This window comes from Pseudomonas sp. UW4, assembly GCF_000316175.1.
GTDB classification, from domain to species: domain Bacteria; phylum Pseudomonadota; class Gammaproteobacteria; order Pseudomonadales; family Pseudomonadaceae; genus Aquipseudomonas; species Aquipseudomonas laurylsulfatiphila.
In genome coordinates this window covers 3934185-3990005 of sequence record NC_019670.1, presented here as the reverse complement: position 1 = coordinate 3990005, position 55821 = coordinate 3934185, and the positions used below count along the sequence as shown (strand labels likewise).

The window sequence follows — 55821 nt, the reverse complement described above, 5'->3', positions numbered from 1 at the left end:
TGTCCGGACAGCCAACGCCGGGGTACGCAACTGGTTCCATACCGGTCCGGTGAGTCATGAAATCAACCTGGCTGCCAGCTACTTCTACATGGACTTCGAAAACGGTGGCGCCCGTTATGCCGCCGCCCCGAGCAACCTCTACAACCCTGTGGAAACACCTACACCCATCACGCCCACGCGACTCGACTCGGAGGTTTATACCGAGAACCGTTCCAGCAGCGTGGCGTTGTCCGACACATTGGGCTTCTTCGATGACCAGGTGCTGTTGACCCTCGGCGCACGCTGGCAGCGAGTGCAGGTTGACGACTGGACGGATAATGTCAAAGGCGACACGGGCTACGATGAAGAAAAGGTTTCGCCCTCGGGCGGCATCCTGTTCAAGGCCACCGACAAGCTCTCGTTGTATGCCAACTACATGGAAGGCCTGAGCCAGGGCAAGATCGCCCCGTCGACCTCGGTGAACGAGGACGAGATCTTCCCGCCGTTCATCAGTCGGCAGGTCGAAGTCGGAGCCAAATATGATGCGGGTGCGTTCGCCATTACCACTGCGGTGTTCCGGATCAAGCAGCCGGCCTATGAAACCAACGCCACCACGCGGGTTTTCGGCCCGAACGGCAAACGCGAAAACAAGGGTGTGGAAGTCAACGTGTTCGGTGAGCCGCTCAAAGGTTTCCGCCTGGTCGGTGGCGTCATGTACATCGATAGCGAACTCACCGACACCACCAACGGCACCTTTGACGGCAACCGCGCGCCCGCCACGCCGGAATACAACGTCAGCCTGGGGGGCGAGTGGGACGTGCCGAATGTTCAAGGCCTGACCCTCACCAGCCGCGGCATCTATTCCAGCTCACAGTATCTGGACCAGTCCAATAACAAGGAAATCGATGCCTGGACGCGTATCGACGTGGGCGCGCGCTACGCCTTCAAGGTTGAAGAAAAGAACATCACCCTGCGTGCCAATATCGAGAACGTGGCCGACAAGCGCTACTGGAGTTCGGCCGGGGCTTCGGATGACAGCGAGCCTGGATTGACGCTCGCGACGCCACGAACCTACCTGCTGTCGGCGACCGTCGACTTCTGAATCGATTCAACCGTGGATTGCGCCACAGGGAAGGGCGCGACCGAGTTGTGTCATGAATCGATTGCAGAGGACGAAAGCATGCCCGGCCTGACTGACCTGCCCAAGAAAGAACAGCCCGACACGCCCTCCAGGCGCACGCTGCTGCGCCTGTCCCTGGGCCTGCTTGCGCTCAGGTTTGCCCCGTCGGCGTGGGCCCGGGCCCACACCGCGCCGCTGCGGGTGATCACCCTGTTCCAGGGGGCCACGGACAGTGCCGTGGCGTTGGGTATCACACCCTGCGGCATTGTCGATTCCTGGAGTGAAAAGCCCACCTATCGCTACCTGCGCTCGGCGCTGGAGCCGGTGCCCCATGTCGGGCTGGAAACCCAGCCCAGCCTTGAGGACATCGCGCTGCTCAAGCCGGACGTGATCATCGCTTCGCGCTTTCGCCATGAACGTATCGCGCCGTTGCTCAAGCAGATCGCCCCGGTGGTGATGCTCGAGGAAGTGTTCGAATTCAAAAAGACCCTGGCGTTGATGGGCCTGGCCTTGCACCGCCAGCAGCGCGCCGACGAGGTGTTGGCCCGCTGGCAGTTGCGCACGGCACAACTGCGCGAGCAACTGCAGCAGGAATTTGCCGGGCGCTGGCCGCCGACGGTGTCGATTCTGGATGTTCGTGAGGACCATATCCGCAGTTATCTGCCGGCCAGTTTTCCGGGTTCGGTGATCACCGAGCTGGGGTTTGGCTGGAGTGAGGCCAGTCGGGCGGCGAACGGGGTATCGATCAAACTCACCAGCAAGGAGAGTCTGGCGGTGGTCAATGCCGACATTTTCTTTGTCTTCTTGCGCGCGGAGAAACCGGCAGTGCAGCGAAACTATGAAAGCCTGGTGCAGCATCCGCTGTGGCAGCAAATGCGTGCACCGCAACAGGGGCAGGTGTGGCGGGTCGACGGGGTGGCCTGGAGCCTGTCGGGCGGGATGCTCGGGGCGAACCTGATGCTCGATGACGTTGCGCGGCTGGTCACGGCGGACCTGTCCTGATGAGCAATGGTTTGAAGTTGTGCTGTGCCGCCGTCGTGTTGCTGCTCAGCGGCGTGCTGAGCCTGGCGGTCGGAGCCACCTGGATTCCGTTGTCGCACATTGCCGCCGCGTTCGTGCATCCCGATCCGCTGAGCGTCAGTCACGTGCTGGTGACCACCACGCGCCTGTCGCGCACCTTGATGGCAATGGCCGTGGGCGCGAGCCTGGCCGTGGCGGGGGCCTTGATGCAGGCGCTGACGCGCAATCCGCTGGCGTCCCCCGGGTTGTTCGGGATCAACGCCGGCGCGACGTTTTTTATCATCCTGTGCTCCTCGCTGTTTTCCCTGTCATCCCCGGATGCCTGGCTGTGGAGCGCGTTCATCGGCGCGGCCGTAGCCGGCAGCCTGGTGTGGCTGATCGGCAACATGGGGCAGGGCAGTCTCAGCCCGCTGCGCATTGTGCTGGCGGGTGCGGCGATGGCCGCCTTGTTCTCTGCGTTCAGCCAGGCGTTGCTGGTGGTCAATCAGGATGGACTGGACACGGTGCTGTTCTGGCTGGCGGGCTCGTTGACCGAGCGCAGCCTGTCGGTCGCCGCGCCACTGCTGATTTGTGGCGTACTCGGGTTGTTCGGCGCGATGTTGCTGGCGGGGCAGGTCAACGTGCTTGACGCAGGCGAGGAGATCGCCACCGGCCTGGGCCAGCGCACCGGTTTGATCCGGCTGCTGATGAGCGTGCTGGTGGTCTGTCTGGCGGGCAGTGCCGTGGCATTGGCCGGCAGCATCGGGTTTATCGGCCTGCTGGTGCCGCACATGGTGCGCAAGGGCCTGTCCATCGATCATCGCTGGTTGCTGCCGGGGTGTGCGCTACTTGGCGCCATTGTCCTGCTGCTGGCCGATACCTTGTCGCGGGTGTTGATCCTGCCGCAGGAGGTCCCGGTGGGCGTGATGACGGCGCTGTTCGGCGCCCCCTTCTTCATTCTGCTGGCCCGGCGTGGAGGTCGTTATGGATAAGGTCCTGACCTGGCGCCGTAGCGGCTTTTCCCGGCGGATCAATGTCGCCACGTTGTGGCGGTTGGCGGCGGCGTTGATGGTGACGGCGCTGATCATGCTCGGCTCACTGTCGCTGGGCAAAGTCATGCTGTCGCCGTTGGAGGTGCTGCGGATTCTGCTGTCGAGCCAGGACGCCAGCCTGACGTTCATCGTCGAGCAATTGCGCTTGCCGCGCATGCTCCTGGCGGCGTTGGTCGGGGCGGCGTTGTCGGTGTCGGGGCTGATTCTGCAAAGCATCATCCGCAACCCGCTGGCTTCACCTGACCTGCTGGGTATCACCAGCGGCGCCAGTGCGGCGGCCGTGCTGTATCTGGCGTTTTTCTCCGTGGCGCTCGGCCAACAGTTTCTGCCGTTGGCGGCGATGTGCGGTGCGGGGCTGGCGGCATTGGCGATCTATCTGCTGGCCTGGAAGCAGGGGGCCTCACCGCTGCGCCTGGTGTTGATCGGGGTCGGCATCAGCGCGATGTTGACTGCCGCGACCACCTTCATCCTGGTCTTCAGTCCGCTGACCACGACCCTGTCGGCTTATGTCTGGCTGACCGGCAGCGTGTACGGCGCCAGTTGGCCGGAACCGCTGGCGCTGGGGCGCTGGTTGTTGGGTATCTGCCCGCTGCTGGTGCTGCTGGCCCGGCAGGTGAGGGTGCAACAACTGGATGACGCTCTGGCCCAGGGCATTGGCGTTCGCGTGCAGTGGCTGCGCGCCGGTTTGTTGCTGGTGAGCGTGGCATTGGCTGGAGCTGCGATTGCCTGGGGCGGGGCGATCGCGTTTGTCGGGCTGATTGCGCCGCACATTGCCAAGCGCCTGGTAGCCCCGGGTTTTGGTGGCCAGGCGGCGATGGCCGCGTTGGTCGGGGCGAACCTCGTGGTGCTGGCCGACCTCGCCGGGCGTGTCCTGTTTTTGCCGCTGGACCTGCCGGCCGGGATTTTTGTCGCCGTGCTGGGCACACCCTTTTTTCTCTATTTGTTGATTAAACAGCGTCATTAAGGAATTCAACGCATGACGTCGATTGCAAGTCGCGGCCTGACCCTGAGTTACCAGCGCCAGGTCATTATTGACGCGCTGGACATGCAACTGCCCCAAGGCAAGATTTCGGTGCTGATCGGCAGCAACGGCTGCGGCAAAAGCACCTTGCTCAAATCCTTCGCCCGACTGCTCAAACCGCAGCAGGGCTCGGTGATTCTCAACGGTGTGGATATCCAGCAAAAGTCCACGGCCGCCGTGGCCAGGGAATTGGCCATTTTGCCTCAGACCCCCAGCGCGCCGGAGGGCATCACCGTGCGGCAGTTGGTGGCGTTGGGACGTTATCCGTATCAGAGCTGGATGCAGCAGTGGTCGGCTGAAGATGAGGCCATGGTCAACCGCGCGCTGACGCAAACCAGCCTCCAGGCCCTGGCGGACCGACCGGTGGATGCGTTGTCCGGCGGGCAGCGCCAGCGCGCGTGGATCGCCATGACCCTGGCCCAGGACACCGGCATCGTGCTGCTCGACGAACCCACCACGTTTCTCGACCTGGCGCACCAGATCGAAGTGCTGGACCTGCTGCGCGACCTCAACCGGCTCGAAAACAAGACCATCATCATGGTGCTGCACGACCTCAACCTGGCCTGTCGTTACGCCGACCACATGGTTGCGGTGCACAACCGGACGGCCTTTGCCCAGGGGCGGCCCGACGAGGTGTTGACCGAACCCCTGGTCAAAACCGTATTCGACCTCAATTGCCGGATCATTGCCGATCCGTTCTTCGGCACGCCGTTGTGCATTCCGTTTGGCCGGGAATTGCCGCAATGAGTCTGGCACGTCATTTCACCGCGTCGCAGTGGACGGTGTTGTCCGGCGGCTTGCGGCTCAAGGACGGCGACGAGCGCGACCCGTTGCGTTCGCTGATGGCCCGGGACTTGTTGCAGGAGGACGTGTGCGAGCAACTGCTGGACACCCTGGGCCCGGTGATCGGCTCGCCGACCCGGGCGATCACCGCCTCGTTGCTGGGCAAACGCTTGTCGTTTCTGGCGACTGGCGCCTGTCTGTATGCGCTGTCGGTGTATGACAAGGGGCTGTTGTTGACGCTCGACAACACGCTGATTGAATACGGCCACGATGAGGGGCAGTGGACGTCGTCGATGCCGCTGCATCACGGTCTGCCGCTGACCTATGGGGCCAATGAGCGCGAGGCCTGGCGGGAGGCCCTGGTGCGGGGATTGTTCGCGGGACTGCTGCAACCTTTGTGGCACACCTTCAACCGTGTCACCGGTGTCTCCCGGCGCATCCTCTGGGAAAACACGGCCGTGCGCGTTTACTCGCTGTATGAAAAACGCATGGCAAAGATCGAAGACCCGTCAGTGCGCGAGCGCTGTGAAGCGGATTTCAATTGGCTGCTGACACAAGCCGAGCCTGCGTTGTTCGGTCTCGATTACAACCCGCTGAGCCATTTCCGCCGACCGCCGACGCTGGTGGACGATGGGCAGCGCAGCATTCGCTTTCGCCGAACCTGTTGCTTCTATTACCTGGCCACCGACCCCGCTGAATACTGTTCAACCTGCCCGTTGCTACGTCCGGGTAAATGCCGATGAGATGTGCATTCAGGGTGATGGGGCAGGCGCCTGAACGATGGCTCAGGCGCGTGCCCTTCACAGAAAGTGCCTGGCTCAGCCTTGCAGATAGACCGCGTGGGTATGGGTGTATTCGTACAGCCCATGCTTGCCATCGGCGCCGCCGATGCCGGACTTGCGCACACCGGCATGGAAACCTTGCATGGCTTCGAAGTTCTCGCGATTGACGTAGGTTTCGCCAAAATCCAGCTCGCGCATCGCCTGCAGGGTTTTGTTCAGGTTACGGGTGTAGATCGACGAAGTCAGGCCATAGTCGCAGTCGTTGGCCAGGGCGATGGCTTCGTCCAGGTCGTCGATTATCTGGATCGGCAGCACTGGCCCGAAAATCTCTTCGCGCATGATCTCCATGTCCGCGCGACAACCGGCTAAAACAGTGGGCTGGAAGTGGAAGCCATTGGGCAGGTCGGCCACTTGCCCGCCACTGATCAGGCTGGCGCCCTGGCTCAACGCGGTGCGGACTTTGCGGTTGACGCTGTCCAGCCCCTGGCGGTTGATCAGCGGGCCCATCTCTACATCGGGCTGCGCAATCGGGTCGCCATAACGGGTTGCACTCATGGCCGCCGCGATGCGTTCGATGAACTGATCCGCCACCTTGCGCTCGACATAGACCCGCTCGGCGCAATTGCACACCTGGCCGCTGTTGATGATCCGCGAATCGCGGATCGCCCTGACCGCCAGGTCGAGGTCTGCATCGGCCAGCACAATGGCCGGCGCCTTGCCGCCCAGTTCCAGGTTGAGCTTGGTGATGTTTGGCGCGGCGGCGGCCATGATCCGCGAGCCGGTGTCGACGCTGCCGGTGAAGCTGATCATGTCCACGCCCTTGTGCGCGCTCAGTGCCGCGCCGACTCGGCCGTCACCGCAGACCACGTTGAACACGCCGGGCGGCAGGTCGGTTTCGGCGACCAGCCGGGCAAATTCGAAGCAGTTGTTCGGGGTTTCTTCGCTGGGCTTGATGACGATGGTGTTGCCGGTCAGCAGGGCCGGGGCCATCTTGCGGGCGATCAGGAAGAAGGGGAAATTCCATGGCAGGATCCCGGCCACCACGCCCAAGGGTTTGCGCAGCAGGAGAATGTTTTCGTTCTGGCGGTCGCTGGTGATGATTTCACCTTCGATGCGCCGTGCCCATTCGGCCATGTAGTCGAGGTAGTCGGCGGTGAAATTGACTTCGACTTCTGCCAGCCCGCTGATCTTGCCTTGCTCCAGGGTGATGGTGCGCGCCAGGTGCGAAACGTTTTCCCGCAGCCTGGCGGCGATCCGGCGCAAGTAGCCGGCGCGGTCATTCGCCGGTTTGCGCGCCCAGTCTTTCTGCGCGGCGCGGGCGGCGGCGAGGGCGCGGTCGACGTCCTCGGCGGTCGAGGCCGGGACTTTCGACAGCACGGCGCCGGTGGCCGGGTTGATCACATCGAGGTGGGCAGCGCTGGCCACGAACTGGCCGTCGATGAAGTTTTCGTAAACAGGCACGGATGACATGGTGCGACTCCTTGGCAGATCAGTAAGTGCGTGACGGCGCTTGAGTGGCGGCAGGTTCGCGGTAGCGGGCGAGGGTGGCCATGGCGCCTTGGCGCAGCAGGCTGATGTCGATGGCCACTGCAATGAACTGGCAGCCCCAGCGCTGGTAGCGGCGGGCGTCTTCTTCGTTGGGCGCGAGAATCCCGCAGGCCTTGCCGGCCGCCAGTGTGGCGTTCACGGCGTGTTGAATCCGCTCCTGGACTTGCGGGTGGCCGGGGTTGCCGGCGTGACCCAGGCCGATCGACAAATCCGCCGGCCCGATAAACACCGCATCCACGCCCTCGACGGCGGCAATCGCAGCGACGTTTTCCACGCCGGTGCGCGATTCCACCTGGACGATCAGGCACAGTTGTTCGTGGGCGGTATTCAGGTAATCCGGCACAGCGTCCCAGCGCGTGGCCCGGGTCAGGCCGCCGCCGACCCCGCGAATGCCGTGGGGCGGGTAGCGCATGGCACGCACCAGCGCCTGTGCCTGTTCGGCGGTTTCGACCATCGGGATCATCAGCGTCTGCGCGCCGATATCCAGCAGTTGCTTGATCAGGTTGGCATCGCCGTTCACCGCGCGCACCACTGGCGCAGTCGAGTAAGGCGCCACGGCCTGCAACTGGGCGAGTACGCCGGGCACGGTGTTGGGCGCGTGCTCGCCATCGATCAGCATCCAGTCGTAACCGGTGGTGGCGACGATCTCGGCGGCGTAGCCGGTGGCGAACCCGGCCCAGATGCCGTACCGGGTTTCGCTGTTGTTCAGTACGGCCTTGAACGCGTTGTGCGGCATGTTCATCACGAACTCCTTTCTCAGCGGTTATACGGCCGATGCAGTTGGCATTCCGGGTTGAGGGTCACGCCGAAACCTGGCTGGTCGAGCGCGGACAGGCGCATGCGGCCATTGACCGGCACCGGTTCGCCGAGCAATTGCGGGTGGAACATCGGCACCACTTCGTCAGCCTTCGGCGCCATCATCAGGAACTCGGCGAACGGGCTGTTATGCCGGGTGGCGACGAAGTGGTAGCTGTACACCGAAGAGCCGTGGGGGATGACCAGCGCGTTGTGGGCGTCGGCCAGGGCCGAGATCTTCACCAGTTCAGTGATCCCGCCGCACCAGCCGACATCCGGCTGGATGATGTCGCAGCAGCCCATCTCCAGCAGCATGCGGAAGCCCCAGCGCGTGGCTTCATGTTCGCCGGTGGTCACCAGCATGCCCTTGGGCACGTTGTTGCGCAGGGCGGCGTAGCCCCAGTAATCGTCCGGCGGCAGGGCCTCTTCGATCCATTTCAAGCCATGTTCGTGGGCGCCGACCGCCAGTCTGGTGGCGTAGTTGAGGTCCAGGCTCATCCAGCAATCGAGCATCAGCCAGAAGTCCGGGCCGACACGCTCGCGCATGGTCGCCAGTTCTTCGAGGTTCTTGCGCAGGCCTTCTTCGCCTTCGGCCGGGCCGTGGTGCAGCGGCATCTTGCCGCCGATGAAGCCCATTTTCTGCGCCAGGTCCGGGCGGGCGCCGGTGGCGTAGAACTGCAATTCGTCGCGCACCGCACCGCCGAGCAACTGGTGCACGGGCTCCTGGCGGATCTTGCCGAGCAAGTCCCACAGCGCCAGGTCGACGCCGGAGATCGTGTTGATGACGATGCCCTTGCGCCCGTAATACAGGGTCGACTGGTACATCTGGTCCCAGATCTTTTCGATGTCGGTGACCCGGGCGCCTTCGAGGAAGCGCGCCAGGTGCTTCTCGACAATGTAGGCGGCCGGCTCGCCGCCAGTGGTCACGGCAAAACCGACGGTGCCGTCGCTGGCCTCGATCTCCACCACCAGGGTGCCGAGTACGTTGATGCCGAAGGTGCGGCGGCTCTGGCGATACTCGGGGTATTTGCTCATCGGCGTGGCAATGTGATCGTCGATCCAGTGGCCGTCGGCCTGGTCGTGATAATCCGCGCCGCCGCCACGCAGGGTGAAAGCGCGGACGTGTTTGATGGTTGGAATGCCCATGGTGTGACTCCTTTTTTTAAACGGCGGTCAGGTTTAAACGGTGGCCGGTTTGTTCGAGGCTTCATGGCCGGGCGCGCGTACGCCCAGCACCAGCAACGCGGCGATGACGGTGGTAGCGGCCAGCACGTACAAGCCTGCTGCCGGTGAATGGAAAGCGCCCTCGGCCCAGTTCTTCAGGATGGGGGCGATGAAGCCGCCGAGGGCGCCGAACGAGTTGATCAGGGCGATCCCGGCCGCGGCGGCGCTGCCGGCGAGGTAGCTGGAGGGGAAGGTCCAGAACACCGGTTGCACGGCGATGAAGCCGGAGGCGGCAAAACATAGGGCGATGATCCCCAGCAGCGGGTTGCTGAAGGTCACCGAGCAGGCGATCCCGGCGGCGGCAATCAGCAAGGTCAGGCACGCGGTGCGGCGGCGTTCGCCGGTGCGGTCGCTGTAGCCGGGGATCAGGTAGGCGGCGATCAAGGCGCAGATCCATGGAATCGCCGTGACCAGGCCGACCATCAGCCCGACCTTGGTGCCCAGCAGTCCGCCGACCTGGCTTGGCAGGTAAAACACCACGCCGTAGACACTGGCCTGGATCAACAGGTAGATCAGGCACAGGTACAGCACCGAGGGTTGGCAAATGACGTTGAGCAGGCTGCGGCCGTGGTTCTGTTTATGGCTGTCTTCCTGATCGAGCAGGCTTTGTACTTGCTGGCGTTCCTCGACGGTCAGCCACTTGGCGTCGGCCGGCCGGTTGTCCAGGTACCAGTAGGCCCAGATGCCCACCGCCGTCGCCATCAGGCCTTCAACGGCAAACAGCCACTGCCAGCCGTGGAAGCCGGCGAAGCCATCCAGTTCCAGTAGCAAGCCGGACAACGGGCTGCCGAAGATGAATGCCAGCGGCGCACCGAAATAGAAGAAACCCATGGCCTTGCCGCGCACGGCGCTGGGGAACCAGTAGGTGAGGTAGAGGATCACCCCGGGGAAGAAGCCGGCTTCGGCCACGCCCAGCAGGAAGCGCAGGATGTAGAAGCTGGTTTCTGTGTGGGCGAAGACCATGGCGGCGGAGACCAGGCCCCATGTGACCATGATCCGGCACATCCACAGGCGGGCGCCGACGCGGTGCAGGATCAGGTTGCTCGGCACTTCAAGCAACGCGTAGCCCACGAAGAACACCCCGGCGCCGAAGGCGAAGGCGGCATCGCTGATGTTGGTGTCGGCTTGGAAGGCTTGCTTGGCGAACCCGACGTTGGCGCGGTCGAGGAAGGCCATGATGTACATCAGTAGGAGAAACGGGAGCAGCCGCCAGGAAATTTTGGCGAGCAGAGGCGCGGGTAGAGTCTTCATCGCAGTTTTCCTTTGGTAGGGCATTTGTTCTTATGGGGAAGACTGTACGGCCGCTGATCGATGCGTTACAAATCGAATCTAGCTCACAACTGATACCTTGAAGGTATCGATAAAAAGGCCCGCCATGACCACGCCGATCATCTCACGCAGCCTGCTCAATCGCCTGCGCTACAAGCATCTGCACATGCTGGTGACGCTCAGCTCCAGCCAGAACCTGCACCGCGCTTCGCAAAGCCTGAACATGTCGCAACCGGCGGCAACCCGCATGCTCCATGAGATTGAAGACATGTTCGGCTGCGATCTGTTCGAGCGCCTGCCGCGGGGGATGCGCCCGACAGCGCTGGGCCAGGAACTGATTCGCTTTGCCGAGTCGGCCATCAGTGGTCTGGACCGTTGTGCCGAGGACCTGATGGCGCGGCAGCAGGGCGGCTACGGCTATCTGTCGATCGGTACCATCATGGGCGCGGCGCCAGGCCTGGTCATGGATTCGATTGCCGAGATCAAGGCGCTCAATCCGCAGCTGCGGATCCGCATCATGGGCGACACCAGCGACCAGGTGATCCAGTTGCTGGAACAGGGTCGTATCGACCTCGCCATCGCCCGGCGCAATGCCGCCACCGACAGTGAGCATTACGTCTTCGAGCAATTGGGTAACGAACGCTTGCTGGTGGTGGTGCACGCCGGCCACCCGCTGGCCCGGCGCAAAAAACTGGACATGGCCGAGCTTGTCAGCGGTTGGCCGTGGATCCTGCAACCGGAAACCAGTCCGGCGCGCATCGGTCTGGATCAGGCGTTGCAGCGCCTGGCGCTGCCGTTGCCGGCGGACATCATCGAATGCAGCTCGGTGTATTCGATGCAGCAGCTGATTCAGTTGACCGACGCGATCATGGTTCTGTCGGAAACCGCATTGCGCGACTATCTTAAAATGGGCTTGGTGGTGGCATTGCCGGTGGAACTGGATGTGCAGATGGCGCCATTCGGGTTGTTGTTGCGCAAGGGCGAGCACATCAGCCGGGAGTTGGGGTTGTTCATTGAACTGCTGCGTCGAAAAGTCGCGGTTTTTTGATTCCTTGGTCAGTTTTTAGTTTTCCGCGAAGGAATAAGCCTATAAACTTAACCTTTCGGTCAGCTTTGCACTGTCAACAACAGCCCTTTGCATCGTCGAAAAGGGCTTCTGCAAGACTCGAGATTTCCAGTACATAACCAGAAGGGCGGACCCCATAACCGCCCAGAGGATGATCCATGTCCAACCGTGAAATATCCCGGCGCTCGTTCCTCCAGGGCGGGCTGGTAGCGGGTGTGAGCGTGACGCTCACGCCATTGAGCAGCCAGGCGCTGGCCGCCTTGATGGAAAACAGCGTGACCGTGCCGTCCGAGCAGTGGCTCGGCAACAATGGCCAGGCGCGCGCCCGTAACGATGCCTTGTCCAAGGTCTGCGGCAGCAAGGTCTTTGCCCGCGACATCCGCGCCAAGGACATGCCGGGCTGGCCGCAGCAGCAAGGCCACGCCATGCTGCTCAAAACCATCAAGGCCGACCACATCTTCGCCGGCATCGACCTGTCGTGGCTGGGCGCCGGGTTGCAGCCGGACCGCATCGTCACCGCCGAGGACCTGGTCAAGGACGGTATCGTGTTCCCAGAGGAGCACGCCCCGGATCCATTGTTGCCGGCCGGCAAGGTGCCAATGTTCATCGGGCACCCGGTGGCGATCCTGATCTGGAACGACTTCGAGCGTTTCCGTCAGGCCAAGAACCAGCTCAAATTCAATGACAAAGCCATCCGCTACGGCGATAAAGTGCCGTTCTACGAAGGCGATCCTTACGGCAGCTTCCGCTATGTGCGCGTCGGCGGTGCGACCTCGGCCGACGAAGACGAATTCGCCAGCCTCAAGGATTCGATCCTGTTCCCGATGCTGAAAAACCGTCGTCCGGTGTGGAACTCCCAGCCGAACCTGCACGGTAACCTGACCGAGCGCGGGTTGTTCTACGCCGAGCGCATGAAGCAGCAGATCGACACGCCGCCGGACAACTGGCTGGTGTTCGACGAGCGCTACAAGACCCCGTCGATCGAACCGGCCGCCCTGGAGCCGGACAACGGTAACGGCTGGTACGACCCGGCCACCAAGACCTTGCATTTCGTTGTTGCCACCCAGTGCCCGCTGGAAACCGCGACCGAGACCGCGAAGATGATTGCGCCGTCGCGTTTCGGCCTGGCCAACCTGAACATGCATCCGGGGTACACCGTCGGTTACGGCTCCAAAGACCACAACATTTTCGTCTACTACGCAGCGCTGGCCGCGTTGTACGGTGCCGGTGTGCCGGTGCGCCTGGCCAACGACCGCTACGAGCAGTTCCAGAGCGGCATCAAGCGTCACCCGTTCGACATTCGTTACCAGTTGGCGGTGGACAAGAACGACCACAGTTTCAAGATCTTCCGCGCTGAAATGAGCGTTGACGGTGGCGGGCGAATCAACTACAGCCCGTCGGTGGCGGCGGTGGGCGCCACGGCCGCGCAATCGATCTATTACATGCCGCAGAACGACCTGCAGGTCACGGCTTACCATTCCCGCGCGGTAGAAGCCGGGTCGATGCGTGGCTACGGCACCCTGCAGAGCATGGCGTCGACCGAAATGATGGTCGACGAAATCGCCGATCGCCTCGGTGTCGATGCCATTGAGCTGCGCCGCAAGAACGCACTGCGTTCGGGCATGAAAAACACCCAGGGCGCGATCCCGGCCGGTGCCCTGCGCCTGCACGAGATTCTCGACAAGGCGGCCGTCCACGAGGTCTGGAAAAACCGCGACGCGATCAAGAAGCAACGCGAAGCCGCCGATCCGGACAACTGGTACGGGGTGGGTTTCGCCATCTGCCAGAAAGACTTCGGCACCGGTTCCGAAGCGCCGATGGCCAGCATTGAATTCACCGCCGAAGGTCGCATCAGCCTGCGCCACATCGGTATCGAGATCGGCACCGGCATGTCGACCTCACAGGCCATGGTCGTGGCCGATTTCCTTGGAGTCCCGGCGCACGAAGTGAAGACCGGTGAAACCGAATGGAAAGAGTTGCAACTGATCAGCAGCGGCAACCCGTACATCATGAGCCAGGCCGAACAGGATAATGTCCTGCGCAACCCGCGTTGGGTCGGCAAGGTGGCTTCGGCGTCATCGGCCACCAACTCGGCGTACTACTTCAGCCACGCCACCCGTGAAGCGGCGCGCGTGCTGTTCAACCACGGCCTGTGGCCGGCGGCGCTGGAGATCTGGCGCCAAGGCCCTTTCGGTGGTCAGGCCAACCCTTACGTGGTGCGCCGCGAAGACGCCCATTGGGTCGATGGCAAGCTCACCGCCAACGGCATGGAACCATTGCCGTTCGCCATGCTGGCCAAGCGTGTTCACGAGCGCGGCCTGGTGAGCGGCGCCACGGTGCACGGTTTCAACCGCTGGAGCTGGGCCGAGGCCGAGTTCAGCATCGACGGCGTGCGTGAGCGCTTGCCGCTCGATGGCCTGGCCGTGAAGTACGGCGACGGTGCACCGAAAGCGAAGAAGGCGCAGATGAACAGCGCCGGTTTCCATTTGCTGGACCGGCAGAACATCGCCTACCCGGCAACCCAGTTGAACAACGCGGCGGTGACGTACTACAGCCCGGTGGCCACGCTGGTGGAAGTGAAGGTCAACAAGGGTTCGAACGAAGTGTCGGTACTCAACCACCACTCGTGGGTCGAGTGCGGTCGTGTGCTGGTGCCGGAACTGGTCAAGGGCCAGCTCGAAGGCGGCATCGCCATGGGCATCGGCCATGCGCTGATGGAAGAAATGCCGCTGTACGAAGGCGGGCCGGGGGAGGGTGACTGGAACTTCAACCGTTACCGCCTGCCCATGGCGCGCCACGTCGCGGTGTGGAAGCAGACGGCGGAGATCCTGCCGCCACTCTCGCCAAGCGACCCGTCCAAGGGCATCGCCGAAGTGGTGATGATTCCGGTGGTCGGTGCCATCGGCAATGCCGTGGCCCATGCCATCGGTAAACGTGTCCGCGACCTGCCTATCACTTCTGCACGCATCAAGGAGGCCCTCAATGGCTAACCGTCCGCTTCAACTGACCCTCAACGGTCAATCCGTCGGCCCGGTGGACATCCCTGATGACCTGCCGATGATCGACTACCTGCACGAATACAAGAACCTCACCGGTTCGCGCCTGGGCTGCGGCCAGGGCATCTGCCACGCCTGCGTGGTGATCGTCGACAACCCTGACGGCACCAGCGAAGAAGTGCGCACCTGCATCACCGGCGCGCACTATTTCGAAGGCAAGAAAGTACGGACCATCGAAGGCCATGCGACCTGCGACGAGCAGGGCAAGGTCACCGAGCTGAACCCGATCCAGCAGCGCTTCGTCGATGAGTTCGCCTTCCAGTGCAGCTACTGCGCGCCGGGCTTCGTGAATGCCGCGACCGTGCTGGTGGAAAAGCTGCAGCGTCAGCCGATCGTCAAAAGCCAGCTGGAAAAAGTCATCGAGGACAGCCTCGGTCATCACATCTGCCGTTGCACCGGGTACGTGCGCTACTACAGCGCCACCCGCAACGTGCTGACCGATCTCGGCCTGGTCAAGGAGGGTTAAGCATGAAGTCACTATTGTCCCGCCTGACGCTGGCGGTCGGCCTGGCTGCGCCTGTGTTGCTGGCCCACGCCGATGAGGCGCAGGTCAAGCAAGGCGCGTACCTTGCCCGCGCCGCCGATTGCATGGCCTGCCACACCGCGCCGGGTGGTGCACCCTATGCGGGCGGCCTGCCGATCGTGTCGCCGTTCGGCACGATCTACGGCACCAACATCACCCCGAGCAAAGAACACGGCATCGGCCTGTACAGCGATGACGAGTTCTTCGCCGCGCTGACCGAAGGCAAGCGCCGCGATGGCGCGAACCTGTATCCGGCGATGCCGTACACCTCGTATCACCTGATGCCGCGCGCCGATTCCGATGCGATTCATGCCTACCTGAAAACCGTCGAGCCGATCGAGCGCGCCGCCCCGGTCACCCGCCTGAGCTTCCCGTTCAACGTGCGCCTGGGCCTGATGGGCTGGAACATGATGTACGGCAAGGATGTGAAGCTGGAGTCTGCCGAAGGCAAAAGCGAAGCCTGGAAGCGCGGCCAGTACATGGTCGACGTGCTTGGTCACTGTGGCGAGTGTCACACCCCGCGTGGCTTGCCTGGTGCGATGCAGCAGGACAAGCGCATGACCGGCGGCATTCTCAATGGTTATCTGGCGCCAAGCCTGCTGGCCACTGACCTGGCAGCCCGAGGCTGGAATCATCAGGACCTGAGCTCGTTCCTCAAGCACGGCATGAGCGCACAGGGCACGATGTTCAACGAGATGTTCCCGGTGTTCCACAACAGCACCCAGGGCCTCAGCGATCCGGATCTGGCGGCGATGGCGACCTTCCTGCTCGGCGATCAGCCACCGGCGGCGAAAGTGCTCACCGAAGTGCCGTTGGACAAACTGAGCCCGAGTGCCCAGCGTGGCCGTCAGGAATATTTGAACGTCTGCGCCGGTTGCCATGCGCCGGGTGGCGAGGGCAAACCACACATCGCCGTAGCCATGCGCGGCAACACCACGTTGCGCCTGGAAGACCCGCGTAACCTGCTGCGGGTGATCGACGACGGTATCGGTGAGCAGAAGTTCTCCGGGTTCGAGCACATGCAGCCGATGCCGGGCTTCGCCGAGAAGTTGAGCGACGGGCAACTCACAGATCTGCTGAACTACCTGCGTCAGGGCTGGGGTGGTCAGCCCAATGACCTGGCGGTGAACGACGTGCAGAAGTTGCGGGCCGATGCGCCGCCGCTCGAGCACAAGGCGCACTGATATGCAGCATCTCGATCTGCAAGTGGTGCGCCGGGCGCTGGAGTGGTCGACGGCCGGTCAGCGCATCTGGCTGTGCACGGTGCTGGCCACGTACGGCTCGGCACCGCGCGCACCGGGTTCGCTGCTGGCGGTGAACACTGACGGGCACTGGATTGGCTCGCTGTCCGGTGGTTGTGTCGAGGAAGACTTTCTCGAGCGAGTCGCCGAGGGCGCGTTTCTGCAGCCGGTCAGCGTCGTTCGTTACGGCGAAGGCGACGACCCACGCTCGCGCGTCAGCCTGCCCTGTGGCGGGGTGCTGGATGTGCTGGTCGAGAAGCTTGATGCCGAATGTGACGTGCAGGCGCATTTGCGCGAGCTGGAGTCGGCGCTGTTGGGCCGACGGCGGTTGATTCGCGAAGTCGATCTGCAAAGCGGTGCGCGCAGCCTGTTCGATGATCGTGAGCAGGGAGTGCGCATCGAGCGTGAGATCGACCGCGTGCGTGTGCGTGTCGGCGCGGCCCAGCGCTTGTTGCTGGCCGGCTATTCCAGTGTGGCTCAGGCCTGCGCGGAATTTGCCGTGGGCCTGGGTTTCGAGGTGATTCTGTGCGATCCGCGGGACGAAGTGCTGGAAGGCGTCGTGCTGGAAAACGTGGAGATTCGCCGCCAACTGCCGTCGGTGTTCATCGCCGACGGCGGCTGCCACAGCGACACGGCGGTGGTGGCGTTGACCCACGACCCGCGTATCGATGACCTGGCGATGATGGAGGCGGTGCGCACCGAGGCGTTCTATATCGGTGTGATGGGCTCCATGCAGACCTCACGGAAGCGCTTCGAACGCTTGCGGCGCATCGGCGGTCTGGGGGAGGTCGAGTTGGGGCGGATTCATGCGCCAATCGGGCTGAACCTGGGCAGCAAGACGCCGGCGGAGATTGCCCTGGCGGTGCTGGCGGATATCCTGCGGATTCGCAGCGGTATCGCGCGGGACCGGCTTTAAGATCAAAAGATCGCAGCCTGCGGCAGCTCCTACAGGGATCATGTTTTTTGTAGGAGCTGCCGCAGGCTGCGATCTTTTGTTTTAACGGTCAATAACCAAATTTATCCCGCAATCCGTAATACCAGGCGCCCAACGCCGCAAACGGCGTACGCAGCAATTGTCCGCCGGGGAACGGGTAGTGGGGCAGGTCGGCAAACGCGTCAAAACGCTCGGCCTGGCCGCGCAACGCCTCGGCCAGCACCTTGCCCGCCAGGTGCGTGTAGGTCACGCCATGGCCGCTGCAGCCCTGGGAGTAGTAGATGTTGTCGCCCAGGCGTCCGACCTGAGGCAGGCGCGACAGGGTCAGCAGGAAGTTACCGGTCCACGCGTAATCGATCTTCACGTCCTTGAGCTGCGGGAAGGCCTTGAGCATCTTCGGTCGAATGATCGCTTCGATGTTCGCCGGATCCCGGGCGCCGTACACCACGCCGCCGCCGAAAATCAGGCGCTTGTCACCGCTGAGGCGGTAGTAGTCGAGCAGGTAATTGCAGTCTTCGACACAGTAGTCCTGAGGCAGCAGGGTCCTGGCCAGTTCTTCGCCCAGGGGCTCGGTGGTAATCACCTGCGTGCCGCAAGGCATCGACTTGGCGGCCAGTTCCGGCACCAGATTACCCAGATAGGCGTTGCCGGCGACTATGATGAATTTGGCCCGGACCTTACCCTGCGGCGTGTGCACGATCGGGTTGGCGCCGCGCTCGATGCGCACGGCCGGCGACTGCTCATGGATCGTCCCGCCCAGGGATTCGACTGCCGCCGCTTCACCCAGCGCCAGGTTGAGCGGATGAATGTGCCCGCCACTCATGTCCAGCATCCCGCCGACATACTGATCACAGGCCACCACTTCGCGGATGCGGCGCTGATCCATCAACTCGAGTTGGGTGTGGCCGAATCGCTCCCACAGGCGCTTCTGCGACTCCAGATGACCCATCTGCTTGGCGGTCATCGCGGCGAACACACCACCGTCCTTCAGATCGCACTGGATGTTGTACCTCGCGACCCGCTCACGAATGATCCGGCCACCTTCAAACGCCATCTGCCCCAGCAACTGAGCCTGCTTGGGACCGACCGTGCGCTCGATGACATCGATGTCGCGGCTATAGCTGTTAACGATCTGCCCACCATTACGCCCGGACGCCCCGAAACCCACCTTGGCGGCCTCAAGCACCGTGACCTTGAAACCGTTCTCCAGCAGAAACAGGGCAGAGGACAGCCCCGTGTAACCGGCGCCAATCACACAGACATCGGTCTCGACGTCATCCTGCAACGCCGGGCGCGGCGGAACCGCATTGGCCGATGCGGCGTAATAGGACTCTGGGTAGGGAGTGTTAGCCATTCGGCAGCCTCTGTTTAATATATTTTACGAGTGCGTTGATCCTACCCGAGTTGAAAATCGCCCGCCAGCCACCCGGAAAATCTTCTTTGTACCGGCAAAATTAAATATTTTGCATATTCATAGGGTTAGCGCGAAAAAAGGTGTTGACACCCCTCCGGAATTCCGTAGAATGCCGCCTCACAGCAGGCACGTAGCTCAGTTGGTTAGAGCACCACCTTGACATGGTGGGGGTCGTTGGTTCGAGTCCAATCGCGCCTACCAAACAAAATCCGCTCTGCTGGGCGGTCTGGAAGGGCTCACCGAAAGGTGGGCCCTTTTTTGTTGTCCTGGATTTCATCAAGACGGTCACAAAGTATAGGGCCGTTCACACGCGGCAATGTGAACGTCGCCAGGCGCAACGCAGAACCTGTAGCTCAGTCGTGGTAATTGAGGCCGGCTCGATTATTTCGTCTTCCGGCTCACCAGGCTCCTGTTCCAGCGCCCTCAGGCTTTTGGCTCTGACCAATTGCGACATCTTTTCGGTAATCTCGTAAGGTGTCGTGACACGCGAAAGCATGCGAGCGGCGGTTTCAAAGTCGGCGCTTTTCAGGTTCATCAGTAGGCGCTGGTGAATGTCCTGCTGGTTGTTGATGCCGTGCTCCTTCATGACCCTCTTGAGGTCCGGCTTGAACACGCCTGGCACCTCAACCCTAAACTTCTCGATGTGGTTCGCGAAATTGCCATGTGGTGGGTCGCAGCGTTTCTGGTGATCCTGTGATGCAGCATAGTGGCTATGTGTCTGCACTTTTCGGTTACCATTGCGTACCTAGGATTAGTTTGCGATTACTCGCACGGGTTGCACATGGAAGGGAATCAATAACATGGATAGTGTGCGTTCTGTACAAGTTATCGCCGTGACCGGCGGAAAGGGTGGCGTCGGCAAGACGACTGTGGCCGTGAATCTTTCATTGGCGCTGGCGAAACTCGGAAGGCGAGTCGTATTGCTTGATGGCGATCTTGGCTTGGCGAATATCGATGTCCTGTTGGGACTTTCCCAGCAGTACACGCTTGCCGATTTAATCGAAGGTCGCTGTGAGCTTTCCGATGTCCTTTTGCGCGGTCCGGGCGGGATACGAATCGTCCCCGCGGCTTCTGGTGTCCAGAGCATGGTGCATTTGTCTGCGGCTCAGCACGCAGGCCTGATCCAGGCCTTCAGTGAAATCGGTGACAGTCTCGATGTGCTGGTGATCGACACAGCTGCGGGCATCGGCTCGTCGGTGGTCAGTCTCGTCCGGGCAGCCCACGAAGTCATGCTGGTGGTCTGCGACGAACCGACCTCGATCACCGATGCCTACGCACTGATCAAACTGCTTAATCGTGATTACGGAATGGACCGTTTTCGGGTGCTGGTCAATATGGTGCAGGGCCCGACGGAAGGTCGCGCGCTGTTCGCTAAATTGGCCAAAGTCACCGATCGCTTCCTCGACGTAACCCTGCGGTATGTGGGAGCGATTCCGTACGATGAATGTGCGCGCAGGGCAGTGCAGAAGCAGCGAGCAGTCTACGAACACTTTCCGCGCTCCAAGTGCGCCCAGGCATTTCAGGAGATCGCTTTATTGGTCGACGCTTGGCCTTTGCTGGCTACCCCCAGAGGGCATTTGGAGTTCTTCGTTGACCGACTCGTCGATAATTCAAGGAAGTGACATCTTTCTTCTGTTCGTATGGGATTTCATGCAGAGCGCTCACAAGGTATCGGCTTCGTTCACGCGGGGCAATGTGAGCGCCGATTCAGGCTCAAAGTCTGGAAGGGGTTGGGGCGCAGTAGTGCGATAAATGACTCGCCCTGGAGCAGTCCGCGACTCTGATGCCTACGGCCAGACAATGGTTACCAGCGACTATTAAGGAATAAGAGAAGTTTCCTGGTTGGGATCAATCAGGGCTTTTGCATTTGGATTAATTTAAGTTAGTTCAGTTGATTCGCAATCAGTGATGTTTAGTTAAAGTTATGTTGAGTCCCTGACAGGAGTTTCTCTGCATGGCTTCCTTTAACTGTATGAATCATATTCCGCTTGGCGGAATATCAAGGCAGTTGCGGCGCAGCTGCAGTGCAGGACGACTGGACTAGCATCGGGCTTCTTTTCGCTCTTGTGGCTGAAGGGCATAGCGATTGATTCAGCTGGCGCCACTAACGAAACAGTCTATAGAAACTCTTGAATTTCTTTCTCGCCTTTAACACTTTTCAGGCGCCAAATATTTGAACTTCTGGAGTTGATCGAAAAGCGATTGGCTTTAGCGCGATTTATTCATACGCGTCATTACAATCTCAGCCATAAGTAAGGAGGCGTCCAACTAGAACAAGCGGCGAGGAGTACTGCAACCCCGACAAAAGACAAAATATTGACAACAAAAAACAGTCACACTCTCCCAATTAAGTCGGTGATATATCATGATCAAGATCATGGCCTGCTTTTTAATTGGAGCTGTAACTGCAGGATGCAACGGCATCGTAAAACCCGACTTTTCGGGTGCTGCCAATGATTCATACTTTTTAGTCCATTCGGGGTTTCCCGCACCGTATCTATACATGGCCTCGGCCGTGCAATGGAACGATGACTATGCGGTAACCACGCGCCACACTCCGTTCATCCCCAACGTGAAGTACAGTTGCAGCACAGGCTGTGATCTCGTCTTCATCCTGCACAAGGCCAACGGCCGCTACCCATCATGGCGCGCACCGCGTGTGGGCGAGAGCATCACTGCCGTTGGGGCGAGTCCTTACCTCATGACCACTACCGGGAAAGGCAAGGTGTATCAAACGCCGTTCCTCAATACCGATGAACGCAGCGGTGATCTCTATGCCATCCATGATGCCCCGCTGGTCAAGGGCATGTCGGGTGGGCCGGTCCTCAGCAGTGACGGCTATATTGTCGGCATCAATATCGGTTTCTACTCAACCACTCTGAACGATGTGAGCAATCACTCCGGTGTAAAGGGTGCTGAGAGGATCAGCATCTTTATTCCTTACTCGATCATTCAGCGCGAGTGGGGGATATTGCAGGCAAAGCTTAACGATCCACACGGCGCCAGGTATGTCGTGAAGTAACTTTTAGCTATCAGCCAATTGGCTATCGCGACTACCAGATAAAATCCGCCCGGCCTGGCGATCTGGAAGGGCCCACCCTAAGGTGGGCTCTTTTTTTTGTCTGTGTCGTGAATGTCGGTGCAAATAAACACGATCAGGATAAAAACCGGTGCGGCGCCACTCCGTGGTATCGGGCGGCCAACAGGATTGCAATGAACGTAATGGTGCAACATGCCGCAGAATGTGGGGTAGAGCCGAAAAATCCTGGAGATTGCGAATGACTTGAGATTCGCATTTGAAGCCGTCATGAATATCACGAAGCCGCTGATCTTGAAAAACAGCTGAACCCCCGGAAATCCATACTTTGCAGCTGGAGTAATCCAGGGGTAAGACACGACGGACAGATCGTCGTAAGCATGCCCCCCCCCCCCGAAAAGAATAATGAAAGAACAGGACGGCAATTGCCGCGATAAACCGAAGTAAATCGATTTCGTTTACGCGGTCTTTAGTTATGGTTACAACTAATTGGATGACCCTGGAGTGCGCTAAGTTTCTTGTAGGTAGGCGCGCATCCTGCCTTCAGACCCGGCGAAAGCGAAGCCAGGTCCGTCGGCGCCTGGCCACGAGTCTCACCCACTGCGTTACGCCTGCGGGATTTTTTGGAGGAGATGCGAGGGGCGGTGGGAGCCAGGCAACAGGTGATTGCATCCCGGTGGCATATTCCATTGCCAGTGCCGAATCCACTTATCTGTTGCCGGGTAAATCGATCAGTATGTCGCTTGCCTCATAAAAGCTCAGAGCGCGAAACCCGTCGCATGAACCAGATGCACCTCCTGCGCTCCAGTGATCAGGTGCATGGGGACGTTCTGTTGTACGTCAATGGACGGTACCTCGAAGCTCCCTACAATCTGGAGGTGTCGCTCGCTCAGTTCGGTCGACTCTGCTGCCTTTTCCTTAGCCATTCTCGCGTGGTTCATTGCGATTTCGTTGAGCGTTGACACGTTACATCTCCCGGTGACTGACCAAGCGTATCGCTGGAGTCCTTAAGCATTGATTGAATGGCTGCTGCGTCAGAATTATGTCGTTCCGGCGCTGCTACGCGCGATCTGTGCAATCCTCAAGCCACGGATGCGGTTGAACTCATCGCTGTGTTTTCGCAGGCGACGAATGGCGGACAACGGTGGATGATGATCCGGATTCTTGGCCATTGAGGCGTAAACTAGTGGGGCTGCCTCATTGAAAGGAGCCGCCCATGAACGTCGATCAAATCAGCAAACAGGCACCCATAGACAAAGCCGTTTGGGATCAATACTTCTGCGCTGCATTGATTGCCGAAAGCAATCTGACAGCCCCGGTTGTGGGCGGGGCTACGCACGAAGACAGGCAGAACCTGTTGATCGAGAGGGCTAAAGCCCTGGCCGACAAAATGATGGAAAACCGGAAGTAACCAGAGCCCAGCCATAGCGCTGGGCTCTTTGCATGCGGGGTGCGCGTTGTGGGTCAGGCGATCAACTCTACCTTGCCGCTCGCCAGGCGATAGACACCTCCCACGATCTTCAGCATGCCTTTGCTCTGCGCATCGGTCAGCAAGGGCGAGGCCTGTTTCAGGCTGTTGACCGAATTTTTGACGTTCTGCGCGGTGGCGTTTTCCATCAGGCTCCCGGGTTGCTTGAGCACGGCCTCGATGGCCGACTTGAGTGCGTCGGTCAGTTTCGGGATATGGCCGGGGAAAACCGTCTGGTCCTTGACAGCCTTGATGCCGGCCTCGATGGCGCCGCAGCTCTCATGGCCGAGTACCAGAATCAGCGGGGCGCCCAGCACGGCGACCCCGTATTCAAGACTGGCCAGGCCTTCCGGGGTGACAAAATTGCCTGCGACGCGGATGGAGAAAAGATCGCCGCGCGCAGTGTCAAACGCATACTCCGGGGCGATGCGCGAGTCAGAGCAGCTCAGCACGGCCACGAACGGATTTTGACCCGACACCAGGGCCTCTCGCTCAGCCTTGAAATCATGAATCTTGGATGTACCGCTTACATATCGTTCATTACCCTCCATCAGTCTTTTGAGCGCCATGTCGGGGCTGATCACGTTTTGTGGTTTGGGTGGGGCTGTCGCTTTTTCGGCTGCCTGGATGATCTTGCCGGGCAGTGTGCCGGCAAGCAGCAGGGCGCCTGCGCTCAATCCGGCAAATTGAAGAAAACGACGACGGCCTGTTTTGTTTGAAGCAGAGCTTGAATCACATGATTCACACATGATTTTGTTTACTCAGTTCAATGCGGTGAGAGTGAGTTGCCGTTGGGGCTGGGACTGCCACGGTCGCTCAATGCCAGCGCAGTGGAGTCTAGTTGGTCTGTCATATTGTGTACCGGGCCTGGTCCGCGGATGCCGTGCAAGCAGCCATTTCATGGGCTACTACTGTCAGGCTCATACAGCTTCTACCTGGCGGGAGTTTCTCGATGCTGACTCATTGGTTTCTGGCGGCGGTTCATCTTTTGGCGGTTGCGTTGGGATTCTGGGCGGTGCTGACTCGAGGCATGGCTTTTCGGCGTCTGGCCGATGGGACCGCAGAAGTGCGCAGTGTCCTGATGGCGGACAATATCTGGGGTATTTCAGCTGTCGTGTTACTGATCAGCGGGGGCATGCGAGCCTTTGGCGGGTACGAGAAAGGCACGGACTATTACCTGCATCAGCCGCTGTTTCATCTGAAGATGACGCTGTTCGTGCTGATCTTGCTGCTGGAGATTGCGCCCATGGTGACGTTGATCAAATGGCGGATAGCGCTGGGCCGCAAAGTCGCCTTCGACACTGGCCGTGCGAAGCTGTTTGCACGGATCAGTCATGTCGAGGCACTGCTGGTGCTGTTGATGGTGGTGGTGGCGACTGGTATGGCGCGCGGGGTGATGTTTGCTTGATCACGCAGCGAGCGCGTCCTTCCCCAGGATAAACAAGAAACGTCCGACAGCCAGAGCCTTGAGCTTGTCGCTAGTATCGCCCCCTGAAAGCTTCGAAGCGATGCTGAATCTTTAGCCAGCCGTGGTTGCGAACTGAACGGGCTGGCTACTGACTGCAACAGAATTCAGGATTGCGGCTTTTCCGGGGCGGTGAGGCCGGCCTGAATGCGCTGATAAATTTCTTCACGGTGCACTGCAACGTCCTTCGGGGCGTTGATGCCGATCCTGACTTGCTGGCCGCTTACGCCCAGGATGGTGATCGTAATGTCATCACCGATATTAATGCTTTCACCGACTTTGCGGGTGAGTATCAGCATGGTCTTCTCCTTGATTGCTTCGTGGGGCACCTGATTCGGACAGTGCAGAGGTCGGTGGTATGTATAGATTAGTGCGAAGTCTCACAGTTTGGGTGCCTCTTTCTGACGCGCAGATGTGGCATTAATTCCCAAGGCGTAACTATACAGAGGCCGCCACCATGATTCTCGTTGTTTTGAGCCCATTTTATGGCACTCGTGAACTATTCATGGATGTTAAAATCCCCGCTTTAAGCATTTAGAGGGAAACGCCGTGCGCAAAATGGTCTTGGTACTCGCGATATTGGCACTGGCGGGATGTGGAGAGGGCAGCAGTGTGGATGCGCCGAAGCCAAAGCCGGCCGTGGCTGCCGTACCCGCGGCAGCGTCCGGCCCGCAATGGGATCTTGAAGTGCGAGGTGAAACCCCTCAGGCGGTCAGTGATTTGAGTGGCTGGCTGATCGAGCACAGTTTCATGTCCAGCGTCGTCAAGGAAAATGGCAATACGCGAATCCTGATGGGGCCGTTCAATTCGAAAGCCGAGGCTGAAGCCAAACAGGATGAGGTCCGTGCTGTGCTCACTCGCTCGAAGAAACAGAACATCGAATTGCTGGTGCTTGAGCGTCCGGCCGCTCAATAACAGTCGGCAGCGAAGATGTTGGGCAGCAAAAACAAAAAAAGGCCTCGGGGCTTTAGCCTCGAGGCCTTTTTTGTTTCAGGTGTCGCCTGGATTCAGCCGCAGGCCTTCATGTCCACCGGGCCGACGAACTCGTTGCCGCGTCCCATGACGCACCCCACGCTCTGGTTGCGTTGCCGTTCCCAGGCCTGTACGGGATAGGTCTTGTCCCAGGCTTCGTACAGTTGTCGATCCTGTTTCGACAGGCGCAAGCCATACTGCTTGCTCATGTAGAAGTAGGTCCGGGCGATCATGCCGCGAATGGAAGGGCGGGGCATGACTTTCTTGGCCTTGAAGTCGACTTGGGTCAGGCACGAACCATACTGTCCCGACTGTTCGGGCAGCCAACCGAAACTGAAGTTGCTGCGATCGCCATTGACCTCGCCGATGCTGGGCACCAGGTTGTGCAAATCAGCTTCGGCCTTCTGGTAAACCGGATCGTAGCGGGTGCAGTTCTTGCGACCGCCTTCTTGCCAGCACTGGCGTTGATGACCGATCTGCCAGGCCGGAACGATATGCTCCCATTCGATGCGGGATGCGCGCTTGGCATTTTTACGCGGCACATAACCGCAGGCGGCAAGGTTCACCCGGTTGCCGGTGTATTTGCAGCCACAGTAAAACTCGGTGGATTGGGGAGCGTAGAGCTTCCACGCGACCTTTTTCGCTTCGCTGAAGGTGCGCGGAGCGTCGGCTTGCGCAGCCATGACAAAAAACACAAAAAACAAAGCAAACCAGCGGGCACTCATCGACTCAATCTTCCTTCGGCACAACCCAGAAAATCTGCACGCCGCCATCGTCGCGATAGGCGAGGGTGACGTTGTCGTTCTCGTCGATTTCTTCCAGCAAGCGTTCCCATTCATCCACCGGCTCGTCAGGCAGGCGGAAGATCAGTGCTGCCCTGGCCTTTTGTGCGGTGGGGGAGTTGATGATTTTCTGAACGCGCAGGCCCATGCGTACGTAGGTGTCAGAAGAGGCAGAGGTAGTGTCCACGGAATTATCCTTATTAAGCTGTACGTACATACAGTATTTAACTGTAGGCAATTTCGCAACTGCTTAAAAATCAAGAAAATCCTCTGACAGCGGTTTGTTCCATTTGGTGTAAGGCGCAGGGAGTTTTTTTGTCAGATCGAACGGCGCCAATCGCCAGGACCGGAGAATGGCGCACAGGGTGCCCGACCGGATCGGTCGGGCGAGGGCGAATCAGTATTCCCAGAACATCCGCTGCAGCTCTTTGCTGTCATTGGTCTTGGTCAGCGCGACCATCGCCAGGATCCGGGCCTTTTGCGGGTTCAGGTCGTGGGCCACGACCCAGTCGTATTTATCGTCAGGCTGTTCGGCGTTGCGCAATACGAAGCCGCCGGCGTTGACATGGGAGGAACGAATGATCTGCACGCCGTCCTTGCGCAAGGCTTGCAGGGCAGGGACTACCCGCGACGATACCGAGCCATTGCCGGTGCCGGCGTGGATGATGGCTTTGGCGCCTGATTGGGCGAGCGCCTTGTAGGCGGTGTCGCTGACATTGCCGTAGGAATAGGCGATTTCGACGTCAGGCAGGCTCTTGATGGTCTTGATGTCGAATTCGGAATCCATGGTGTGGCGCTTGGCTGGCAAACGGAACCAGTAGGATTTGCCTTCTACCACCATGCCCAGCGGACCCCAAGGGCTTTTAAACGCTTCGGTCTTGATGTTGATCATTTTGCTGACGTCGCGACCCGACTGGATTTCATCGTTCATGGTCACCAGCACGCCTTTGCCTCGCGCATCCTTGCTGCTGGCCACAGCCACCGCGTTGTATAGGTTGAGCATGCCATCGGCGGACATCGCAGTGCCTGGGCGCATGGAGCCCACGACAATGATTGGCTTGTCGGTTTTTTCCACCAGGTTCAGGAAGTACGCGGTTTCTTCCAGGGTGTCGGTGCCGTGGGTGATCACGATGCCATCGACGTCTTTGCTGTCGGCCAGTTCGGCTACGCGGCGGCCCAGTTGCAGCAGGTTTTCGTTGGTGATGCTTTCGGAAGCGATTTGCATGACCTGTTCGCCACGAACGTTAGCCACCTGGCTCAGTTCTGGAACACCGGCGATCAGTTGTTCAATGCCGACTTTCGCCGCTTGGTAGGTCGCGCTGTTGGCGGCGCTGGCACCGGCGCCGGCAATGGTGCCACCGGTGGCCAGGATTACCACGTTGGCCAGTTTCTGTTGGGTTTCGGCTTCTTTGGCCTGAAGGGCGGTCGGCAGAAGCAGCAGCAGGGCCAAGGCGCCCGGAACAAAGGTCTTGAGTGCAGATGTCATTATTTTTCTCTTCTAGTTGTGAGACGGTGCAGATGCAGGTTCATCTAGATACGCCCCGGGCGAATCTGAACGCCGGAGGTGCGAGGAAGAGAGCAGGATCTGTACCAGTAACACCTTGAATCGAAAAATACGCGTAACTTAATGATTTGTAACGGTATTGCAGTTTGTGTCCGAAGGCGGTTCCGGGGCCGGGCGTCCGGATTGCCGAACATGTTTAACTTTTGCGTTCGGCTCTCCGAAACGGATGGCGGTTCTGTTTAAGATTTAAAGGTGTCAAATCGTCGTTAACGACTAAAGAAAAGCGCGCGTCGGTCGATGCTCCTTCAAGGGATCTATTTCTGCAGGAGTTCACATGTCGTTATCTATTGGTTTTCCGAATGCCGCGGGCATCACCATCGGGGGGAAGTCTGCGGCGACCATTCGTGCCTTGGGCGATGCAACAGAGGGAGCGGCTGCCAAAGCGCTGGGTGTAAAGGAAGGCGACGGCGCCCAGGTTAAAACCGGTCCGGTAGGTCTGGGAGAAAGTGCCGGCGCACAGGCCGAATCGGAAACCAGCGATAACACCAGTGTTGCGGTGAAGGTCCTGCTCAAGCGCCTGAAGGAGTTGCAGCAGCAATTGCGTGAGCAACAGCAGCAATTGGCCCAGGCCCAGGCGGCGTCCTATCCGACCCCGGAAGCCAAGACCACCGCGGTAGCGGCCATTCAGGGGCAGGTCGCCCAAACCAACGGCGCCATCCTGCAGGTGAGCGCGAGTCTGATCAAAGAGATGACCAAGGGTTCCGGCACGGGATCGGTGATCAACACCACGGCATGAACTGAATGCCGTTTTTCGCCAATCCTCTCTGAAAGCACTTTTCAGGACGTTGACAAATACCGGCAGGATTCGCATAGTCTGGGTCACGCAAACGTTTGCGCGACCCACTGTAATGGCTTTCCATCACAGTGGGTCGTGAAGCTTACGCCGGCGCAAGCGTTGCTCACAATAATCATAAGATCGGAGTGAACCCATGAAGCTGCCATTTGCTGGACGTCTTCTCGCTGTCGCTGTGCTGGCTGCCGCATCCGCTGCACTGCCTGTCTCCTCTGCCTTCGCTGAAACCACAGAAAAACCGAAAGTCGCACTGGTCATGAAATCCCTGGCCAATGAGTTTTTCCTGACAATGGAGGACGGCGCCAAGGCCTATCAGAAAGATCACTCCGGCGAATTCGAACTGATCTCCAATGGCATCAAGGATGAAACCGACACCGCAGGCCAGACGCGTATCGTCGAGCAGATGATCCTGGCCAAGGTCAATGCGCTGGTGATTGCGCCGGCAGATTCCAAGGCCATGGTGCCGGTGATCAAGAAAGCCATCGATGCCGGTATCACCGTGATCAACATCGACAACCAGCTGGACCCCGCCGTCGTCAAAAGCAAAAACATCAGTGTTCCGTTCGTAGGCCCGGACAACCGCAAGGGTGCACGCCTGGTCGGCGATTACCTGGCCAAACAGCTGAAGGCCGGTGACGAAGTCGGCATCATCGAAGGTGTGTCCACCACCACCAATGCCCAGCAGCGCACCGCAGGTTTCAAGGATGCGATGGAGGCGGCGCAGATCAAGGTCGTGTCGCTGCAATCCGGTGACTGGGAAATCGACAAAGGCAACAAGGTGGCCGCCTCGATTCTCAGCGAATACCCGCAAACCAAGGCCCTGTTGGCCGGCAACGACAGCATGGCGGTCGGCGCGGTGTCTGCCGTGCGCGCCGCGGGCAAGGCCGGCAAGGTGCAAGTGGTCGGCTACGACAATATCAATGCCATCCAGCCGATGCTCAAGGATGGTCGGGTGCTCGCCACTGCCGACCAGTTTGCAGCCAGGCAGGCGGTGTTCGGCATCGAGACGGCATTGAAGATTCTCAAGGGCGAGAAGGTCGACAGCGGCGCCAATGGCGTGATCGAAACGCCGGTAGAGTTGGTCACCAAAGAGCCGGTCACACAGTAACCTTCTGGCGACGCAACGGCGCTCGTCCAGCCGGACGGGCGCGTGGAGAGTTTTTATGTCCGCTTGCGCTACGAACGCTGTCCTCTCGGTCAGCGGTATCGGCAAGACCTACGCCCAACCGGTTCTGGCCGGCATCGACCTGACGCTCATGCGCGGTGAAGTGCTGGCGCTGACCGGCGAGAACGGCGCAGGCAAAAGCACGCTGTCGAAAATCATTGGCGGGCTGGTCGCGCCGACCACCGGGCAGATGCAGTTTCAGGGGCAGGCCTATCGTCCGGGCAGCCGGAGCCAGGCGGAAAACCTCGGCATCCGCATGGTCATGCAGGAGCTCAATCTGCTGCCGACCCTGTCGGTGGCGGAAAACCTGTTCCTTCACAATCTGCCCAACAACGGCGGCTGGATCAGTCGCAAGCAATTGCGCAGGGCTGCCATCGAGGCCATGGCTCAGGTCGGGCTCGACGCCATTGACCCGGATACCCTGGTCGGCGAACTGGGCATCGGTCATCAGCAAATGGTAGAGATCGCCCGCAACCTGATCGGCGATTGTCATGTGCTGATTCTCGATGAGCCCACCGCGATGCTCACGGCACGCGAAGTTGAAATGCTGTTCGAGCAGATCACCCGCCTGCAGGCTCGCGGCGTATCGATCATCTATATCTCCCATCGCCTCGAAGAGCTGGCGCGGGTTGCGCAACGCATTGCCGTGCTGCGCGACGGCAATCTGGTCTGTGTCGCGCCGATGGCCAACTACAACAGCGAGCAACTGGTCACCCTGATGGTCGGTCGCGAACTCGGCGAACACATCGATATGGGGGCGCGCAAGATCGGTGCTCCGGTGTTGACGGTCAAGGGGCTGACCCGATCCGACAAGGTTCGCGATGTGTCGTTCGAAGTGCGTGCCGGAGAGATTTTCGGCATTTCCGGTTTGATCGGCGCGGGGCGCACCGAGTTGTTGCGCCTGATTTTCGGTGCCGATATCGCCGACAGCGGCACGATTGCCCTCGGCTCGCCGGCGCAGGTCATCACTGTGCGTTCGCCTGTGGATGCGGTCGGACATGGCATCGCGCTGATCACCGAAGATCGCAAGGGCGAAGGCCTTTTGTTGACGCAGTCGATCGGTGCCAATATCGCCTTGGGCAACATGCCCGCCATCTCCAGTGCCGGTTTTGTCGACAACGATGGCGAAAACGCCCTGGCCCAGCGGCAGATCGACGCCATGCGCATTCGCAGTTCCGGTCCGGCACAGTTGGTGTCCGAGCTGTCCGGCGGTAACCAGCAGAAAGTCGTCATCGGTCGCTGGCTGGAGCGCGATTGCTCGGTGCTGCTGTTCGACGAGCCGACCCGGGGCATCGACGTCGGCGCCAAGTTCGATATCTACAACCTGCTCGGTGAATTGACCCGCAAGGGCAAGGCGCTGGTGGTGGTTTCCAGCGACTTGCGCGAGCTGATGCTGATCTGCGACCGGATCGGTGTGCTGTCGGTAGGAAGCCTGATCGATACGTTCGATCGCGACAGCTGGACCCAGGATGAGTTGCTCGCCGCTGCTTTTGCCGGCTACCAAAAACGTGATGCGCAGCGCTTCGAAGCCGCGCCTAGGGATCTTCCATGAAAACCGCTTCTTTCGCCGGCACACGCAGTGGCAACTTCTATGGGCTGGGCACCTATCTGGGCCTGGCGGGTGCCTTGTTGGCGATGATCGTGCTGTTCTCGGTGCTGAGCAGTCACTTCCTGTCCTACGATACGTTCAGCACCCTGGCCAACCAGATTCCGGACCTGATGGTGCTGGCAGTCGGCATGACCTTTGTGTTGATCATTGGTGGCATCGACCTGTCGGTAGGTTCGGTGCTGGCACTGGCAGCCTCGACCGTCAGCGTGGCGATACTTGGCTGGGGCTGGAGCGTGCTGCCCGCAGCGTTGCTCGGCATGGCCGTCGCGGCGTTCGCAGGCACCATCACCGGTTCGATCACGGTGGCGTGGCGGATACCGTCGTTCATCGTCTCCCTGGGCGTGCTGGAAATGGCGCGCGGAGTGGCGTACCAGATGACCGGTTCGCGTACGGCCTACATCGGCGATGCGTTTGCCTGGTTGTCCAATCCGATCGCCTTCGGCATTTCACCCTCGTTCATCATTGCGTTGCTGATCATATTCATCGCCCAGGCCGTGTTGACCCGCACAGTGTTCGGTCGCTACCTGATCGGTATCGGCACCAACGAAGAGGCCGTGCGGCTGGCGGGGATCAATCCGAAGCCCTACAAAATCCTGGTGTTCAGCCTGATGGGACTGCTGGCCGGCATTGCCGCGCTGTTCCAGATTTCTCGCCTGGAAGCCGCCGACCCGAATGCCGGATCCGGTCTTGAGTTGCAGGTGATTGCCGCCGTGGTGATCGGCGGGACCAGTCTGATGGGCGGGCGCGGCTCGGTGATCAGCACGTTTTTTGGCGTTCTGATCATTTCCGTGCTGGCTGCGGGGCTGGCGCAGATCGGGGCAACCGAACCGACCAAACGCATCATTACCGGCGCCGTGATCGTGGTGGCGGTGGTGCTGGACACTTATCGCAGTCAACGCGCAAGCCGGCGGACCTGAGTCATGGCGACTATCAAAGATGTGGCAGCCCTTGCCGGCATTTCCTACACCACGGTTTCCCATGTGGTGAACAAGACCCGCCCGGTCAGTGAGGAAGTCCGGATCAAGGTCGAGGCGGCGATCAAGACCCTCGACTACGTCCCCAGCGCCGTGGCCCGTTCACTCAAGGCCAAGACCACGGCGACCATCGGCCTGTTGGTTCCCAACAGTCTCAATCCGTACTTCGCCGAGCTGGCCCGGGGGATTGAGGATTACTGCGAGCGAAACGGTTACTGCGTGATCCTGTGCAACTCCGACGACAATCCGGACAAGCAGCGCAGCTACCTGCGTGTGTTGCTGGAAAAGCGCATCGACGGCCTGATCGTCGCCTCGGCCGGCGGCGACAGTGGCCTGGTACAAGGTCTGAAAGGCGTACGCACTCCCATGGTGATCGTCGACCGCGGACTGGACGGTGTCGATGCCGACCTGGTGCGCATCGACCATGAATACGGCGCGTACCTGGCCACCCGACACCTGTTGGAGTTGGGTCACCGGGATATCGCTACGATCAGCGGGCCGGAAAACACCAGCGTGGCGCAGATGCGTCTGGCGGGTTATCGCAGGGCCTTGAAAGAGGCGGGCGTCGAAGTCTCTCCCGAGCGCATGCTGGCAAGCGATTTCACCAGCACCGGCGGTTACAGCGCTGCCGCGATTTTGCTGGAAAGCCATCCGCCTACCGCCATTTTTGCCGCCAACGACATGATCGGCATCGGTGTGCTGCGGGCCGCCGCCGAGCGCAATATTCGCGTACCGAGCGAGTTGTCGGTGATCGGCTTCGACGATATCCAGATGAGTCGGTATGTCTACCCGTCGTTGACTACGGTGGGGCAATCGATCCTGCAGCTCGGTGAAATGGCTGCCGAAGTGCTTTTACGGCGAATCGCCACGCCGGGCCTGGCGACCGATCAGCGGATCGTGACGCCGAGTATTGTCATCCGTGAATCGACGGCGCCGCTGGCCGGCGTGTTTGACCACTTCCGTTGAAACAGAAAGCCGTTGAAAACAGAGAGCCGTTCAAAACAGAAAGCCGCTGAACCGACAGCGTCGCCGAAACAGAATCGATGAGTAGCAACGTATGCCAGCAAAAGTAGTGGTAATAGGCAGTTTGAACATGGACCTGGTGACCCGGGCGCCGCGTTTGCCCAAGGGCGGTGAAACGCTGATTGGTCATTCGTTTGCCACCGTCTCCGGCGGCAAGGGCGCCAATCAGGCTGTGGCTGCGGCACGGCTCGGAGCCCAGGTGTCGATGATCGGTTGTGTGGGCAATGACGCCTATGGTGAGGCGTTGCGCGGGGCGCTGTTGGCCGAGCAGATCGATTGCCAGGCGGTGAGCACCATTGACGGTTCCAGCGGCGTGGCATTGATTGTGGTCGACGACAGCAGTCAGAACACCATCGTGATCGTCCCTGGTGCCAACGGTGCATTGACCGCTGAAGCCATTGACCGTTTTGATTCGGTGATACAAGCGGCGGACGTACTCATCTGCCAGCTGGAAGTGCCCGATGCCTCCGTTGGTCATGCACTCAAGCGGGGGCGCGAGCTGGGCAAGACGGTCATCCTCAACCCGGCGCCGGCCAGCCGTCCGTTGCCATCGCACTGGTACGGGTCTATCGATTACCTGATTCCCAACGAGAGCGAGGCGTCGGCCTTGAGCGGTCTGTCGGTGGACTCCCTGGAGACCGCGCAAGCCGCGGCGACCCGGCTGATTGCCCTGGGTGCTGGCAAGGTGATCATCACCCTCGGTGCGCAAGGTTCGCTGTTTGCCGATGGCCAGCGATTCGAGCATTTCCCCGCGCCCGTCGTAAAGGCTGTCGACACCACGGCGGCGGGCGATACGTTCGTCGGTGGTTTCGCTGCGGCGTTGGCTGCGGGTCAGGATGAAGTGCAGGCGATCCGCTTCGGGCAGGTGGCTGCGGCGCTGTCGGTCACCCGTGCCGGCGCGCAACCTTCGATTCCCGCCTTGAGCGATGTGCAGGCGTTTAAAACTCCATGAAAAAGACACCCTTGCTCAACATCGCCTTGTCGCGGCTGATCGCCTCATTGGGGCATGGCGACATGGTCGTCATCGGGGACGCCGGTTTGCCGGTTCCACCGGGCGTTGAATTGATCGACCTGGCCTTGACCCAGGGCATTCCGGATTTTGTCAGCACCTTGAAGGTGGTGCTCAGTGAGATGCAGGTGGAAAGCCATGTGCTGGCTCAGGAGATTTTCGATAAGAAGCCGTCGGCCCTGATTGCCCTGGATGAACTGAACGGCGAAGGCGCACTGGGGCGCCGTGAGGTGCTCAGCCATGAACAATTCAAGGTCCTGAGCCGACAGGCAAGGGCGATTGTTCGTACAGGCGAGTGCCAGCCGTACTGCAACATCGTGCTGTTCGCCGGGGTTACGTTTTGACGGACTGCCCGCATTTTGATTTCCCATGCACAAGGAGTGCGCCATGTATCGCTATGCCCAGAAACTGCACCAACTGCTCCGGAGTCTGCTGCTTTTGTCCCTGATTACCGCAACGAACGCCCAGGCGGCACAAAAAATCGACTTGATCATTGACACCGATCCGGGGGCTGACGATGTCGTTGCCTTGTTGTTCGCCCTGGCGTCGCCGGACGAGCTGAATGTCCGGGCGCTGACCACGGTTGCGGGCAACGTTCGCCTCGACAAGACCTCGCGTAATGCGCGACTGGCCCGGGAGTGGGCGGGGCGTGAAGAAGTGCCGGTCTATGCGGGCGCGCCGAAACCCCTGATGCGCACACCCATCTATGCCGAGAACATTCATGGCATGGAAGGACTCTCGGGCATTGCCGTGCATGAGCCCAAACAAGGCCTGGCCAAGGGCAGTGCCATCACTTATCTGATCGATACCCTGAAGTCTGCCGAGCCCCACAGCATCACCATCGCCATGCTTGGCCCGCAGACCAACCTGGCCCTGGCGCTGATCCAGGAGCCAGGTATCGTCCAGGGCATCAAGGAAGTGGTGGTCATGGGCGGTGCGCACTTCAACGGCGGCAACATCACGCCGGTGGCCGAATTCAACCTGTTCGCCGATCCGCAAGCCGCCGAAGTGGTGCTCAAGAGTGGCGTGAAGCTGACCTACCTGCCGCTGGATGTGACCCACAAGATCCTGACCAGCGAAGCGCGTCTGCAACAGATTGCGGCGCTGAACAACAACGCCAGCCGTTTGGTGGGCGACATTCTCAATGAATACATCAAAGGCGATATCGAACACTACGGCATTTCGGGTGGCCCGGTGCATGACGCCACGGTGGTCGCTTACCTGCTCAAGCCGCAATTGTTCAGCGGTCGCCCGGTCAATGTGGTGGTCGACAGCCGCGAGGGGCCGACTTTCGGGCAAACGATCGTCGACTGGTATGACGGCTTGAAAGCGCCAAAGAATGCGTTCTGGGTTGAAAGCGGCGATGCCCAGGGCTTCTTCGATCTGCTGACCGAACGTCTGGCCCGTCTGAAATAAGCTGCATGCCTCGCAGGTGCCTGCCTGCGGGGTTCACTCCCGCCCGCTGGCAGTGTCGGCCTTCTGGTCCGACAGGTGCTTCTCGAAAATCTGCTCGATGAACGATTGGGCGGCTTCGGTTCCAAGGTCCCTGACCAGCAGGTCGATACCGATAATGGCAAGCTCTTCCGTGCTGCTTGGACTGTAGGAGCTGTGGCCGTCCTGCCACTTTGCCTTGATGTCAGCGTCGATACTTACGGTGGTCATGATGGCACTCGTGAAGTCGGGGGAAGTCTGAGTGCCGAGTTAACCATTTTGCGGGGCTTTTGACACGTCGACTTAGGCATGAAAGAAGGGCTATGCGACACTTGGTCTCTGTCGAATTTTCAAGGAGCACGCTGTGCAGATCGATTTGAACTCCCCGGATGGCCTGACCCTCGAGGCCGTGCGTCAGTTGCTGGCCGGCGCCAGTGACGATGAGCACACCCAGTTGCGGGTCACCAAGGGAGGCATTGCCTACATCTCCTCGGGTGTCGTGGGCGGTACCGATATCGACGGGTTGTTGTTCCGGCTCGAAACCTGGGCCAAGGGCTCCGGATATGTCGGACGGGTCGCGGCCAGCGATGAAGTCTGGGTCATGCAGATCTTCAATGCCTTGAAAGAGAACTGGCCCAATCCGCCTTACGACTACATCGACGTCTATTGAGCGTTGTTCATATTCAGTCACGATTCAGTGATTAAGGGGAGGGCGGCGCTCAGGCAGAATCTCGGCTCGTCCGGATTGCGGGCGGGGTGCCGGCACTGCCTGCCTGTGAAACCAAACGCCAGTCTGGTTGTCGCACGATCTCAGCTTAATCATTGAATAAGGAGGCTTCATGCCTTGGAAGCTCGCGTCATTGGGTACTTTGCTGGCCGTTGCCACACTGGCCGGTTGCAGCACTGCCTCTACGGAGTCGGCAACCGCGGATGTTGCGACGACTGACACGGGTCACAGCCGCTGTGAGGCGAAGGCTGCCGAGTTCACCATTGGCAAACAGGCATCGCCGCAGCTGCTTGAGCAGGCACGTACCCGCGCAGGGGCGCAAAGCGCGCGGTTTCTGCTGCCAACCGATATGGTGACGCTGGAGTACCGTTCCGATCGCCTGAACCTGAACACCGATGCCAGCAGGGTGGTCACCCGGGTCAACTGCGGCTGATCCCCAGGCTTTTGTTTCACCCATAAAAAACCCCGTCACATGGACGGGGTTTTTTTAGTGCGCCTGGAAATTACTCTGGGCGAACTTGAGCAGCTTGCATACCCTTTTGGCCTTTCTCAGCCACGAAGGAAACAGTCTGGCCTTCTTTCAGGCTTTTGAAACCGTCGCTTTCGATAGCTTTGAAGTGTACGAACAGGTCGTCACCGCCACCTTGAGGAGTGATGAAGCCGAAGCCTTTTTCATCGTTGAACCATTTAACGGTGCCGGTTTGGCGATTAGACATGGTGTATCTCCAAGAAACATATATTTTCAGTAGTACTGTGCTGCTCAGGCCAACTGGGCACACCCGAGTATCATAGTCGAAATGTTCGGTTTGGGACCCCCCCGGGTGAGCTGTTTGCCGATCAGTCGTGGTTTCTTTATGCCTTGAAATGGCTGGAAGCCCCGTTTTATAAGGCTTCTAGCCGAAAGTGAAGGCGATAAAAAAAGCTGTAAAACCTGCATAAATTGTACGGAATGGCCTATTTCGGGGGATTTTTGCCAGTAAAACAGGGTTGAAAACGCCGATCTGTGCTTATTTTTTGGCTTTGTTCCCAGCCTTGCAGGCTGCAATTTGGTCAAAGGCTTTCTGTTTCATGGCGTCACTGGCTTTGTTATCCATCAATGCCTGGATGTCGCTGGCCGGGAACGACTTGATTGCATCCGCACCACAAGCGCAGTGGGCTTTGGCCGCGGCTTCACCGATTTTTTGCGCGGCCGCAGGCACGCACTGAGACATGTACTTCTCGCGTTCACCTTTTGGCCATTCGGCGTGGGCGGCCAGCGGCAGCAGCAGAACGATTGGTGCGACTACAGCGAATAAACGATTCAGACGCATGCCAGGATGCTCCTTTGAGGTCAATGTCTATTATCTGAGCGCTAACGCGCGGCTCAAGTTCATCACTCTGGCATAAAAACGGCTGATTTGCCGCGTTGGAAAGCCTCTGCGCAGCTACCACCGTTCATCTGTGCTAGCATGCCCCGCTCGGGCGTTTGCAGGCTCCGGCGGACCTTCAGTCCCGGTGGCGGCAGATGCGCGATTAACCCTGATTTGAACCCCAGTCACTCTGGTTCGGTTTTCCGGTTGGCCGCAAGGCTCCTGCCGCTGTAAGGCAGGCGTTCGTCATTGAATGGCCTGGACCGGATCTTGTACTGGCTCATCCCAACCCACGTGACCTTTGGTAGGGGTCACCACTAGGAGAGGAGGCGCCATGCCAACTATTACTCTTCCCGACGGCAGTCAACGTTCATTCGATCACCCGGTTTCCGTAGCCGAGGTCGCCGCATCCATCGGTGCTGGCCTGGCCAAGGCCACCGTTGCGGGCAAGGTCGATGGCAAGCTGGTCGACGCCAGCGACATCATCGACAGCGACGCGTCGCTGCAAATCATCACGCCAAAGGATGAAGAGGGGCTGGAGATCATTCGCCACTCTTGCGCCCACCTGGTTGGCCATGCGGTCAAGCAGTTGTACCCGACCGCCAAAATGGTCATCGGTCCGGTCATCGACGAAGGTTTCTATTACGACATCGCCTTCGAGCGTCCTTTCACTCCGGACGACCTGGCGGCCATCGAACAGCGCATGCAGCAGCTGATCGAGAAAGATTACGACGTGATCAAGAAAGTCACTCCGCGCGCCGAAGTGATCGAAGTGTTCAAGGCCCGTGGCGAAGACTACAAGTTGCGCCTGGTCGAGGACATGCCGAACGAACAGGCCATGGGCCTGTACTATCACGAAGAATACGTCGACATGTGCCGCGGTCCGCACGTGCCGAACACGCGCTTCCTGAAATCCTTCAAGCTGACCAAGCTGTCCGGCGCCTACTGGCGTGGCGATGCCAAGAACGAGCAATTGCAGCGCGTCTACGGCACCGCATGGGCGGACAAGAAGCAGCTGGCGGCTTACATCCAGCGCATCGAAGAGGCCGAAAAACGCGACCACCGCAAGATCGGCAAGCGCCTGGGCCTGTTCCACACCCAGGAAGAGTCGCCGGGCATGGTGTTCTGGCACCCGAACGGCTGGACTTTGTACCAGGTGCTCGAGCAATACATGCGCAAGGTTCAGCGCGACAACGGCTATCTCGAAATCAAGACGCCGCAAGTGGTTGACCGAAGCCTGTGGGAGAAATCCGGGCACTGGGCCAACTACGCCGACAACATGTTCACCACCCAGTCGGAAAACCGCGACTACGCGATCAAGCCAATGAATTGCCCTTGCCACGTGCAGGTGTTCAACCAGGGCCTGAAGAGCTACCGCGAGCTGCCGATGCGCCTGGCCGAGTTCGGTGCATGCCACCGTAACGAGCCATCGGGTGCCTTGCACGGCATCATGCGTGTGCGCGCATTCACCCAGGACGACGCCCACATCTTCTGCACCGAAGAGCAGATGCAGGCCGAGTCCGCCGCGTTCATCAAGCTGACCATGGACGTCTACGCCGATTTCGGCTTTAAAGATGTCGAGATGAAACTGTCCACTCGTCCGGAAAAACGCGTCGGTTCCGACGAACTTTGGGATCGCGCCGAAGCGGCACTGGCCGCAGCCCTTGACAGCGCGGGCCTGCCGTACGATCTGCAGCCGGGCGAAGGTGCGTTCTACGGTCCGAAGATCGAGTTCTCGCTGAAAGATTGCCTCGGTCGCGTCTGGCAATGTGGTACCCTGCAGCTCGATTTTAACCTGCCTGTGCGTCTGGGAGCCGAATACGTCTCAGAAGACAACAGTCGCAAGCACCCGGTGATGTTGCACCGGGCGATCCTGGGGTCCTTTGAGCGGTTCGTCGGAATCCTGATCGAGCACTACGAGGGTGCGTTCCCTGCGTGGCTGGCTCCGACCCAGGCAGTGGTGATGAATATCACTGATAAACAGGCTGATTTTGCCGCCGAAGTGGAAAAAACTCTCAACGAAAGCGGGTTTCGTGCCAAGTCTGACTTGAGAAATGAAAAGATCGGCTTTAAAATCCGCGAGCATACTTTGCTCAAGGTTCCTTATCTCTTGGTTATCGGAGATCGGGAAGTCGAGATGCAGACTGTCGCTGTGCGTACTCGTGAAGGTGCTGACCTGGGCTCGATGCCCGTCGCCCAGTTCGCTGAGTTCCTCGCCCAAGCGGTTTCCCGGCGTGGTCGCCAAGATTCGGAGTAATTATTATTAAGCGTGAAATGAGACAAGATAAACGAACTGCACCGAAAGCCCCGATCAACGAGAATATCTCGGCACGCGAGGTTCGGTTAATTGGGGCTGAAGGTGAACAGCTCGGGATTGTGTCAATCGAAGACGCGCTTCTTAAGGCTGAAGAGGCCAAGCTGGATCTGGTGGAAATTTCCGCCGATGCAGTACCACCTGTTTGCAAACTGATGGACTACGGCAAATCGATCTTCGAAAAGAAGAAGCAGATTGCTGCGGCCAAGAAAAACCAGAAGCAGATTCAGGTTAAAGAAATCAAGTTTCGTCCAGGGACGGAGGAAGGGGATTACCAGGTAAAACTGCGCAACCTGGTACGTTTCCTGAGTGACGGGGACAGGGCCAAGGTATCCTTGCGATTCCGCGGCCGTGAGATGGCCCACCAGGAGCTGGGGATGGAACTCCTCAAGCGAGTTGAAGGTGACTTGCTCGAGTACGGTTCGGTCGAACAGCATCCTAAGATGGAAGGACGCCAGCTGATCATGGTCATCGCCCCGAAAAAGAAGAAGTAATCAACAGGGCACGGCAGGCCTTCTGATTATGTTTATCAACTGAATGCGGAGTATCCGAACATGCCAAAAATGAAGACCAAAAGTGGTGCTGCTAAGCGGTTTCTGAAAACTGCTAACGGTATCAAGCACAAGCACGCTTTCAAGAGCCACATCCTGACCAAAATGTCGACCAAGCGTAAGCGTCAACTGCGCGGTAGCAGCTTGCTGCATCCGTCTGACGTGGCAAAAGTCGAGCGCATGCTGCGCCTTCGTTAATTTTAGTCAAGAATAGAGGAAGTAACTCATGGCTCGTGTAAAGCGTGGCGTCATTGCCCGTAAGCGTCACAAAAAAATTCTGAAACTTGCTAAAGGCTACTACGGCGCACGCTCCCGCGTATTCCGTGTTGCCAAGCAAGCGGTAATCAAGGCAGGCCAATACGCCTACCGTGACCGTCGTCAGAAAAAACGTCAGTTCCGCGCTCTGTGGATCGCTCGTATCAACGCTGGTGCTCGTATCAACGGTCTGTCCTACAGCCGTTTCATCGCCGGCCTGAAAAAAGCGTCCATCGAGATCGACCGTAAGGTTCTGGCTGATCTGGCAGTGAACGAAAAAGCGGCGTTTGCTGCGATTGTCGAGAAAGCTAAAGCCACCTTGGCTTAAGTACCCCCGACAGTCACCCGGCCTCGCATCTGTGGGGCCAGGTGTTAAACGTCATAAATAGGGGAAGAGCCTTCAAGCTCTTCCCCTATTTTGTATCTGGAGTCTGTACATGGAAAACCTGGATGCGCTCGTCTCTCAAGCACTAGAGGCTGTGCAAAGCGCTGAAGATATCAATGCCCTGGAGCAAATCCGGGTTCACTACCTTGGCAAGAAGGGTGAATTGACTCAGGTGATGAAGACCCTGGGGAATTTGCCGGCAGAAGAGCGTCCGCAGGTCGGTGCGCTGATCAACGTTGCCAAGGAGCGTGTCACAGAGGTCCTTAATGCGCGCAAGGCATTGTTTGAAGAAGCCGATCTGGCTGCCAAACTCTCCGCCGAGTCCATTGACGTGACCCTGCCTGGCCGCGGTCAGACCTCCGGTGGTCTGCATCCGGTTACCCGCACTCTGGAACGCGTCGAACAGTTCTTCACCCGTATCGGCTACGGCATCGCCGAAGGCCCTGAGGTCGAAGACGACTATCACAACTTCGAAGCGCTCAACATCCCAGGCCATCACCCGGCCCGGTCGATGCATGACACCTTCTATTTCAATGCGAACATGCTGTTGCGCACCCATACCTCACCGGTACAGGTCCGCACCATGGAGTCGAAACAGCCGCCGATCCGCATCGTCTGCCCAGGCCGCGTATACCGCAGCGACTCCGATATCACCCACTCGCCGATGTTCCACCAGGTCGAAGGCCTGCTGATCGATCGCGACATCAATTTCGCCGACCTCAAAGGCACCATCGAAGAATTCCTGCGGGTGTTCTTCGAAAAAGAGCTGGCGGTGCGTTTCCGTCCTTCTTACTTCCCGTTCACCGAGCCATCCGCTGAAGTCGACATGGAATGCGTGATGTGCAGCGGTAAAGGCTGCCGCGTCTGCAAGCAGACCGGCTGGCTGGAAGTGATGGGTTGCGGCATGGTTCACCCGAACGTGCTGCGCATGTCCGGTATCGACCCGGAAGAGTTCTCGGGCTTTGCCTTCGGCATGGGCGTTGAGCGTCTGGCCATGCTGCGTTACGGCGTGAACGACTTGCGTCTGTTCTTCGACAACGACTTGCGGTTCCTCGCGCAATTTCGCTAGTCGTAACGAATTCTTAGGAGAGCAGGATGAAATTCAGTGAACAATGGCTGCGTGGCTGGGTTAGCCCGCAGGTAAGTCGCGACGAGCTGGTTGCTCGTCTGTCGATGGCCGGTCTTGAGGTCGATAGCGTTACGCCGGCCGCCGGTGTTTTCAGTGGCGTGGTGGTTGGCGAGGTGCTGAGCACCGAGCAGCACCCGGACGCTGACAAGCTGCGCGTATGCCAGGTCAGCAACGGCTCGGAAACCTTCCAGGTGGTTTGCGGTGCGCCCAACGTGCGCCCGGGCCTGAAGATTCCTTTCGCCATGATCGGCGCCGAGTTGCCAGGTGACTTCAAGATCAAGAAGGCCAAGCTGCGTGGCGTTGAATCCAACGGCATGCTGTGCTCGCAATCCGAGCTGCAGGTCGGTGAAGGTAACGACGGCCTGATGGAACTGCCGGCCGATGCGCCGGTGGGCGAAGATTTCCGCGTTTACCTGGATCTGGAAGACGTCAGCATCGAGGTCGACCTGACCCCGAACCGTGGTGACTGCCTGTCCCTGGCCGGTCTGGCTCGTGAAGTGGGTGCTTTGTACGCGGCTCCAGTGGTGCGTCCGGTAGTGGCTTCGGTTCCTGCCGCCCACGACGAAGTGCGTTCGGTAGAAGTGCTGGCGCCGGCCGCGTGCCCGCGCTACCTGGGTCGTGTGATCCGTAACGTCGACCTGTCCAGGCCTACGCCGCTGTGGATGGTAGAGCGCCTGCGTCGCGCGGATGTGCGCAGCATCGATGCTGCCGTCGACATCACCAACTACGTGATGCTGGAGCTGGGTCAGCCACTGCATGCCTTCGATCTCGCCGAAATCAACGGTGGCATCCGTGTACGCATGGCCGAAGACGGTGAGAAGCTGGTGCTGCTCGACGGTCAGGAAGTCAGCCTGCGTAGCGATACGCTGGTGATTGCCGACCACTCCCGCGCACTGGCAATCGCCGGCGTCATGGGTGGCGAGCACAGCGGTGTGTCCGCGACCACGCGTGATGTGTTCCTGGAAAGCGCCTTCTTCGACCAGATCGCCGTGGCAGGCAAGGCCCGTTCCTATGGCCTGCACACCGATGCATCCCATCGCTATGAGCGTGGCGTGGACTGGCAACTGGCCCGCGAGGCCATGGAGCGCGCGACTGGCCTGCTGCTGGAAATCACCGGCGGTGAAGCGGGTCCGATCATCGAGACCGTCAGTGAACAGCACCTGCCGAAAATTGCTCCGGTCACCCTGCGTGCCCAGCGCATTACCCAGATGCTGGGTATGGAAATGGATTCGGCTGAAGTGGAGCGCCTGCTCAATGCCTTGGGCCTGGCCATTACTGCCGACGGGGCAGGGCAGTGGCGTGTAGAAGTGCCAAGCCATCGCTTCGATATCAGTCTGGAAGTCGACCTGATCGAAGAGCTGGCACGCCTGTATGGCTACAACCGTCTGCCGGTTCGTTATCCGCAAGCGCGTCTGGCGCCGCAAGCCAAGGCCGAAGCCCGTAGCGACCTGCCTGAACTGCGCCGCCTGCTGGTTGCCCGTGGATATCAGGAAGCGATTACCTACAGCTTCATCGATCCGAAACAGTTCGAACTGTTTAATCCGGGTGTTGAGCCGTTGCTGCTCGCCAATCCGATCTCCAATGACATGGCCGCCATGCGTTCGTCCTTGTGGCCGGGTCTGGTCAAGGCGCTTCAGCACAACCTGAACCGCCAGCAGGATCGCGTACGTCTGTTCGAAAGCGGCCTGCGTTTTGTCGGTCAGCTCGAAGGCCTGAAGCAAGAGCCGATGCTGGCGGGTGTGGTTTGCGGCAGTCGCTTGCCGGAAGGCTGGGCGCAGGGTCGCGATACCGTCGACTTCTTTGACGTCAAGGCTGACGTGGAAGCGGTGCTGGGCTTCGCCGGTGCCCTGGATGCGTTCACTTTCGTGCCAGGCAAGCACCCGGCATTGCACCCGGGTCAAACCGCACGCATCGAACGCGATGGTCGTCTGGTCGGCTTCATTGGCGCGATCCACCCCGAATTGTCGAAAACCCTCGGTCTCGACCGTCCGGTCTTCGTCTTCGAATTGGTTCTGGCGGAAGTCGCGTCGGGCAAAATGCCTAAATTCCACGAGTTATCGCGCTTTCCTGAAGTGCGTCGTGACCTTGCACTGATTGCGCACAAAGATATTGCAGCCACGGCTGTACTGGACGTAATCCGTGAAAATGCAGGCGAATGGCTAACAGACCTCAGGCTATTTGACGTGTATCAGGGTAAAGGCATTGATCCTGATAGAAAAAGCCTCGCAGTCGGCTTGACCTGGCAGCATCCATCGCGCACTCTTAATGACGATGAGGTGAATACCGCAACGCAAAACATCCTCACCTCGCTCGAACAAAGGTTGAACGCCACGTTAAGGAAGTGACGTATGGGGGCTCTGACGAAAGCTGAGATGGCGGAACGTCTGTATGAAGAGCTGGGCCTGAATAAACGGGAGGCCAAGGAATTGGTCGAACTGTTTTTTGAAGAAATCAGGCACGCTCTCGAAGACAACGAACAAGTCAAATTGTCCGGTTTCGGCAATTTCGACCTTCGGGACAAACGCCAGCGGCCTGGCCGCAATCCGAAAACGGGGGAAGAAATCCCGATCACGGCTCGCCGTGTGGTCACCTTTCGTCCAGGGCAGAAGTTGAAGGCCCGAGTTGAGGCTTATGCTGGAACCAAGTCATAACGACGAGCTCCCCGTCATCCCGGGCAAACGCTACTTCACCATTGGTGAAGTCAGCGAGCTGTGTGCGGTAAAACCACACGTGCTGCGCTACTGGGAACAGGAGTTTCCTCAGCTCAACCCGGTCAAGCGCCGCGGAAACCGCCGGTATTATCAGCGCCAGGACGTGCTGATGATCCGGCAGATCCGCGCGCTTCTTTATGACCAGGGGTTCACCATCGGCGGAGCGCGCCTGCGCTTGTCCGGCGATGAAGCCAAAGACGACACCACCCAATACAAGCAAATGATCCGCCAGATGATCGCCGAGCTCGAAGATGTTCTGGTGGTACTCAAGAAGTAAATTCTCGCTTTAAATACTTCCAGTTTTCAAAAGCTTGCGATATATTCTTGAGCGTTCCTCGAGGTGAGGGATGAGTAACACGCCTAGTCGGGGCGTAGCGCAGTCCGGTAGCGCACTAGCATGGGGTGCTAGGGGTCGAGTGTTCGAATCACTCCGTCCCGACCATATAATTCAAGGGGTTACGAGATTCTATCTCGTGACCCCTTTTTATTTATAGAGTTTTTTACCCCTACAAAATGACTGGCTCTCGGTGGAACCCACACCTCTTTAGGAGGAGATGGGTCTTTAGGCCGAGTATTATCTTGACGAAAGACGGTAATCGACCTCATGCCACTCTAATTCGGTCCCGCCGTGGATCGACGCGTGGTAAGCGTCGGCGATCGAGGAACTAAACGGTTCTGACTGCCAAAGCTTTTTGCCGACGATACAGAATCGTCGTCGCCGTGAACCCGCACACCGCCGCGAACATCAGCCAGTAGGCAGGTGATGCCTTGTCGCCCGTGGCCTGGACAAGCAGCGTCGAGATTGCTGGGGTAAAACCGCCAAACACCGCAGTGGCCAAACTGAAGGCCAGAGAAAATCCGACTACCCGCACGTTCTGTGGCATGACTTCGGTCAGTGCCGCGACCATGGCGCCGTTGTAAATGCCAAAGAAGAATGAGAAGTACAGCAGAACAGCGAGCAGTCGTTCGAAACTCGCCGCCTCTGCCAGCCAGTGCATGGCGGGATAGGCGGTGAAGATGCACAGCAACGATATCGCCAGCAACAGCGGTCGACGGCCAATGCGGTCGGAGAGGGCGCCGCCGATAGGCAGCCAGATAAAGTTGCTGATACCGACCAGCAGTGTGACTGCCAGGCTGTCGGTGGTACTTAAGTTCAGCACTGTCCTGCCAAACGTCGGTGTGTAGACGGTAATCAGGTAGAACGTGGTAGTGGTCATGGACGCCAGCAAGCCGCCCGCCAGCACGGTGCGCCAGTTGTCACGCATCGAGCGAAAAACTTCGCGAGTGGTTGGGCGATGGCTGCGAGCAGTGAAGGCAGCGGTTTCTTCCAGTGAGCGGCGAATAATGAAAATGAACGGGATGATCACGCAGCCAATGAAGAACGGAATTCGCCACCCCCAATCGGCGATCTCAGCGGCTTGCATCGTGGCATTGATCGTGTAGCCCAACGCGGCCGCGACGACGATCGCTACCTGTTGGCTGGCCGATTGCCAACTGGTGTAGAAACCGGTGTGACCGGGGGTGGAAATTTCCGCCAGATACACGGAAACACCGCCCATTTCCGCGCCGGCGGAGAAGCCCTGTAGCAGCCTGCCCAATAACACCAGAATCGGTGCCGCCACGCCGATGGCGGCATAGCCCGGCACCAGGGCGATCAATACGGTACCGGCGGCCATGATCGACAGCGTCACGATCAGCCCCTTGCGACGGCCCACCTTGTCGATGTACGCCCCCAGCACAATGGCGCCTAACGGACGCATCAGGAATCCGGAGCCGAATACCGCGAAGGTCATCATCAACGAGGCAAACTCGCTGGTGGCTGGAAAGAAGGTCTGGGAGATGTAGGTCGCGTAGAACCCGAACAGAAAGAAGTCGAACTGCTCGAGGAAGTTACCGCTGGTGACCCGCAAAATGGCGCCCAACTTGGACCCCTTTGCTCGGGTTGTTGCCGTTGTCGTTTTCATCATGGCTACCGTTATGCTCACTATTGTTTTTGGAATGAGTGCTTTAACCATCAGTCGCTGCCGGCGTTGATCGGGTTGGGTTGACGCTTCTCGATGGCGTGTTTGAGCAGCGCTGCGCTGCGGAATATTCCATGGGCGAATTTGCTGTAGGGCATGGTAAAAAAAACGCCATGACCAGGCCGAGATGAATAGCCAACATCAAGCCCAAGGCGCGGGTTTCACGCAAAGCCAGTAGCGCCAGGCCGCTTGCGCTGACCAGAAACAGCAGCACGATGAAGCCGCGATCCATGGGTTTTTGGTTCTCATCGCCGTGCGCAGGGTTGCGACGCAGGTTCAGCCAAAGAAGACCCGCCGGGCCGATCAGCAGGCCGATGCCACCGGCAATACCCAACATCACCGGCAAGCTGAAGATCGGATAAGGCGCCGACCACTTCAGCAGATAGTGAAAGAGCGTGGCGACGCCGGTGGCGGTGAAGCACAGCATGAAGCCGTAGAAGGTCAGGTGGTGGAATCGGCGTCGCCACAAGGTGAATTGATCGTCAGCGTTGTTGCAGCCTTCACCATGGCCGCCGTCCAGGTATTTGAGCTTCGCGACGTTGACCGTAGCCTCCAATGCAGCGGACGTTTTCAACGGCAGTGGCGCTGCGACCGGTGAAACGTTGCGCCAGAAACGCCGTACACCCATGGTCAGGGCAAGTACCGCAAAGCCGAACACTGTGCCGAACATCAGCGCCAGGGTGTTATGCGGGAAAATCTTGTAGAAGTTGCCCCCGGGAATGGCCGTGAACAGGTTGCCCATGAGCATCAGGGTCAGGCATAAAAACAAGGCCAGTCCCCCACCGGAAGCCAGTGCCAGGGTCAGGCCGTTGCGCTGATACAACCTGCCCATCACTTGCGGCCAGGCGTATTCGGCGTAAGTATCCAGGCGCACTTTGGCCATGGCTTTGGGTATGTTGACGTCGAATTCGTGTGGGGCGGCGTACTGACAGGCGTGCAGGCACGCGCCGCAGTTATGGCACAAGTTCGCCAGGTAATGGATGTCGGCCTGAGTGAATTCCAAACGCCGGGTCATCGCAGGAAATACCGCGCAAAAACCTTCGCAGTAACGGCAGGCATTGCAGATGGTCATCTGCCGCTGGACTTCACTTTCGTCAAGATTCAACACGGGGATCAACCCGCCCGATGCTTGGGGATCAAACAGTTGCATGTCGAGACTCCGTGTTTGCAGATGAGACGCCAAAGCCCACTGAAGCGGCCGCCTGCACACCGGCGATGCGGCCAAACGCGGTACCGATGGCCATGCCAATGCCGGCGGTGTAGCCCTTGCCCAGAACATTTCCGGCCATCATTTCACCCGCGACGAACAGGTTGGGGCTCGCTTTGCCGTTGAAATGCACGGCAGCGGTTTCGTCGGTGGCGAGGCCGAGGTAGGTGAACGTGACACCCGGTTTAAGCGGGTAGGCGTAGAAAGGTGGTTTCACCAATGGCCGCGCCCAATGGGTTTTGGCGGGCAACAGTCCTTGGGTGTGGCAGTCGTCCAACGCCGTGTGATCGAACGTGCCAACGCGGCAGGCGCTGTTGTAGTCCTCGATAGTCTTGACGAATTTTTCTTGAGGCAGCTTCAACTGGCGGGCAAGGTCTTGCAGCGTATTGGCGGTGGTTCCGGGAAAGACTGGCGGCATGAAGCGGCCGATGGCTTGTTGATCGATGATCGAATACGCCTGCTGACCGGGTTGTCCGGCCACCAGACGCCCCCAGATCGCATAACGTTTTGGCCAGAAATCCTCACCCTCGTCGTAGAAGCGTTCGCCATCACGATTGACCACCACACCCAGCGATACGCAGTCGATTCGGGTGCAGATGCCGCCGTCGTAGAGTGGCGCGCGGGCATCAATCGCGACCATGTGTGCTTGCGTCGGATCGCCGATCACATCGGCGCCAAGGTCGAGCATGCGCCGTAGCAAAATGCCGGTGTTGAATCGGGTGCCCCGGATCAGGAAATTATCCGATGGCCATTCACCGCGTTCGTTCTGACCCCAGGCTTCGCGCAGCCAATCACGGTTGGATTCGAAGCCGCCGGCCGCCAACACGCAGGCCCGGGCTTCAATGCGTTCGGCGGGGAAACGCTGACCATCGACCTCATGTTCGCCCACATGGGCGGCGACGAATTTCCCCTCATCCAACTCAATGTCGGTCACTTGCGTGTTGTAGCGAACCTTTACACCCAGGCGCTCGGCGCTGCGGAAATACGCATTGACCAGCGCTTTGCCGCCGCCCATAAAAAAAGCATTGGTCCGCGCCACGTGCAGCGCGCCGGACAGCGGTGGCTGAAAATGCACGCCGTGTGAACGCATCCAGTCGCGGCAAGAAGACGATGCCCGAATGGCAATGCGTGCAAGCTTTTCATCCGTGAGGCCCCCGGTAACCTTCAATAGGTCTTGCCAGTATTCTTCTTCCGGATAAGCATCGATCAGCACGTCCTGCGGTTCGTCGTGCATGCACCGCAGGTTACGGGTGTGTTGGGAGTTGCCACCGCGCCAGATTTTCGGAGAGGCTTCCAGAAGCATCACGCTGGCGCCCGCTTCTCGCGCCATCAGAGCGGCGCACAAGGCAGCATTGCCACCCCCTATGATTAAGACATCGATCATTATCGCTCCTCGATTGGCAAGGAAGCGGGAACGAAGTGCTCCTTGCGAGTGGGGAGAACGATAGGGTGGGGAGCGGGTAGCCGAAAGGCTGCTTTTGACGCGGGGTATTTAGTTTCTCTAAAGGGTTGGTCTTTGAGTGGCAGCAAAGTGTCCAGGATTGAACGGGTATTACGCGTCTACCTCTTCAATCCACGTAGCTCCAGGCCACTGGTTGTCGACGACTAATTGTCGTACCACGTCGACGATGACCAACCGCGTTGCCAACGCCGCAGGAGAGAGTTCGTCGTCAGCCAGCGTTGCCAGAAGATTACGCCGGCCCACATGGGGATCGGCAATCCTGACCAGTGAAAGTCCGGATCCGTCATTGACCGCAGCGGCCGCCCCCGGTTGTATCGTTGCCGCATGACCGGCCCGGACGGCGTTCATCAACACAGCCAGACCGTCGACTTCCATAATGACATTGGGTGTTAGCCCCACCCGCTCGAACGCGCTCATCAATGCCGAGCGCAGTCCATGTTGTGCACTGGGCATCACCAGCGGTAGGCCGCCGAGGTCGGCTAACTGTACGCTGTCACCAGAAGGCGCTTGAGGCAGGCTGGGCGAGGCGATGACAAACAGCTTTTCATCCAGCAGCGGAGTCACGCTCCAGCGTTTACCCCCTTCGAGCTGGAACAGGATGGCCAGATCAATTTGCCGTGCGTTGAGCTGCGCCGCCAAGTGGCCGGAAAGCATTTCCACCAAATGCAGTTGTATGTCCGGATAACGCGCACGCATTGCGTTGATCAACGGCAACGCGAGTACCGTCGCGGTAGTCGGTGGTAAGCCGACGCTGACATAACCGCTCATTCGCCCGCGATGGGCGGCCATGATGGCATTTTCCGCCTGGCGTAGCGTCAGTTGGGCATGGTGTAAAAACGCAAATCCGGCGCTAGTGGGCGTCACACCGGTGGAGGTTCGATTCAGGAGGCGGGTGCACAGTTCGCTTTCCAGCTTGGAGATTTGTTGACTGAGGGCTGACACACCAACGTCCAGTTCAAGTGCCGCACGCCCCAGGCTGCCAAGCTCAATGATTTTTACGAAATAGCGCAGTTGTCTCAATTCCAATGTGGCTGCTCCCAGCGAATTTGTTGTTCAAATACTTGAACGTTTGCCACGCAAGTTACGAAGTCGGAATAGCCACCCATGGCTAGCGGTGAATGAAAGATGCTCAGACTCGCGGTTTTTCGCCAATGCTCAGTATTCAACGCCTGTTCAGGACCAACGACCTCTCACTACCAGCCCCAGCAATTCTCGATGTCCACTGACTCCCACCTTTCGATAAAGTCGCTTTATGTAGGTAGCGGCGCTTGAGCGCTGGATGCCCATCAAGGGCGCAATATCTTCCGCCCCCAGGCCACTGAGCAAATGCCTGAGCAGTTCACGGTCCCGGCGAGTCAGTTCAGGATAGAGCAACTCGACGCATTGACTTAACAAGGACGGCATCTGATTGGCTTCGATAAAAGCGCGATAGTGCAAACGCGTGACTTGAATCAGTAACGGCGCAACCGACTCGATAAACTCAATTTCGTGCTGATTGAAATTGCCGTGCTCACGACCTCGATAGAAGTTGATCGACTGCCAGGTCCCGCCCTCTTCCTGATGATTGAGCAAGGCCATGCGCTGGAAGATTTGCGGTTGCTCGTATCAGACCCGCCGATAGTCACGATGGGTGATGTCTTCAACTGACTGAAGCTGAGCCTGGATTCGCGCGCTGCCGTATTTTGCCCGGTGACCGAGCATCGCTTGGCGGTTGCCGTCCAGGCTGTGAAAACGCTCGACGTAGTCCCGAGAGATACGCGATATCTGCACGAGTCTTGCCTGATCGGAACACGACAACACCTGCGGCTCCTGGCCTTCCGGATAAGCGAAAGTTGTACATTGAGCCAGCGGCATTTCACCCCGCACCAAGGTCAGTAACTCAGCCGCCAACCAGGTTCGGCAATCCTCCCCGACCCGCGCCAATAGATGAGCAATTTCCCCTGTCGTCAGTGGGCTCTGAGGGGATACGTTAGTTAGCAGCCAATGGTTCATTCAGGGATCAGTTCACGTGATGAAGGTTGGCGTTCGTGGGGTAGTGCGCGTACCAGCACTTAAGAGCGTGAGGTCATTTTTCCCATTGTTCGAGCAGTATTGAGACGAATTTTTCCGCTGCCGGAGAGAGTGAAGCTCCTCGACGGTAAACCAGTCCCAACGATCGGTTAACTATGGGCTCTATCAAAGGGACGCTTACCAATGTTGGATGATCCACAGCAGGCATTGCGAGGCTCGGCATTGCCGAGACTCCTAAGCCAGCTTCTACCAGGCCCAGCGATGTAGACAGGTGTTGCACCTCATAGAACCATTGTGGACGCCAGCTCAAGCCTGACAAAGCGTGGTCAAGCAACATGCGGTTGCCGCTTAGGCGACCGACCCCGATAAGGCGGTAATTGCTAAGTTCAGACCAGGTTACCGAGCTACGCTCGGCCAGCTCATGATCGCGTCGACAAGCTAAAACAAAAGGCTCGTTGACCAATGGCACGAACTCTATGTCTGGGTGCTGTCCGCTCATCATGTTGATGCCAAAGTCGGCTTCGCCACGCAGAACAGCCTCCAGCCCTTCGTTCGCACTGAGATCAAGCAAGCGAATGCGGATTTGTGGATAGCGCTCGTTGTAGAGGCGGATTACCGAAGGGAGGAAGTAGAAGGCTGCGGTTGGGATGCAGGCAAGGGTTACACGGCCGCTCTGCCGCTCCGCCAACTCTCGGATGTTAAGTATCGAGTCGTCGAAGTCATCCAATAAGCGTCGTGCCTTGGGCAGGAAGTCTCGCCCAACGCTGGTGAGGCTTACCCTTCTTGTCGTGCGATCAAGAAGCGCTGTTCCCAATCCCTCTTCAAGCTTTTTCATTCTCCGACTCAGCGCGGGTTGAGAGAGATGCAATGCATCGGCAGCTTCGTGGAAGCTTCCAAGTTCGGCGATCTTAACGAAAGATCGGATGTCATTGAGCTCATAATTCACTTTTTTATCTCATTGGCCGAGAGTTGTTAAGCCCAGTCAGCCTAAATTCATCATTCGTAAAACGCAATAATCAGGCTGATATTTGCATTGGAAACAATTTTTAAAGCCTGCGACTCTTGCTCACAAGACATCAATTACCCCGATTGATCAACAAGAGTTAGTGTTCATGCAACGAATTCCCTGTGTGCTAATGCGCGGTGGTACTTCCAAGGGCCCAGTGTTCCTCGCCTGGGATCTACCTGTTGCGATCGAAGACCGTGATGAACTGCTGCTCAACCTCATGGGCTCTGGGCATGAACTGGAAATTGACGGCATCGGTGGTGGCAGCCCACAAACCAGCAAGGTGGCGATCGTCAGCCCGTCGCTGCATCCTGAGGCGGATGTCGACTATCTGTTCGTTCAAGTCATGGTCTCCCAGCGTCGAGTCGATACCGCGCCTAATTGCGGCAACATGCTTTGCGCCGTTGGCCCGTTCGCCATCGAGCAGGGGCTGGTAAAAGCCTCCAAAGACCTGACACGTGTGCGTATTCGCAACCTCAACACGGGCACTTTTGTGAACGCCGAGGTACAGACGCCCGGTGGGAAGGTCAGCTATGAAGGTGACACCGCCATCGATGGTGTGCCGGGTACTGCTGCTCCTGTGCAACTCACCTTCCTGGATGCTGCGGGCAGCAAGACCGGCAAGCTTTTCCCGACTGGGCAAACGCAGGATTTGATCGACGGTATTCCAGTGACCTGCATCGACATGGCGATGCCGATGATGATCATCGAAGCTGGCCAACTGGGTAAGCACGGCGATGAAAGTCCTGCTGAACTGGATGCCGACAAAGAGTTCCTGCGTCGCCTGGAGTCCTTGCGACTGCAAGCCGGCTTGGCAATGGGCCTGGGTGACGTCAGCGACAAAGTGATTCCCAAGCCTGTACTGGTGTCACCGGCCAAGGCTGGCGGCACAATTCAGGTGCGCTACTTCATGCCACACAACTGCCACCGGGCCTTGGCGATCACCGGTTCCATCGGCCTTGCCACCGCTTGTGTCACTGAAGGCAGTGTGGTCGCGCAATTGCTCGGCGGGGTTAGCGAGCCGCGCTTGAAGCAAGTACGCATTGAACATCCAAGTGGCGGGATAGATGTCGTATTGTCCTACACCGGCGCTCAGGGTGAGACAATTCGTGCCTCAGTGGTGCGTACGTCGCGCAGGCTGTTCTCCGGTTTTGTCTACGCCACGGCTTCCCAACGACTTGCCGGATAATTTCCTCTGGTCATTGTCGTTCTTGCATCAGCACAATTCTAAAAATGGGTGATGCCATGAAAGTTGTAAAATCGCTCTACTTCCAGATTCTCCTCGCCGTGCTGTTGGGTGTGCTGGTCGGACATTTTTGGTCGCAACAGGCCATCGCCTTGAAGCCGCTTGGTGATGCCTTCATCAAGTTGATCAAGATGATGATCGCTCCGGTGGTGTTCTGCACGATCGTCACCGGTATTGCCGGCATGAGCGACAAACGCTCCCTCGGGCGTTTGTTGAGCAAGACCATGCTGCTGTTCCTGGCACTGACCGTGATCAGTTTGATCATCGGCCTGGTGTCGGTCTACCTGTTCAAACCCGGTGTGGGCATGAACATTGACCCCGCCCAGTTGAGCACCAAGGGACTGTCGCAATACACCGATTCCGCCGCGAAGCTGGGAGTGGTCGAGTTTTTCATGCACATCATCCCGGACACTTTCATCGGCGCTTTCAATAAGGGTGAAGTGCTGCCGGTGTTGTTCATCGCGGTGCTTTGCGGTTTCGCACTGTCGGCCATCGGCGAGCGTGGCAAGCCGGTACTGGATGTACTGGAATCCGCCTCGCACATGGTGTTCAAGATTTTCTCCTATCTGATGCGCTTCGCTCCGATTGGCGCTTTTGGCGCGTTGGCATTCACCGTAGGCCAGTACGGTATTACATCGTTGGGCTCGCTGGCCAAGCTGATCATGACCTTGTACGTAGCCTGTGCCTTCTTCGTCTTTGTGGTGCTGGGGAGCATTTGCCGGGCCAATGGCTTCAGTCTCTGGAAGTTGCTGCGCTACTTCCGCGAAGAGTTCCTGGTGGTGCTCGGGACTTCCTCAACCGAGCCGGTGATGCCGCGGATGCTGGAAAAGCTGCAAGCCCTGGGTTGCAAAAAAGGTGTGGTGGGGTTGGTGCTGCCAACGGGGTACTCGTTTAACCTCGACGGTACGGCAATCTACCTATCGCTGGCAGCGGTATTCATCGCTCAAGCTTGCAACATCGATCTAAGCCTGACACAGACCGTGACCATGCTGGCCATCATGCTGTTGTCCTCGAAGGGTGCAGCAGGTGTGACCGGAGCCGGGTTTGTCGCGCTGGCGTCGACACTGACTGTGATCCATGACATTCCCTTGGCCGGCCTTGCACTGCTGATCGGTATCGACCGCTTCATGTCGGAAGCCCGGGCCTTGACCAGTCTGGCAAGCAACGCCGTGGCTACCGTGGTGATGTCCATCTCGGAGAACGCTTGTGATCGCGAGACACTGATGCGGACTCTTGACGGCGAACCGTCGCCCGCCCTGGCACAAACCCAGAGTGAAAACTGGGATGCTCGCAAGGTCACGGAACACGTCTGACCGGACACGCCTGAAACACCCAACAAACATTTCATTC

57 protein-coding genes, 2 tRNA genes and 1 pseudogene (1 of these 60 cut by a window edge) are annotated in these 55821 nt (G+C 59.0%); 38 read left to right on the top strand and 22 right to left on the bottom strand.

What is annotated here, in order from left to right; genetic code table 11:
• The 6 genes from PPUTUW4_RS17425 to PPUTUW4_RS17400 form a co-directional block, all read left to right on the top strand.
• On the top strand, window positions 1-1081 hold the end of the coding sequence (locus PPUTUW4_RS17425; protein ID WP_015095879.1) for a TonB-dependent receptor. Its footprint begins 1343 nt before the window's first position; the window shows 1081 of its 2424 coding nt (coding positions 1344-2424); the start codon falls outside the window, past its left edge; it ends in the stop codon at window positions 1079-1081.
• 78 nt (window positions 1082-1159) lie between these two features.
• Entirely contained in the window at window positions 1160-2101 is a 942-nt protein-coding gene (locus PPUTUW4_RS17420; protein WP_015095878.1) for an iron-siderophore ABC transporter substrate-binding protein, read from the top strand.
• A complete protein-coding gene (locus PPUTUW4_RS17415; protein ID WP_015095877.1) occupies window positions 2101-3090 on the top strand; it encodes an iron ABC transporter permease in 990 nt (329 codons plus the stop codon). The genes PPUTUW4_RS17420 and PPUTUW4_RS17415 overlap by 1 nt, the downstream gene beginning before the upstream one ends.
• Window positions 3083-4114 (top strand): iron ABC transporter permease, encoded by a 1032-nt coding sequence (locus PPUTUW4_RS17410; RefSeq protein WP_015095876.1) that lies wholly within the window; start codon window positions 3083-3085, stop codon window positions 4112-4114. Before PPUTUW4_RS17415 ends, PPUTUW4_RS17410 begins: the two co-directional genes overlap by 8 nt.
• Before the next feature lie 12 nt (window positions 4115-4126).
• Window positions 4127-4918 (top strand): ABC transporter ATP-binding protein, encoded by a 792-nt coding sequence (locus tag PPUTUW4_RS17405; protein ID WP_015095875.1) that lies wholly within the window; start codon window positions 4127-4129, stop codon window positions 4916-4918.
• On the top strand, window positions 4915-5697 hold the full coding sequence (locus tag PPUTUW4_RS17400) for an IucA/IucC family C-terminal-domain containing protein (protein ID WP_015095874.1): 783 nt from the start codon (window positions 4915-4917) through the stop codon (window positions 5695-5697). The genes PPUTUW4_RS17405 and PPUTUW4_RS17400 overlap by 4 nt, the downstream gene beginning before the upstream one ends.
• Window positions 5698-5772: 75 nt before the next feature.
• Here PPUTUW4_RS17400 and aldA read toward each other — a convergent pair whose 3' ends face one another.
• From aldA to PPUTUW4_RS17380, 4 genes are read right to left on the bottom strand one after another with little or no spacing between them, the layout of a single operon-like run.
• Window positions 5773-7206 (bottom strand): aldehyde dehydrogenase, encoded by a 1434-nt coding sequence (gene aldA, locus PPUTUW4_RS17395; protein ID WP_015095873.1) that lies wholly within the window; start codon window positions 7204-7206, stop codon window positions 5773-5775.
• Between the two features lie 19 nt (window positions 7207-7225).
• On the bottom strand, window positions 7226-8026 hold the full coding sequence (locus PPUTUW4_RS17390) for an HpcH/HpaI aldolase/citrate lyase family protein (protein WP_015095872.1): 801 nt from the start codon (window positions 8024-8026) through the stop codon (window positions 7226-7228).
• A 14-nt stretch (window positions 8027-8040) separates the two neighbouring features.
• A complete protein-coding gene (gene rhmD, locus PPUTUW4_RS17385; RefSeq protein ID WP_008047298.1) occupies window positions 8041-9225 on the bottom strand; it encodes an L-rhamnonate dehydratase in 1185 nt (394 codons plus the stop codon).
• Between the two features lie 33 nt (window positions 9226-9258).
• Entirely contained in the window at window positions 9259-10554 is a 1296-nt protein-coding gene (locus tag PPUTUW4_RS17380) for an MFS transporter (protein ID WP_015095871.1), read from the bottom strand.
• 124 nt (window positions 10555-10678) lie between these two features.
• Between PPUTUW4_RS17380 and PPUTUW4_RS17375 the strand changes: the two genes are divergently transcribed.
• The 5 genes from PPUTUW4_RS17375 (at window position 10679) to PPUTUW4_RS17355 (ending at window position 17374) form a co-directional block, all read left to right on the top strand.
• A complete protein-coding gene (locus tag PPUTUW4_RS17375; protein ID WP_015095870.1) occupies window positions 10679-11620 on the top strand; it encodes a LysR family transcriptional regulator in 942 nt (313 codons plus the stop codon).
• Between the two features lie 176 nt (window positions 11621-11796).
• Window positions 11797-14628 (top strand): xanthine dehydrogenase family protein molybdopterin-binding subunit, encoded by a 2832-nt coding sequence (locus PPUTUW4_RS17370; protein WP_015095869.1) that lies wholly within the window; start codon window positions 11797-11799, stop codon window positions 14626-14628.
• The gene (locus PPUTUW4_RS17365) at window positions 14621-15160 is read left to right on the top strand and encodes a (2Fe-2S)-binding protein (RefSeq protein WP_015095868.1); all 540 of its coding nucleotides are present in this window, start codon (window positions 14621-14623) and stop codon (window positions 15158-15160) included. Before PPUTUW4_RS17370 ends, PPUTUW4_RS17365 begins: the two co-directional genes overlap by 8 nt.
• 2 nt (window positions 15161-15162) lie before the next feature.
• Window positions 15163-16401 (top strand): cytochrome c, encoded by a 1239-nt coding sequence (locus PPUTUW4_RS17360; RefSeq protein WP_015095867.1) that lies wholly within the window; start codon window positions 15163-15165, stop codon window positions 16399-16401.
• Between the two features lies 1 nt (window position 16402).
• Complete coding sequence (locus tag PPUTUW4_RS17355) at window positions 16403-17374, top strand: XdhC family protein (RefSeq protein WP_015095866.1); 972 nt, start codon at window positions 16403-16405, stop codon at window positions 17372-17374.
• A gap of 88 nt (window positions 17375-17462) precedes the next feature.
• On the opposite strand, the gene PPUTUW4_RS17350 is transcribed toward PPUTUW4_RS17355, so the two are convergent.
• Window positions 17463-18746, bottom strand: coding sequence for an FAD-binding oxidoreductase (locus tag PPUTUW4_RS17350; protein WP_015095865.1), 1284 nt, complete (start codon window positions 18744-18746; stop codon window positions 17463-17465).
• A 184-nt stretch (window positions 18747-18930) separates the two neighbouring features.
• Between PPUTUW4_RS17350 and PPUTUW4_RS17345 the strand changes: the two genes are divergently transcribed.
• Window positions 18931-19007 (top strand) — tRNA-Val (locus PPUTUW4_RS17345).
• Window positions 19008-19110: 103 nt separating this feature from the next.
• On the opposite strand, the gene PPUTUW4_RS17340 is transcribed toward PPUTUW4_RS17345, so the two are convergent.
• Window positions 19111-19419 carry a hypothetical protein gene (locus tag PPUTUW4_RS17340; RefSeq protein WP_343228942.1) on the bottom strand — a complete coding sequence of 103 codons (309 nt, stop codon included), beginning with the start codon at window positions 19417-19419 and terminating at the stop codon, window positions 19111-19113.
• A gap of 187 nt (window positions 19420-19606) precedes the next feature.
• Here PPUTUW4_RS17340 and PPUTUW4_RS17335 point away from each other — a divergent pair, with 187 nt between their 5' ends.
• On the top strand, window positions 19607-20428 hold the full coding sequence (locus PPUTUW4_RS17335) for a MinD/ParA family protein (RefSeq protein WP_015095863.1): 822 nt from the start codon (window positions 19607-19609) through the stop codon (window positions 20426-20428).
• Window positions 20429-21171: 743 nt separating this feature from the next.
• Window positions 21172-21828, top strand: coding sequence for a trypsin-like peptidase domain-containing protein (locus PPUTUW4_RS17330; protein ID WP_015095862.1), 657 nt, complete (start codon window positions 21172-21174; stop codon window positions 21826-21828).
• 773 nt (window positions 21829-22601) lie between these two features.
• Here PPUTUW4_RS17330 and PPUTUW4_RS17325 read toward each other — a convergent pair.
• Complete coding sequence (locus tag PPUTUW4_RS17325; protein ID WP_041474916.1) at window positions 22602-22808, bottom strand: hypothetical protein; 207 nt, start codon at window positions 22806-22808, stop codon at window positions 22602-22604.
• A gap of 251 nt (window positions 22809-23059) precedes the next feature.
• Between PPUTUW4_RS17325 and PPUTUW4_RS17320 the strand changes: the two genes are divergently transcribed.
• A complete protein-coding gene (locus PPUTUW4_RS17320; protein ID WP_015095859.1) occupies window positions 23060-23254 on the top strand; it encodes a hypothetical protein in 195 nt (64 codons plus the stop codon).
• A gap of 53 nt (window positions 23255-23307) precedes the next feature.
• Here PPUTUW4_RS17320 and PPUTUW4_RS17315 read toward each other — a convergent pair whose 3' ends face one another.
• Window positions 23308-24060, bottom strand: a complete 753-nt coding sequence (locus tag PPUTUW4_RS17315; protein ID WP_015095858.1) for a carbonic anhydrase — start codon at window positions 24058-24060, stop codon at window positions 23308-23310.
• 203 nt (window positions 24061-24263) lie between these two features.
• Between PPUTUW4_RS17315 and PPUTUW4_RS17310 the strand changes: the two genes are divergently transcribed.
• Complete coding sequence (locus PPUTUW4_RS17310; protein ID WP_015095857.1) at window positions 24264-24719, top strand: DUF2214 family protein; 456 nt, start codon at window positions 24264-24266, stop codon at window positions 24717-24719.
• Window positions 24720-24883: 164 nt separating this feature from the next.
• Here the strand turns inward: PPUTUW4_RS17310 and csrA are convergent, their stop codons facing one another.
• Window positions 24884-25075 (bottom strand): carbon storage regulator CsrA, encoded by a 192-nt coding sequence (csrA, locus tag PPUTUW4_RS17305; protein ID WP_007975691.1) that lies wholly within the window; start codon window positions 25073-25075, stop codon window positions 24884-24886.
• A 250-nt stretch (window positions 25076-25325) separates the two neighbouring features.
• Here csrA and PPUTUW4_RS17300 point away from each other — a divergent pair, with 250 nt between their 5' ends.
• Entirely contained in the window at window positions 25326-25691 is a 366-nt protein-coding gene (locus PPUTUW4_RS17300) for a hypothetical protein (RefSeq protein ID WP_015095856.1), read from the top strand.
• Between the two features lie 92 nt (window positions 25692-25783).
• On the opposite strand, the gene PPUTUW4_RS17295 is transcribed toward PPUTUW4_RS17300, so the two are convergent.
• The 3 genes from PPUTUW4_RS17295 to PPUTUW4_RS17285 all read right to left on the bottom strand — a co-directional run bounded on the left by PPUTUW4_RS17295 (window position 25784) and on the right by PPUTUW4_RS17285 (window position 28016).
• Entirely contained in the window at window positions 25784-26473 is a 690-nt protein-coding gene (locus PPUTUW4_RS17295) for an endonuclease I family protein (protein ID WP_015095855.1), read from the bottom strand.
• A gap of 4 nt (window positions 26474-26477) precedes the next feature.
• Window positions 26478-26717, bottom strand: a complete 240-nt coding sequence (locus PPUTUW4_RS17290; RefSeq protein WP_015095854.1) for a DUF1654 domain-containing protein — start codon at window positions 26715-26717, stop codon at window positions 26478-26480.
• 210 nt (window positions 26718-26927) lie between these two features.
• Window positions 26928-28016, bottom strand: coding sequence for an asparaginase (locus PPUTUW4_RS17285; protein ID WP_007975695.1), 1089 nt, complete (start codon window positions 28014-28016; stop codon window positions 26928-26930).
• A 352-nt stretch (window positions 28017-28368) separates the two neighbouring features.
• Between PPUTUW4_RS17285 and PPUTUW4_RS17280 the strand changes: the two genes are divergently transcribed.
• From PPUTUW4_RS17280 to PPUTUW4_RS17245, 8 genes are all read left to right on the top strand, one after another.
• Window positions 28369-28830 (top strand): hypothetical protein, encoded by a 462-nt coding sequence (locus PPUTUW4_RS17280; RefSeq protein WP_015095853.1) that lies wholly within the window; start codon window positions 28369-28371, stop codon window positions 28828-28830.
• A 193-nt stretch (window positions 28831-29023) separates the two neighbouring features.
• On the top strand, window positions 29024-29995 hold the full coding sequence (locus PPUTUW4_RS17275; RefSeq protein ID WP_015095852.1) for a sugar ABC transporter substrate-binding protein: 972 nt from the start codon (window positions 29024-29026) through the stop codon (window positions 29993-29995).
• A 55-nt stretch (window positions 29996-30050) separates the two neighbouring features.
• The gene (locus PPUTUW4_RS17270) at window positions 30051-31604 is read left to right on the top strand and encodes a sugar ABC transporter ATP-binding protein (RefSeq protein WP_015095851.1); all 1554 of its coding nucleotides are present in this window, start codon (window positions 30051-30053) and stop codon (window positions 31602-31604) included.
• On the top strand, window positions 31601-32578 hold the full coding sequence (locus PPUTUW4_RS17265) for an ABC transporter permease (RefSeq protein ID WP_015095850.1): 978 nt from the start codon (window positions 31601-31603) through the stop codon (window positions 32576-32578). The genes PPUTUW4_RS17270 and PPUTUW4_RS17265 overlap by 4 nt, the downstream gene beginning before the upstream one ends.
• Before the next feature lie 3 nt (window positions 32579-32581).
• Window positions 32582-33601, top strand: a complete 1020-nt coding sequence (locus tag PPUTUW4_RS17260; RefSeq protein ID WP_015095849.1) for a LacI family DNA-binding transcriptional regulator — start codon at window positions 32582-32584, stop codon at window positions 33599-33601.
• A 91-nt stretch (window positions 33602-33692) separates the two neighbouring features.
• Window positions 33693-34610: a ribokinase gene (gene rbsK / locus PPUTUW4_RS17255; protein WP_015095848.1), complete on the top strand. Its 918-nt coding sequence runs from the start codon at window positions 33693-33695 to the stop codon at window positions 34608-34610.
• A complete protein-coding gene (gene rbsD, locus PPUTUW4_RS17250; protein ID WP_015095847.1) occupies window positions 34607-35011 on the top strand; it encodes a D-ribose pyranase in 405 nt (134 codons plus the stop codon). Before rbsK ends, rbsD begins: the two co-directional genes overlap by 4 nt.
• A gap of 43 nt (window positions 35012-35054) precedes the next feature.
• Window positions 35055-36083 (top strand): nucleoside hydrolase, encoded by a 1029-nt coding sequence (locus tag PPUTUW4_RS17245; protein ID WP_015095846.1) that lies wholly within the window; start codon window positions 35055-35057, stop codon window positions 36081-36083.
• Window positions 36084-36116: 33 nt separating this feature from the next.
• On the opposite strand, the gene PPUTUW4_RS17240 is transcribed toward PPUTUW4_RS17245, so the two are convergent.
• Entirely contained in the window at window positions 36117-36329 is a 213-nt protein-coding gene (locus PPUTUW4_RS17240; RefSeq protein WP_015095845.1) for a hypothetical protein, read from the bottom strand.
• A 133-nt stretch (window positions 36330-36462) separates the two neighbouring features.
• Here PPUTUW4_RS17240 and PPUTUW4_RS17235 point away from each other — a divergent pair, with 133 nt between their 5' ends.
• Both PPUTUW4_RS17235 and PPUTUW4_RS17230 read left to right on the top strand, forming a co-directional pair.
• Window positions 36463-36768 carry a hypothetical protein gene (locus PPUTUW4_RS17235; protein WP_007975706.1) on the top strand — a complete coding sequence of 102 codons (306 nt, stop codon included), beginning with the start codon at window positions 36463-36465 and terminating at the stop codon, window positions 36766-36768.
• A 169-nt stretch (window positions 36769-36937) separates the two neighbouring features.
• The gene (locus PPUTUW4_RS17230) at window positions 36938-37258 is read left to right on the top strand and encodes an I78 family peptidase inhibitor (RefSeq protein WP_015095844.1); all 321 of its coding nucleotides are present in this window, start codon (window positions 36938-36940) and stop codon (window positions 37256-37258) included.
• A 70-nt stretch (window positions 37259-37328) separates the two neighbouring features.
• On the opposite strand, the gene PPUTUW4_RS17225 is transcribed toward PPUTUW4_RS17230, so the two are convergent.
• Both PPUTUW4_RS17225 and PPUTUW4_RS17220 read right to left on the bottom strand, forming a co-directional pair.
• A complete protein-coding gene (locus tag PPUTUW4_RS17225) occupies window positions 37329-37541 on the bottom strand; it encodes a cold-shock protein (RefSeq protein WP_003179963.1) in 213 nt (70 codons plus the stop codon).
• A 291-nt stretch (window positions 37542-37832) separates the two neighbouring features.
• Window positions 37833-38135, bottom strand: a complete 303-nt coding sequence (locus tag PPUTUW4_RS17220) for a hypothetical protein (protein WP_015095842.1) — start codon at window positions 38133-38135, stop codon at window positions 37833-37835.
• Between the two features lie 373 nt (window positions 38136-38508).
• Here PPUTUW4_RS17220 and thrS point away from each other — a divergent pair, with 373 nt between their 5' ends.
• From thrS to PPUTUW4_RS17175, 9 genes are all read left to right on the top strand, one after another.
• On the top strand, window positions 38509-40431 hold the full coding sequence (thrS, locus tag PPUTUW4_RS17215; RefSeq protein ID WP_007975710.1) for a threonine--tRNA ligase: 1923 nt from the start codon (window positions 38509-38511) through the stop codon (window positions 40429-40431).
• On the top strand, window positions 40431-40982 hold the full coding sequence (infC, locus tag PPUTUW4_RS17210) for a translation initiation factor IF-3 (protein ID WP_172435703.1): 552 nt from the start codon (window positions 40431-40433) through the stop codon (window positions 40980-40982). Before thrS ends, infC begins: the two co-directional genes overlap by 1 nt.
• A 60-nt stretch (window positions 40983-41042) precedes the next feature.
• A complete protein-coding gene (gene rpmI / locus PPUTUW4_RS17205) occupies window positions 41043-41237 on the top strand; it encodes a 50S ribosomal protein L35 (RefSeq protein WP_002553160.1) in 195 nt (64 codons plus the stop codon).
• A gap of 28 nt (window positions 41238-41265) precedes the next feature.
• On the top strand, window positions 41266-41622 hold the full coding sequence (gene rplT, locus PPUTUW4_RS17200; RefSeq protein WP_007905879.1) for a 50S ribosomal protein L20: 357 nt from the start codon (window positions 41266-41268) through the stop codon (window positions 41620-41622).
• A gap of 109 nt (window positions 41623-41731) precedes the next feature.
• Window positions 41732-42748, top strand: a complete 1017-nt coding sequence (pheS, locus tag PPUTUW4_RS17195; RefSeq protein ID WP_007975711.1) for a phenylalanine--tRNA ligase subunit alpha — start codon at window positions 41732-41734, stop codon at window positions 42746-42748.
• 26 nt (window positions 42749-42774) lie between these two features.
• Window positions 42775-45153, top strand: coding sequence for a phenylalanine--tRNA ligase subunit beta (pheT, locus tag PPUTUW4_RS17190; RefSeq protein WP_015095840.1), 2379 nt, complete (start codon window positions 42775-42777; stop codon window positions 45151-45153).
• A gap of 3 nt (window positions 45154-45156) precedes the next feature.
• Entirely contained in the window at window positions 45157-45459 is a 303-nt protein-coding gene (gene ihfA / locus PPUTUW4_RS17185; protein ID WP_002553164.1) for an integration host factor subunit alpha, read from the top strand.
• Window positions 45440-45796 carry a MerR family transcriptional regulator gene (locus PPUTUW4_RS17180; protein ID WP_003179985.1) on the top strand — a complete coding sequence of 119 codons (357 nt, stop codon included), beginning with the start codon at window positions 45440-45442 and terminating at the stop codon, window positions 45794-45796. The genes ihfA and PPUTUW4_RS17180 overlap by 20 nt, the downstream gene beginning before the upstream one ends.
• A gap of 88 nt (window positions 45797-45884) precedes the next feature.
• Window positions 45885-45961: transfer RNA gene (locus tag PPUTUW4_RS17175), tRNA-Pro, on the top strand.
• Between the two features lie 223 nt (window positions 45962-46184).
• Here PPUTUW4_RS17175 and PPUTUW4_RS17170 read toward each other — a convergent pair.
• The 7 genes and pseudogenes from PPUTUW4_RS17170 to PPUTUW4_RS17145 all read right to left on the bottom strand — a co-directional run bounded on the left by PPUTUW4_RS17170 (window position 46185) and on the right by PPUTUW4_RS17145 (window position 53165).
• Window positions 46185-47486 carry an MFS transporter gene (locus PPUTUW4_RS17170; RefSeq protein ID WP_041474914.1) on the bottom strand — a complete coding sequence of 434 codons (1302 nt, stop codon included), beginning with the start codon at window positions 47484-47486 and terminating at the stop codon, window positions 46185-46187.
• Window positions 47487-47533: 47 nt separating this feature from the next.
• Window positions 47534-48690: pseudogene (tcuB, locus tag PPUTUW4_RS17165) on the bottom strand (tricarballylate utilization 4Fe-4S protein TcuB).
• Window positions 48677-50131, bottom strand: a complete 1455-nt coding sequence (gene tcuA / locus PPUTUW4_RS17160; RefSeq protein WP_015095837.1) for an FAD-dependent tricarballylate dehydrogenase TcuA — start codon at window positions 50129-50131, stop codon at window positions 48677-48679. Before tcuA ends, tcuB begins: the two are co-directional and overlap by 14 nt.
• A 168-nt stretch (window positions 50132-50299) precedes the next feature.
• Window positions 50300-51235 (bottom strand): LysR substrate-binding domain-containing protein, encoded by a 936-nt coding sequence (locus PPUTUW4_RS17155; RefSeq protein WP_015095836.1) that lies wholly within the window; start codon window positions 51233-51235, stop codon window positions 50300-50302.
• A 147-nt stretch (window positions 51236-51382) separates the two neighbouring features.
• Complete coding sequence (locus PPUTUW4_RS30360; RefSeq protein ID WP_227698097.1) at window positions 51383-51787, bottom strand: LuxR C-terminal-related transcriptional regulator; 405 nt, start codon at window positions 51785-51787, stop codon at window positions 51383-51385.
• A 27-nt stretch (window positions 51788-51814) separates the two neighbouring features.
• The gene (locus PPUTUW4_RS30355; RefSeq protein WP_227698096.1) at window positions 51815-52201 is read right to left on the bottom strand and encodes a hypothetical protein; all 387 of its coding nucleotides are present in this window, start codon (window positions 52199-52201) and stop codon (window positions 51815-51817) included.
• A gap of 73 nt (window positions 52202-52274) precedes the next feature.
• Window positions 52275-53165 carry a LysR family transcriptional regulator gene (locus PPUTUW4_RS17145; protein ID WP_015095835.1) on the bottom strand — a complete coding sequence of 297 codons (891 nt, stop codon included), beginning with the start codon at window positions 53163-53165 and terminating at the stop codon, window positions 52275-52277.
• Between the two features lie 166 nt (window positions 53166-53331).
• Between PPUTUW4_RS17145 and PPUTUW4_RS17140 the strand changes: the two genes are divergently transcribed.
• Entirely contained in the window at window positions 53332-54414 is a 1083-nt protein-coding gene (locus PPUTUW4_RS17140) for a 4-oxalomesaconate tautomerase (RefSeq protein ID WP_015095834.1), read from the top strand.
• A 44-nt stretch (window positions 54415-54458) separates the two neighbouring features.
• Window positions 54459-55784 (top strand): C4-dicarboxylate transporter DctA, encoded by a 1326-nt coding sequence (gene dctA, locus PPUTUW4_RS17135; RefSeq protein ID WP_015095833.1) that lies wholly within the window; start codon window positions 54459-54461, stop codon window positions 55782-55784.
• Window positions 55785-55821 lie beyond the last annotated feature (37 nt).

Coding starts and splice junctions, on each gene's coding strand:
- PPUTUW4_RS17405 (WP_015095875.1), top strand. CDS start 4,127: ATGACGTCGATTGCAAGTCGCGGCCTGACCCTGAGTTACCAGCGCCAG.
- PPUTUW4_RS17350 (WP_015095865.1), bottom strand. CDS start 18,746: ATGGCTAACACTCCCTACCCAGAGTCCTATTACGCCGCATCGGCCAAT.
- PPUTUW4_RS17410 (WP_015095876.1), top strand. CDS start 3,083: ATGGATAAGGTCCTGACCTGGCGCCGTAGCGGCTTTTCCCGGCGGATC.
- csrA (WP_007975691.1), bottom strand. CDS start 25,075: ATGCTGATACTCACCCGCAAAGTCGGTGAAAGCATTAATATCGGTGAT.
- PPUTUW4_RS17170 (WP_041474914.1), bottom strand. CDS start 47,486: ATGATGAAAACGACAACGGCAACAACCCGAGCAAAGGGGTCCAAGTTG.
- PPUTUW4_RS17415 (WP_015095877.1), top strand. CDS start 2,101: ATGAGCAATGGTTTGAAGTTGTGCTGTGCCGCCGTCGTGTTGCTGCTC.
- PPUTUW4_RS17220 (WP_015095842.1), bottom strand. CDS start 38,135: ATGCGTCTGAATCGTTTATTCGCTGTAGTCGCACCAATCGTTCTGCTG.
- PPUTUW4_RS17270 (WP_015095851.1), top strand. CDS start 30,051: ATGTCCGCTTGCGCTACGAACGCTGTCCTCTCGGTCAGCGGTATCGGC.
- rbsD (WP_015095847.1), top strand. CDS start 34,607: ATGAAAAAGACACCCTTGCTCAACATCGCCTTGTCGCGGCTGATCGCC.
- PPUTUW4_RS17400 (WP_015095874.1), top strand. CDS start 4,915: ATGAGTCTGGCACGTCATTTCACCGCGTCGCAGTGGACGGTGTTGTCC.
- rplT (WP_007905879.1), top strand. CDS start 41,266: ATGGCTCGTGTAAAGCGTGGCGTCATTGCCCGTAAGCGTCACAAAAAA.
- PPUTUW4_RS17390 (WP_015095872.1), bottom strand. CDS start 8,026: ATGAACATGCCGCACAACGCGTTCAAGGCCGTACTGAACAACAGCGAA.
- PPUTUW4_RS17355 (WP_015095866.1), top strand. CDS start 16,403: ATGCAGCATCTCGATCTGCAAGTGGTGCGCCGGGCGCTGGAGTGGTCG.
- PPUTUW4_RS17375 (WP_015095870.1), top strand. CDS start 10,679: ATGACCACGCCGATCATCTCACGCAGCCTGCTCAATCGCCTGCGCTAC.
- rpmI (WP_002553160.1), top strand. CDS start 41,043: ATGCCAAAAATGAAGACCAAAAGTGGTGCTGCTAAGCGGTTTCTGAAA.
- PPUTUW4_RS17285 (WP_007975695.1), bottom strand. CDS start 28,016: ATGACATCTGCACTCAAGACCTTTGTTCCGGGCGCCTTGGCCCTGCTG.
- PPUTUW4_RS17225 (WP_003179963.1), bottom strand. CDS start 37,541: ATGTCTAATCGCCAAACCGGCACCGTTAAATGGTTCAACGATGAAAAA.
- PPUTUW4_RS17370 (WP_015095869.1), top strand. CDS start 11,797: ATGTCCAACCGTGAAATATCCCGGCGCTCGTTCCTCCAGGGCGGGCTG.
- PPUTUW4_RS17140 (WP_015095834.1), top strand. CDS start 53,332: ATGCAACGAATTCCCTGTGTGCTAATGCGCGGTGGTACTTCCAAGGGC.
- PPUTUW4_RS17365 (WP_015095868.1), top strand. CDS start 14,621: ATGGCTAACCGTCCGCTTCAACTGACCCTCAACGGTCAATCCGTCGGC.
- rhmD (WP_008047298.1), bottom strand. CDS start 9,225: ATGGGCATTCCAACCATCAAACACGTCCGCGCTTTCACCCTGCGTGGC.
- pheT (WP_015095840.1), top strand. CDS start 42,775: ATGAAATTCAGTGAACAATGGCTGCGTGGCTGGGTTAGCCCGCAGGTA.
- PPUTUW4_RS17295 (WP_015095855.1), bottom strand. CDS start 26,473: ATGAGTGCCCGCTGGTTTGCTTTGTTTTTTGTGTTTTTTGTCATGGCT.
- PPUTUW4_RS17380 (WP_015095871.1), bottom strand. CDS start 10,554: ATGAAGACTCTACCCGCGCCTCTGCTCGCCAAAATTTCCTGGCGGCTG.
- PPUTUW4_RS17260 (WP_015095849.1), top strand. CDS start 32,582: ATGGCGACTATCAAAGATGTGGCAGCCCTTGCCGGCATTTCCTACACC.
- aldA (WP_015095873.1), bottom strand. CDS start 7,206: ATGTCATCCGTGCCTGTTTACGAAAACTTCATCGACGGCCAGTTCGTG.
- PPUTUW4_RS17275 (WP_015095852.1), top strand. CDS start 29,024: ATGAAGCTGCCATTTGCTGGACGTCTTCTCGCTGTCGCTGTGCTGGCT.
- PPUTUW4_RS17245 (WP_015095846.1), top strand. CDS start 35,055: ATGTATCGCTATGCCCAGAAACTGCACCAACTGCTCCGGAGTCTGCTG.
- PPUTUW4_RS17320 (WP_015095859.1), top strand. CDS start 23,060: ATGAACGTCGATCAAATCAGCAAACAGGCACCCATAGACAAAGCCGTT.
- PPUTUW4_RS17315 (WP_015095858.1), bottom strand. CDS start 24,060: ATGTGTGAATCATGTGATTCAAGCTCTGCTTCAAACAAAACAGGCCGT.
- PPUTUW4_RS17180 (WP_003179985.1), top strand. CDS start 45,440: ATGCTGGAACCAAGTCATAACGACGAGCTCCCCGTCATCCCGGGCAAA.
- PPUTUW4_RS17330 (WP_015095862.1), top strand. CDS start 21,172: ATGATCAAGATCATGGCCTGCTTTTTAATTGGAGCTGTAACTGCAGGA.
- PPUTUW4_RS17240 (WP_015095845.1), bottom strand. CDS start 36,329: ATGACCACCGTAAGTATCGACGCTGACATCAAGGCAAAGTGGCAGGAC.
- rbsK (WP_015095848.1), top strand. CDS start 33,693: ATGCCAGCAAAAGTAGTGGTAATAGGCAGTTTGAACATGGACCTGGTG.
- PPUTUW4_RS17280 (WP_015095853.1), top strand. CDS start 28,369: ATGTCGTTATCTATTGGTTTTCCGAATGCCGCGGGCATCACCATCGGG.
- PPUTUW4_RS17310 (WP_015095857.1), top strand. CDS start 24,264: ATGCTGACTCATTGGTTTCTGGCGGCGGTTCATCTTTTGGCGGTTGCG.
- dctA (WP_015095833.1), top strand. CDS start 54,459: ATGGGTGATGCCATGAAAGTTGTAAAATCGCTCTACTTCCAGATTCTC.
- PPUTUW4_RS17265 (WP_015095850.1), top strand. CDS start 31,601: ATGAAAACCGCTTCTTTCGCCGGCACACGCAGTGGCAACTTCTATGGG.
- PPUTUW4_RS17335 (WP_015095863.1), top strand. CDS start 19,607: ATGGATAGTGTGCGTTCTGTACAAGTTATCGCCGTGACCGGCGGAAAG.
- PPUTUW4_RS17360 (WP_015095867.1), top strand. CDS start 15,163: ATGAAGTCACTATTGTCCCGCCTGACGCTGGCGGTCGGCCTGGCTGCG.
- PPUTUW4_RS17230 (WP_015095844.1), top strand. CDS start 36,938: ATGCCTTGGAAGCTCGCGTCATTGGGTACTTTGCTGGCCGTTGCCACA.
- PPUTUW4_RS30355 (WP_227698096.1), bottom strand. CDS start 52,201: ATGAACCATTGGCTGCTAACTAACGTATCCCCTCAGAGCCCACTGACG.
- ihfA (WP_002553164.1), top strand. CDS start 45,157: ATGGGGGCTCTGACGAAAGCTGAGATGGCGGAACGTCTGTATGAAGAG.
- pheS (WP_007975711.1), top strand. CDS start 41,732: ATGGAAAACCTGGATGCGCTCGTCTCTCAAGCACTAGAGGCTGTGCAA.
- PPUTUW4_RS30360 (WP_227698097.1), bottom strand. CDS start 51,787: ATGGCCTTGCTCAATCATCAGGAAGAGGGCGGGACCTGGCAGTCGATC.
- thrS (WP_007975710.1), top strand. CDS start 38,509: ATGCCAACTATTACTCTTCCCGACGGCAGTCAACGTTCATTCGATCAC.
- tcuA (WP_015095837.1), bottom strand. CDS start 50,131: ATGATCGATGTCTTAATCATAGGGGGTGGCAATGCTGCCTTGTGCGCC.
- PPUTUW4_RS17420 (WP_015095878.1), top strand. CDS start 1,160: ATGCCCGGCCTGACTGACCTGCCCAAGAAAGAACAGCCCGACACGCCC.